Origin of the sequence: Natrinema pallidum DSM 3751 (assembly GCF_000337615.1) — an archaeon.
In the GTDB taxonomy this organism is placed as follows: Archaea; Halobacteriota; Halobacteria; order Halobacteriales; family Natrialbaceae; genus Natrinema; species Natrinema pallidum.
In genome coordinates, this window is sequence record NZ_AOII01000084.1 from 1 (window position 1) to 55918 (window position 55918).

General features: G+C 65.1%; 56 protein-coding genes and 3 pseudogenes (1 of these 59 cut by a window edge). 32 read left to right on the forward strand and 27 right to left on the reverse strand.

All coding sequences use genetic code 11. The annotated features are described in order from the left end of the window. Nucleotides 1–814 precede the first annotated feature (814 nt). Nucleotides 815–2260: a phosphomethylpyrimidine synthase ThiC gene (gene thiC / locus C487_RS13330; protein WP_006186316.1), complete on the reverse strand. Its 1446-nt coding sequence runs from the start codon at nt 2258–2260 to the stop codon at nt 815–817. Nucleotides 2261–2397: 137 nt separating this feature from the next. Here thiC and C487_RS13335 point away from each other — a divergent pair, with 137 nt between their 5' ends. The 5 genes and pseudogenes from C487_RS13335 (at nt 2398) to trkA (ending at nt 7179) form a co-directional block, all read left to right on the forward strand. Beyond that, nucleotides 2398–3096, forward strand: a complete 699-nt coding sequence (locus C487_RS13335) for a phosphoribosyltransferase (protein WP_006186317.1) — start codon at nt 2398–2400, stop codon at nt 3094–3096. A gap of 140 nt (nt 3097–3236) precedes the next feature. Further along, nucleotides 3237–3965, forward strand: a complete 729-nt coding sequence (locus tag C487_RS13340) for a sporulation protein (protein WP_006186318.1) — start codon at nt 3237–3239, stop codon at nt 3963–3965. A gap of 124 nt (nt 3966–4089) precedes the next feature. Continuing rightward, the gene (gene mtnP, locus C487_RS13345) at nt 4090–4944 is read left to right on the forward strand and encodes an S-methyl-5'-thioadenosine phosphorylase (protein WP_006186319.1); all 855 of its coding nucleotides are present in this window, start codon (nt 4090–4092) and stop codon (nt 4942–4944) included. Nucleotides 4945–5092: 148 nt separating this feature from the next. After that, complete coding sequence (locus tag C487_RS13350) at nt 5093–5614, forward strand: SRPBCC family protein (RefSeq protein WP_049908160.1); 522 nt, start codon at nt 5093–5095, stop codon at nt 5612–5614. A gap of 223 nt (nt 5615–5837) precedes the next feature. Next, a pseudogene (gene trkA / locus C487_RS13355) lies at nt 5838–7179 on the forward strand (Trk system potassium transporter TrkA). Between the two features lie 7 nt (nt 7180–7186). Here trkA and C487_RS13360 read toward each other — a convergent pair. Together C487_RS13360 and C487_RS13365 are read right to left on the reverse strand one after the other, a co-directional pair. Continuing rightward, a complete protein-coding gene (locus C487_RS13360) occupies nt 7187–8251 on the reverse strand; it encodes an NAD(P)/FAD-dependent oxidoreductase (RefSeq protein ID WP_006186321.1) in 1065 nt (354 codons plus the stop codon). Between the two features lie 74 nt (nt 8252–8325). After that, the gene (locus tag C487_RS13365) at nt 8326–9060 is read right to left on the reverse strand and encodes a histidine kinase N-terminal 7TM domain-containing protein (protein WP_006186322.1); all 735 of its coding nucleotides are present in this window, start codon (nt 9058–9060) and stop codon (nt 8326–8328) included. A 135-nt stretch (nt 9061–9195) separates the two neighbouring features. Between C487_RS13365 and C487_RS13370 the strand changes: the two genes are divergently transcribed. The 5 genes from C487_RS13370 (at nt 9196) to C487_RS21725 (ending at nt 13355) form a co-directional block, all read left to right on the forward strand. Then, entirely contained in the window at nt 9196–9975 is a 780-nt protein-coding gene (locus tag C487_RS13370) for a prephenate dehydrogenase/arogenate dehydrogenase family protein (RefSeq protein WP_006186323.1), read from the forward strand. Further along, nucleotides 9972–11534, forward strand: a complete 1563-nt coding sequence (locus C487_RS13375; protein WP_006186324.1) for a small ribosomal subunit Rsm22 family protein — start codon at nt 9972–9974, stop codon at nt 11532–11534. Before C487_RS13370 ends, C487_RS13375 begins: the two co-directional genes overlap by 4 nt. 51 nt (nt 11535–11585) lie before the next feature. Beyond that, a complete protein-coding gene (gene surE / locus C487_RS13380) occupies nt 11586–12392 on the forward strand; it encodes a 5'/3'-nucleotidase SurE (protein ID WP_006186325.1) in 807 nt (268 codons plus the stop codon). Between the two features lie 217 nt (nt 12393–12609). Further along, entirely contained in the window at nt 12610–13002 is a 393-nt protein-coding gene (locus C487_RS13385) for a helix-turn-helix transcriptional regulator (protein ID WP_006186326.1), read from the forward strand. 227 nt (nt 13003–13229) lie between these two features. Further along, nucleotides 13230–13355, forward strand: a complete 126-nt coding sequence (locus C487_RS21725; protein ID WP_006186327.1) for a hypothetical protein — start codon at nt 13230–13232, stop codon at nt 13353–13355. A 64-nt stretch (nt 13356–13419) separates the two neighbouring features. On the opposite strand, the gene C487_RS13390 is transcribed toward C487_RS21725, so the two are convergent. Both C487_RS13390 and C487_RS13395 read right to left on the reverse strand, forming a co-directional pair. Beyond that, nucleotides 13420–13746, reverse strand: coding sequence for a TRAM domain-containing protein (locus C487_RS13390; protein ID WP_006186328.1), 327 nt, complete (start codon nt 13744–13746; stop codon nt 13420–13422). Nucleotides 13747–14714: 968 nt separating this feature from the next. Then, nucleotides 14715–15164, reverse strand: a complete 450-nt coding sequence (locus C487_RS13395) for a hypothetical protein (protein ID WP_238705302.1) — start codon at nt 15162–15164, stop codon at nt 14715–14717. Nucleotides 15165–15756: 592 nt separating this feature from the next. On the opposite strand from C487_RS13395, the gene sppA reads away from it, so the two are divergent. The 3 genes from sppA (at nt 15757) to C487_RS13410 (ending at nt 18979) form a co-directional block, all read left to right on the forward strand. After that, nucleotides 15757–16752 carry a signal peptide peptidase SppA gene (sppA, locus tag C487_RS13400; protein WP_006186331.1) on the forward strand — a complete coding sequence of 332 codons (996 nt, stop codon included), beginning with the start codon at nt 15757–15759 and terminating at the stop codon, nt 16750–16752. 153 nt (nt 16753–16905) lie between these two features. Next, nucleotides 16906–18204 carry a DUF373 family protein gene (locus tag C487_RS13405; protein ID WP_049908161.1) on the forward strand — a complete coding sequence of 433 codons (1299 nt, stop codon included), beginning with the start codon at nt 16906–16908 and terminating at the stop codon, nt 18202–18204. A 49-nt stretch (nt 18205–18253) separates the two neighbouring features. Beyond that, nucleotides 18254–18979 (forward strand): diphthine--ammonia ligase, encoded by a 726-nt coding sequence (locus tag C487_RS13410; protein ID WP_006186333.1) that lies wholly within the window; start codon nt 18254–18256, stop codon nt 18977–18979. Between the two features lie 83 nt (nt 18980–19062). On the opposite strand, the gene C487_RS13415 is transcribed toward C487_RS13410, so the two are convergent. After that, nucleotides 19063–20037 carry a sugar phosphate nucleotidyltransferase gene (locus C487_RS13415; RefSeq protein WP_006186334.1) on the reverse strand — a complete coding sequence of 325 codons (975 nt, stop codon included), beginning with the start codon at nt 20035–20037 and terminating at the stop codon, nt 19063–19065. Between the two features lie 149 nt (nt 20038–20186). Between C487_RS13415 and C487_RS13420 the strand changes: the two genes are divergently transcribed. Beyond that, the gene (locus C487_RS13420) at nt 20187–20477 is read left to right on the forward strand and encodes a transcriptional regulator (RefSeq protein WP_006186335.1); all 291 of its coding nucleotides are present in this window, start codon (nt 20187–20189) and stop codon (nt 20475–20477) included. Between the two features lie 191 nt (nt 20478–20668). Further along, complete coding sequence (locus C487_RS13425) at nt 20669–21037, forward strand: DUF7344 domain-containing protein (protein WP_049908162.1); 369 nt, start codon at nt 20669–20671, stop codon at nt 21035–21037. On the opposite strand, the pseudogene C487_RS13430 reads toward C487_RS13425, so the two are convergent. Continuing rightward, nucleotides 21034–21480, reverse strand: a pseudogene (locus C487_RS13430) (Rieske (2Fe-2S) protein). The gene C487_RS13425 and the pseudogene C487_RS13430 overlap by 4 nt on opposite strands. Nucleotides 21481–21654: 174 nt before the next feature. After that, nucleotides 21655–22527, reverse strand: coding sequence for an aminotransferase class IV (locus C487_RS13435; RefSeq protein WP_006186337.1), 873 nt, complete (start codon nt 22525–22527; stop codon nt 21655–21657). 650 nt (nt 22528–23177) lie between these two features. Between C487_RS13435 and C487_RS13440 the strand changes: the two genes are divergently transcribed. The 4 genes and pseudogenes from C487_RS13440 to C487_RS19705 form a co-directional block, all read left to right on the forward strand. Then, nucleotides 23178–24308: a hypothetical protein gene (locus tag C487_RS13440; RefSeq protein WP_152422512.1), complete on the forward strand. Its 1131-nt coding sequence runs from the start codon at nt 23178–23180 to the stop codon at nt 24306–24308. Nucleotides 24309–24310: 2 nt separating this feature from the next. Next, on the forward strand, nt 24311–25345 hold the full coding sequence (locus C487_RS20380) for a hypothetical protein (RefSeq protein WP_152422513.1): 1035 nt from the start codon (nt 24311–24313) through the stop codon (nt 25343–25345). 528 nt (nt 25346–25873) lie between these two features. After that, nucleotides 25874–26053, forward strand: coding sequence for a hypothetical protein (locus C487_RS13450; RefSeq protein ID WP_006186341.1), 180 nt, complete (start codon nt 25874–25876; stop codon nt 26051–26053). Next, nucleotides 26007–26189 (forward strand): annotated as a pseudogene (locus C487_RS19705) (HalOD1 output domain-containing protein); the annotation flags it as partial. The gene C487_RS13450 and the pseudogene C487_RS19705, both read left to right, overlap by 47 nt. A 186-nt stretch (nt 26190–26375) precedes the next feature. Here C487_RS19705 and C487_RS13460 read toward each other — a convergent pair. The 4 genes from C487_RS13460 to C487_RS13475 all read right to left on the reverse strand — a co-directional run bounded on the left by C487_RS13460 (nt 26376) and on the right by C487_RS13475 (nt 30320). Next, complete coding sequence (locus C487_RS13460) at nt 26376–27059, reverse strand: anthranilate synthase component II (protein WP_006186343.1); 684 nt, start codon at nt 27057–27059, stop codon at nt 26376–26378. Further along, a complete protein-coding gene (gene pabB / locus C487_RS13465) occupies nt 27043–28599 on the reverse strand; it encodes an aminodeoxychorismate synthase, component I (protein WP_006186344.1) in 1557 nt (518 codons plus the stop codon). Before pabB ends, C487_RS13460 begins: the two co-directional genes overlap by 17 nt. Nucleotides 28600–28761: 162 nt before the next feature. Further along, nucleotides 28762–29445 (reverse strand): helix-hairpin-helix domain-containing protein, encoded by a 684-nt coding sequence (locus C487_RS13470; protein ID WP_006186345.1) that lies wholly within the window; start codon nt 29443–29445, stop codon nt 28762–28764. A gap of 71 nt (nt 29446–29516) precedes the next feature. Continuing rightward, nucleotides 29517–30320, reverse strand: a complete 804-nt coding sequence (locus C487_RS13475) for a shikimate dehydrogenase (protein WP_006186346.1) — start codon at nt 30318–30320, stop codon at nt 29517–29519. A gap of 120 nt (nt 30321–30440) precedes the next feature. Here C487_RS13475 and C487_RS13480 point away from each other — a divergent pair, with 120 nt between their 5' ends. Further along, on the forward strand, nt 30441–31385 hold the full coding sequence (locus C487_RS13480; protein WP_006186348.1) for a calcium/sodium antiporter: 945 nt from the start codon (nt 30441–30443) through the stop codon (nt 31383–31385). Nucleotides 31386–31424: 39 nt separating this feature from the next. Here C487_RS13480 and C487_RS13485 read toward each other — a convergent pair whose 3' ends face one another. Together C487_RS13485 and C487_RS13490 are read right to left on the reverse strand one after the other, a co-directional pair. Continuing rightward, nucleotides 31425–32768, reverse strand: a complete 1344-nt coding sequence (locus C487_RS13485) for a DUF7344 domain-containing protein (protein WP_049908163.1) — start codon at nt 32766–32768, stop codon at nt 31425–31427. Nucleotides 32769–32822: 54 nt separating this feature from the next. Continuing rightward, nucleotides 32823–34913 carry a bacterio-opsin activator domain-containing protein gene (locus tag C487_RS13490; protein WP_006186350.1) on the reverse strand — a complete coding sequence of 697 codons (2091 nt, stop codon included), beginning with the start codon at nt 34911–34913 and terminating at the stop codon, nt 32823–32825. 130 nt (nt 34914–35043) lie between these two features. Here C487_RS13490 and C487_RS13495 point away from each other — a divergent pair, with 130 nt between their 5' ends. Both C487_RS13495 and ftsZ read left to right on the forward strand, forming a co-directional pair. Further along, nucleotides 35044–36447, forward strand: coding sequence for a D-aminoacyl-tRNA deacylase (locus tag C487_RS13495; protein WP_006186351.1), 1404 nt, complete (start codon nt 35044–35046; stop codon nt 36445–36447). A gap of 159 nt (nt 36448–36606) precedes the next feature. Next, nucleotides 36607–37779, forward strand: a complete 1173-nt coding sequence (gene ftsZ / locus C487_RS13500; protein WP_006186352.1) for a cell division protein FtsZ — start codon at nt 36607–36609, stop codon at nt 37777–37779. Between the two features lie 110 nt (nt 37780–37889). Here ftsZ and C487_RS13505 read toward each other — a convergent pair whose 3' ends face one another. Then, entirely contained in the window at nt 37890–38522 is a 633-nt protein-coding gene (locus C487_RS13505; RefSeq protein ID WP_006186354.1) for a ferritin family protein, read from the reverse strand. An 88-nt stretch (nt 38523–38610) separates the two neighbouring features. Between C487_RS13505 and C487_RS13510 the strand changes: the two genes are divergently transcribed. Continuing rightward, nucleotides 38611–39846 (forward strand): MBL fold metallo-hydrolase, encoded by a 1236-nt coding sequence (locus C487_RS13510; RefSeq protein ID WP_006186355.1) that lies wholly within the window; start codon nt 38611–38613, stop codon nt 39844–39846. Nucleotides 39847–39922: 76 nt separating this feature from the next. Here C487_RS13510 and C487_RS13515 read toward each other — a convergent pair whose 3' ends face one another. Both C487_RS13515 and C487_RS13520 read right to left on the reverse strand, forming a co-directional pair. Further along, a complete protein-coding gene (locus C487_RS13515; protein WP_006186356.1) occupies nt 39923–40258 on the reverse strand; it encodes a 2Fe-2S iron-sulfur cluster-binding protein in 336 nt (111 codons plus the stop codon). 87 nt (nt 40259–40345) lie between these two features. Next, nucleotides 40346–40681 (reverse strand): twin-arginine translocation signal domain-containing protein, encoded by a 336-nt coding sequence (locus C487_RS13520; protein WP_006186357.1) that lies wholly within the window; start codon nt 40679–40681, stop codon nt 40346–40348. Nucleotides 40682–40903: 222 nt separating this feature from the next. Here C487_RS13520 and C487_RS13525 point away from each other — a divergent pair, with 222 nt between their 5' ends. After that, a complete protein-coding gene (locus C487_RS13525) occupies nt 40904–42307 on the forward strand; it encodes a geranylgeranyl reductase family protein (protein ID WP_006186358.1) in 1404 nt (467 codons plus the stop codon). A gap of 497 nt (nt 42308–42804) precedes the next feature. Here C487_RS13525 and C487_RS13530 read toward each other — a convergent pair whose 3' ends face one another. Then, on the reverse strand, nt 42805–44085 hold the full coding sequence (locus tag C487_RS13530; protein ID WP_006186359.1) for an amidohydrolase: 1281 nt from the start codon (nt 44083–44085) through the stop codon (nt 42805–42807). A 65-nt stretch (nt 44086–44150) separates the two neighbouring features. Beyond that, on the reverse strand, nt 44151–44486 hold the full coding sequence (locus tag C487_RS13535) for an uS10/mL48 family ribosomal protein (protein ID WP_006186360.1): 336 nt from the start codon (nt 44484–44486) through the stop codon (nt 44151–44153). Between the two features lie 184 nt (nt 44487–44670). Here C487_RS13535 and C487_RS13540 point away from each other — a divergent pair, with 184 nt between their 5' ends. Beyond that, nucleotides 44671–45114, forward strand: a complete 444-nt coding sequence (locus C487_RS13540; protein ID WP_006186361.1) for a bis(5'-nucleosyl)-tetraphosphatase — start codon at nt 44671–44673, stop codon at nt 45112–45114. 182 nt (nt 45115–45296) lie between these two features. Next, nucleotides 45297–46349 (forward strand): DUF5787 family protein, encoded by a 1053-nt coding sequence (locus tag C487_RS13545; RefSeq protein ID WP_049908152.1) that lies wholly within the window; start codon nt 45297–45299, stop codon nt 46347–46349. Between the two features lie 20 nt (nt 46350–46369). Here the strand turns inward: C487_RS13545 and C487_RS13550 are convergent, their stop codons facing one another. After that, the gene (locus C487_RS13550) at nt 46370–46873 is read right to left on the reverse strand and encodes a DUF5797 family protein (RefSeq protein ID WP_006186363.1); all 504 of its coding nucleotides are present in this window, start codon (nt 46871–46873) and stop codon (nt 46370–46372) included. Nucleotides 46874–47146: 273 nt separating this feature from the next. Here C487_RS13550 and C487_RS13555 point away from each other — a divergent pair, with 273 nt between their 5' ends. Continuing rightward, nucleotides 47147–47455 (forward strand): transcription factor S, encoded by a 309-nt coding sequence (locus C487_RS13555; RefSeq protein ID WP_006186364.1) that lies wholly within the window; start codon nt 47147–47149, stop codon nt 47453–47455. A 291-nt stretch (nt 47456–47746) separates the two neighbouring features. On the opposite strand, the gene C487_RS13560 is transcribed toward C487_RS13555, so the two are convergent. The 3 genes from C487_RS13560 to C487_RS13570 all read right to left on the reverse strand — a co-directional run bounded on the left by C487_RS13560 (nt 47747) and on the right by C487_RS13570 (nt 49951). After that, complete coding sequence (locus tag C487_RS13560) at nt 47747–48580, reverse strand: methyltransferase domain-containing protein (RefSeq protein ID WP_006186365.1); 834 nt, start codon at nt 48578–48580, stop codon at nt 47747–47749. Further along, on the reverse strand, nt 48577–48963 hold the full coding sequence (locus C487_RS13565; RefSeq protein WP_006186366.1) for a nascent polypeptide-associated complex protein: 387 nt from the start codon (nt 48961–48963) through the stop codon (nt 48577–48579). Before C487_RS13565 ends, C487_RS13560 begins: the two co-directional genes overlap by 4 nt. A 130-nt stretch (nt 48964–49093) precedes the next feature. Beyond that, nucleotides 49094–49951, reverse strand: a complete 858-nt coding sequence (locus C487_RS13570; RefSeq protein ID WP_006186367.1) for an SDR family oxidoreductase — start codon at nt 49949–49951, stop codon at nt 49094–49096. A 98-nt stretch (nt 49952–50049) separates the two neighbouring features. Between C487_RS13570 and C487_RS13575 the strand changes: the two genes are divergently transcribed. After that, nucleotides 50050–50664, forward strand: a complete 615-nt coding sequence (locus tag C487_RS13575; protein WP_006186368.1) for an HD domain-containing protein — start codon at nt 50050–50052, stop codon at nt 50662–50664. 19 nt (nt 50665–50683) lie between these two features. On the opposite strand, the gene C487_RS13580 is transcribed toward C487_RS13575, so the two are convergent. Next, a complete protein-coding gene (locus tag C487_RS13580; protein WP_006186369.1) occupies nt 50684–51172 on the reverse strand; it encodes a PUA domain-containing protein in 489 nt (162 codons plus the stop codon). Between the two features lie 193 nt (nt 51173–51365). Between C487_RS13580 and C487_RS13585 the strand changes: the two genes are divergently transcribed. Then, a complete protein-coding gene (locus C487_RS13585; protein WP_006186370.1) occupies nt 51366–51554 on the forward strand; it encodes a hypothetical protein in 189 nt (62 codons plus the stop codon). Between the two features lie 45 nt (nt 51555–51599). Here the strand turns inward: C487_RS13585 and C487_RS13590 are convergent, their stop codons facing one another. Together C487_RS13590 and C487_RS13595 are read right to left on the reverse strand one after the other, a co-directional pair. Continuing rightward, nucleotides 51600–52097: a LabA-like NYN domain-containing protein gene (locus C487_RS13590; RefSeq protein WP_006186371.1), complete on the reverse strand. Its 498-nt coding sequence runs from the start codon at nt 52095–52097 to the stop codon at nt 51600–51602. 75 nt (nt 52098–52172) lie between these two features. Beyond that, a complete protein-coding gene (locus C487_RS13595) occupies nt 52173–52997 on the reverse strand; it encodes a M48 family metallopeptidase (protein WP_049908153.1) in 825 nt (274 codons plus the stop codon). 333 nt (nt 52998–53330) lie between these two features. Here C487_RS13595 and dapA point away from each other — a divergent pair, with 333 nt between their 5' ends. From dapA to C487_RS13610, 3 genes are read left to right on the forward strand one after another with little or no spacing between them, the layout of a single operon-like run. After that, the gene (dapA, locus tag C487_RS13600) at nt 53331–54254 is read left to right on the forward strand and encodes a 4-hydroxy-tetrahydrodipicolinate synthase (protein WP_049908154.1); all 924 of its coding nucleotides are present in this window, start codon (nt 53331–53333) and stop codon (nt 54252–54254) included. Then, a complete protein-coding gene (gene dapB / locus C487_RS13605) occupies nt 54251–55018 on the forward strand; it encodes a 4-hydroxy-tetrahydrodipicolinate reductase (RefSeq protein ID WP_006186374.1) in 768 nt (255 codons plus the stop codon). Before dapA ends, dapB begins: the two co-directional genes overlap by 4 nt. Continuing rightward, entirely contained in the window at nt 55015–55851 is an 837-nt protein-coding gene (locus tag C487_RS13610) for a 2,3,4,5-tetrahydropyridine-2,6-dicarboxylate N-succinyltransferase (protein WP_006186375.1), read from the forward strand. The genes dapB and C487_RS13610 overlap by 4 nt, the downstream gene beginning before the upstream one ends. A gap of 47 nt (nt 55852–55898) precedes the next feature. Here C487_RS13610 and C487_RS13615 read toward each other — a convergent pair whose 3' ends face one another. After that, nucleotides 55899–55918, reverse strand: partial view of a hypothetical protein gene (locus tag C487_RS13615; protein WP_006186376.1) — the 3' portion only. Its footprint extends 730 nt past the window's final position; 20 of the gene's 750 nt are visible here — the last part of the coding sequence; its start codon lies off the right edge, out of view; the stop codon is at nt 55899–55901.

Consider the following 55918-nt stretch of genomic DNA (forward strand, 5'->3'; position numbering starts at 1 on the left):
GATCGTCATTGCAATCACCAACTACGAGCGAGGACACGATCCAGGACGTGAGATGCTCAAGCTATGAGTTGGATTCTATGACACGCTCACCCGTGGAAACGTGGGCGCGTTAGTTGGATTGTTCGCTGTAACTGTGGTCACGTTTTGGGGACTACTGGGCACAGGTGGTGAGTCGGATGTTCTAGTTGGGTTCCCCTACGCTGTGTTTCCAGTCGCCGTCATCATCGTTTCAGTTACGACCGGCGTAGACGTCGCTGCCCGAAAAGTAGCAAAACGGGTTGGTATGTGAGTTCTATCGAGGAAACGACCCGTCCGGTTACTGATTTCCAGTCATATGCTGGTGCGAGTGGACGACAGCGTCGTCTCGCCGGACGAAGGTATGACAATCCACGGTTTTCAGATGGCAGATGCGATGGCAGTGTACTCGCTGACCGTGCGGTCCGTCAGCCGCGTCGGTGACATGCGTGAATTCGCCGTCGGGAACGGCTATCGTAGCAACAGACAGTCATTGCATACCTGATCGCGCGAGGGCGTTGCGATCGGTGTGTAAACCGCTGTGCAGTTACTACTATGGATACTGTGTCTTAATTCCCATCCCAAGGACCTGTACTTCCCGTTCGACGTTTCCACCGGTGACACGGATCGCTGCGTCGACCTCGTCACGGGGTACTCCAGTCGTGTCGGAACTATCTGACTTGACCGTCGGGGTGCCGAGTCCTCGTTTTGGAACTTCTCGACTATCGACCGTCCCACTGACCTGCCACCCACGTAACGGTACCGAGACAGATCGGACGATCGGCGGGGACTGAGCGAGTTATTCGTCGGCCGGTTTCTCGAGCGGGTCACCGCCCTCGTCGTCGGCCATCGGCGGTAACTCGCCCGACTCGTGGGTTCCCACGGGCGGCCGGTTGACCTCCGCGGCCGGCGAGGACTCGAGGTCGGTCCGCGCCTTGCCTTCGATCGCTTGCATCTCGCCGTCCTCGCGGGCGTCCTGATCGATCCGCATCGAGCAGAATTCGGCACCGCACATCGAGCAAAAGCGGGCCTCTTTGTAGTTATCGCCGGGCAGGGTCTGGTCGTGGAACGAGCGTGCGCGGTCGGGATCGAGCGCGAGGTCGAACTGTTCGCGCCAGTCGAACTCGTAGCGCGCTTCGGAAAGGGCATCGTCCCAGTCGCGCGCGCCGGGGCGTTCGGTGCCCACGTCGGCGGCGTGGGCGGCGATCCGATATGCTGCGAGGCCGTCGCGAACGTCTTCCTCCTCGGGAAGGCCGAGGTGTTCCTTCGGCGTGACGTAGCACAGCATCGCGGCACCGGCCTGGGCTGCCATCGCGGCCCCGATGGCGCTGGTGATGTGGTCGTAGCCCGGCGCGATGTCGGTCACCAGCGGTCCGAGCACGTAGAAGGGCGCGCCGTCGCAGACCTCCTGCTGGCGCTCGACGTTCTCGGCGACCTTGTGCATCGGAACGTGGCCCGGTCCCTCGACCATCACCTGGACGCCGTGGTCCCAGCCGATGCGGGTCAGTTCGCCCAGCGTGTCGAGTTCGGCGTACTGTGCCTCGTCGCAGGCGTCAGCCAGACAGCCGGGCCGGAGACTGTCCCCGAGGCTGAAGGTGACATCATGCTCGGCGAAGATCTCACAGATGTCGTGGAAGACCTGATAGAACGGGTTCTGTTCGCCGTGTTCCTCCATCCACTTGGCCATGATCGAGCCGCCCCGCGAGACGATCCCGGTCTTCCGGCCGTCGGTCAACGGCAGGTGTTCGGCGAGGATGCCGGCGTGAATCGTCATGTAGTCGACTCCCTGTTTGGCCTGCTTCTCGACGACCTCGAGCAGCAGGTCTTTCGTGATAGCCTCGGGACTGCCCGCCTGCTTGACGGCCTCGTACAGCGGCACCGTCCCAAGCGGCACCGGCGAGTGGGCGATATGCGCCTCCCGAATCTCGTCGAGATCGCTGCCGGTGCCGAGGTCCATCACGGTGTCCGCGCCGTAGTGGACCGCGGTGTGGAGTTTCTCGAGTTCCGTCTCGAGGTCGCTGGTCGTCTCGCTGTTGCCGATGTTGGCGTTGACTTTCGTCGCGAACTCCCGACCGATAATCATCGCGTCGAGCGCGTCGTGGTGCTTGTTTGCCGGAATGACCGCCTGTCCCGCTGCGACCTGCTCGCGGACGAACTCCGGCGTGCGGTTCTCTCGCTCGGCGATGCGTTCCATTTCGGGCGTCACCGTTCCCTCGCGGGCGGCCTGGATCTGGGTCTGCGCCATCGATAACTAGGTTGTATTACTAAATTATAAATCAGTATCGGCTCCGTCCGAGTCGACGGGGGCTCCCGCCACCGACGCGGCCCGTTTCAGCCAACTTAAGGGGGCCGCGCTCGAGTCACCGGGTAGGTGGCCATCAGATGTCCGATCTACCGGACGATTTCGACTGTACCATAACCAACTGGGAGTACATTTACGGCCTGTGTCGGGACGTCAGTGACGACATTCGCGACGACGAGTTCGAGCCCGACGTCGTCGTCGCGCTCGCCCGCGGTGGCTGGTTCGCCGGCCGCTGTCTCTGTGACTTCCTTGGGCTGGACGACCTGACGAGCCTGAAGATGGAACACTACGTCGGCACCGCCGAGAAGGCCGGCGAGCCGACCGTCCGCTACCCGATGCCCGAGGGCAGCGTCAAAGGTAAGGACGTGCTCATCATCGACGACATCGCCGACACCGGCGGCTCGATCCAACGGGCCTACGAGTACGTCGACGACCGCGACGCCGGCGAGGTCCGGACCGCGACCCTCCAACTGTTGGGGACCAGCGAGTTCCGGCCCGACTACGTCGGCGAACGACTCGAGGAGTGGACCTGGGTCGTCTACCCGTGGAACTTCATCGAGGACATGGTCGATCTGATCACCAGTGCGATGGAAAAGGCGGACCAGGAGACCTTCACGATCGAAGCGCTCCGTCACTTCCTCAGCGAACACCACGGCATCGAGCGCATCGAGATGGAGATCGCCCAGCCGGATCGGCTGTCCGAAGTTCTCGCCGAGATGGAACGGCGCGAGGTCCTCGAGTCGGTCGGCACCGACGAGTGGGCGCTTACGGCCGACTAACGCACGGAGTCAGCGTCAGCAGTTCCGTATCGGTGCGAGCCGGTCGATGCCGTCCGACCGGCAGCAGTCGTCGTGACGGTGTCCGTCCGGTGGTGTCACCGAGACAAATATATACGCGACGGTTGTGACATTCCCGTCGTATGAAAGGCGTACTATCCAGCCTCGGTATCGGTGCCGCGACGGTCGATACGGTCCTACCGACGACGCTCACGGCGGGCGAGTCGGTCGATGCGCGCGTCGACATCACCGGCGGCAACGACACACAGGAAATCGACGGCATCTACTTCGCGCTCGCGACGCAGTACAAAACCGACGAGAGCACGAGAACGGCGAAGATCGAGACGGTCCGCGTGGGCGACTCGTTTACCATCGAGCCCGACGAGGAGCGGACCCGAACCGTGTCGATCGACGTTCCGGTCCACACGCCCGTCACGATGGGGACGACGAGCGTCTGGCTCGACACCGGCCTCGACATCGATTGGGCGGTCGACCCGGACGACCGCGACGCCCTCGAGATCGAGCCCGATCCGCTCCGTCGGGCGTTGTTCGACGCCGTCGACTCGCTCGGCTTCGTGCTCCGGACGGCACAGTGCGAGGCGACGGAATCGCTGTTCTCCGATCACCGCTTCGTCCAGGAGTTCGAGTTCGTCCCCCGCTCGGGTCCCTTCGCGGGCGACCTCGACGAACTGGAAATCGTCCCCCTCCCGGCGGACGACGGCTTCGAGCTGTTGCTCGAGGTCGACCGCCGCGGCGGCCTGCTTGCGGAACAGTTCGATGCCGACGAGCGCCACGAGCGTCTCTCACTGCGAGCCGGTACCGAAGCTGATCTCGAGGAGCGGTTGCGAACGGCGATCGAGCGTAATTGCTAAGCTCGGCAGTTCGAACGCCGACTCGCGTCCCCGCGGCTCTGTGCCGGCCACCGGACTCGAGCAGTCGCACCGATACGGAGAGCAAACCAGACCGTTTACGACGCTGGTCCGACGAGACCAGTGCATGACGATCGGCGTGATCGGCGGGAGCGGTATCTACGAGGCACTACCACTCGGGAACACCCGCAAAACGGAGGTCTCGACGCCGTACGGCGAACCGAGCGAGGCGGTCACCCTCGGCGAACTCGGCGGTCGGGACGTCGCCTTTCTCCCGCGCCACGGGGCGGACCACCAGCATCCGCCGACCGACGCGGCTTACCGCGCGAACATCTACGCGCTCAAGTCGGTCGGCGTCGACCGCGTCATCGCCACGAACGCAGTCGGGAGTCTACGCGAGGACCTGCCGCCGCGGACGCTGGTCGTTCCCGACCAGATATTCGACCGCACGAAGCACCGCTCGCCGTCCTTCTTCGGCGACGGCATGGTCGTCCACATGGGCTTTGCCGACCCCTACTGTCCCGAGATGGCGGCTCACCTCGCCGAATCGGCCCGCGAGGCGACCGACGACACGCCCGTCCAGACGGACGGCACCTACGTCTGCATCGAAGGCCCCCAGTACTCCACCCGCGCCGAGAGCGAGTTCTACCGCGAACAGGGCTGGGACATCGTCGGGATGACCGCCATCCCGGAGGCCAAACTCGCCCGCGAGGCCGAACTGAGCTACGCCACCGTCGCTGGCGTCACCGACTACGACGTCTGGAAGGCGGACAGCGAAGTCACGCTGGACGAGGTCCTCGAGAACGCGGCGGCCAACCGGGATGCGATCAACGCGGTCGTCGAACGTGCCATCCGAACGATGCCCGACGACTTCGAGAGCGAGGCCTGGAACGCGCTCGAGGGGACGATCAACACGCCGCCGGAATCGATCCCCGAGGCGACCAGGGAGCGCGTCGACCTACTGGCCGGCGACTACCTGTAGCGAGTCCCCGACGTGAAGCGGTGTCGCGGCCGTGATCGACGCGGGCCGTCGTCGCTCGCGAACGAGCGCGGCCGGTGACGAGGCGACGCCGGTCGACTCCGAGCGAGAGTATGACAATCCTTACTTTCGGACCCGTCGTACGACCGGTGTGGATAGAATTCTCCTCAGTACGCTCGCTCACCGGTCGCCCGAGGAGGTCTTCCCGTACGTTCGGTCCTTTACCGACTACCCGCGGTACACGGAACACCTGAAAGCGGTTCGGGTCGATGGCAACGGCGACGCCGGCTCCGTCTACGACCTCGAGTTGGCGTGGTGGAAGCTCAGCTACACCGCCCGATCGCGGGTTACCGACGTTTCCGCCCCCAGATCGCTGACGTGGCGGTTGGTCAACGACATCGACGCCCGTGGCGAGTGGCGCGTCGAACCGGAGCCGGAGTCCGCGCCGTCGGACGCGGAGACGGCGAGCCGGATCTACTTCGAGGCGATGTACGACCCGCATTCGGCCGACACGAACGCCATCTCGCTCCCGCGGTTCGTCTCGCTGGACTGGGTCGTCGAGAAAGTCCAGCCCAAACTGCTCGGCGAGGCCCGCGCGGTCGTCGAGCGGCTGGTTGCGGACATCGAGGGCCGTCAGCGAGACGTGGAGTTGACGGTACACGAGATGCCGTGACCGACCCTTTGCCGCCTCGCGTTCGCTCACCGCTGTTCTGCTCACGGGGCGCTTCGCTCGCGGCTGCCCGGTGAAGTACGTCCCGTCCCCGTGTGGATCACCCCGGCGATCGGGACCTGCGTCCCGAATCAGGCCGAACTCACTTACTGCTCGCGACCGATACTGCGGATATGTGCGGACTCCGGTCCGACTCGAGACAGCGCGCACCGCAGGTGAGGCTCCGATGCGCGTGATCGTCGTCGGTGCGGGCGAAGTCGGATCGAACATCGCCGCGAGCCTCGACGACGACCACAACGTGGTCGTCATCGATACGGACCCCGATCGTATCGACGCGATCACGTATGCCTACGACGTGTTGGCGATTCGGGGCGACGGCACCTCGATCGAGACGCTGCGGGAGGCCGGCATCGCGGACGCGGATCTGGTGATCGCGAGCACCGACGTCGACGAGACCAACATCGTCGTCTGCGGGGCGGCGAAGGCCGTCGGTGAGCCGTTCACGATCGCCCGCGTCAAGAAGACGAACCTGCTGCGCACCTGGGAGCAATCGCGGGGTGCGTTCGGTATCGATTTCATGGTCTGTACGGACTTGCAGACCGCCGAAACGATCGTCCGAATCGCCGGCTTACCCGGCGCACACGACGTCGAAACCTTCGCCGACGATCTCGTCCAGATGGCCGAGTTCGAAATCGAATCGGACAGCCCCATCGCCGGCGAGACGGTGTCCGAAGCCGATCGGTTCGAGTCGCTGACCTTCGCCGCGTTGCTTCGCGACGACGATATCGTCATCCCACAAGGGGACACCGTCATCGAGGCGGGGGATGCCGTCGTCGTCATCGGGTCGCGGGAGAGCGTCCGCGCCTTCGCGGGATCGCTGACGCCCGAGCCGACGCTCGAGGATGCAAACGAGATNGATCGTCATCGTCGGCGGGACCGAGATCGGCTATCAGACGGCCCGACTCTTCGAAGCCGAAGGGCTCGAGCCGCGACTGGTCGAACGGGACCCCAGGCGGGCGCGGGAACTGGCCGAGCACCTCCCGGGAACGATGGTCCTCCAGAGCGACGCGACCGACATCGACTTTCTCGTCCGGGAGCACGTCGACGAGTCCGACATCGTCGTTGCCGCCCTCGATAGCGACGAAAAGAACCTGCTCGTCTCCCTGTTGGCGAAGCGGATCGGGGTCGAACGAACCATCGGACTCGTCGAGTCCGGCGAGTACGTCGACCTCTTCGAGACGGTCGGCGTCGATGTCGCCGTCAACCCCCGACTCGTCACCTCCGAGGAGATCACCCGGTTTACACGCGAGCAGCGGACTGAAAACGTCGCGATGCTCGAGTCCGACCGCGCCGAGGTCCTCGAGATCGAGGTCGACGACGAGAGCGTGCTCTTCGAGCGGCGGATTCAGGACGCGATGGCCGATCTTCCGGACGGCGTCGTCGTCGGGGCGATCGGCCGTGCGGGGAGGCTGATCACGCCCCGCGGCGAGACGGTCGTCGCGGGCGGCGACCACGTGGTCGTCTTCGTCGATACTGCGGTGATAGACACCGTCACGTCGGCGGTGTAGCGCCGGCTCAGTGAACGCGGTCTACGATCCGGTCGCCGACCTCGAGGCCGTTTCGGAGCGCCGCGTGAAGCCTGGCGTCACCGGCAACCCAGTCGCCGAGGCAGTACAGCCCCTCGGCCTCGGCCAGTTGGAGGGGATCGCGGGCGACGCCGTCCTCGGGCAAGGCGTGCCGCCACCCCTGGTGGTCGGTCCAGTCCGGTTCGTACACCCGCTCGTCGCCGAGCAGGTCGGCGGCCAGCGCCGCGAGCCGCTCGCGGTTCCGTTCGTGGGGCTCGTCGTAGTGATCGACCGACCACTCGTGGTTCGCCTGGACGATCAGCAGCGATTCGCCGTCGGGGACGTGGCCGGGTTTGCACTCCTCGCGGCCGATCCAGCCGATATCGTGTTCCTTGTCCGTATTGACGAGCGCGTAGTAGGGCCGGTCGAGTTCGAACGGGTAGTGGAAGACGCCGGTCCAGATCGTCCGGAAGGGGACGGCGTCGATGGCCTCGGCAAGGCGGTCGCGTACGTCGGCGTCCCACTCGGCCGAGCGAAGCAGATCGACGGTCTGGGGTGCCGGCGGGTTCAGGAGGATGACGTCGAAGGGACCCCAACGATTGCCGTCGGCATCCGCTAGGTACCAGTCGCCGGCGTCGCTTCCACCATCGCCCTCGTCGGGTCTGATCACCGTCTCGACGCGGGTCTCCCGTTCGACGGTCGCGTCGGTCCGCGCGAACAGCCGCTTTGCGATCTGGGTCAGCCCCCGCCGGTAGGTCCACTTCCGCCCGCCGCGGTCGTCCCCCTCGGAGACGGTCCCGTCACTATCGAAGGTCCAGACCGGTGGCGTGATGTCGACCAGCCCATCGGTATCCAGGGTCTCGGTCAGCAGGTCGACTACCCGCTCGTCGTCGTTTTTCACGTAGTTCGCGCCGTAGTCGTAGACGATTCCGTCCCGCCGTCTCGTCGCAGCTCGGCCGCAGAGCCCGCGGGATTTCTCGAGTACCGTTATCTCCGTCTCGGTCGCGGCGTCATCGAGGGTCGCGGTCGCGGCCACGGCGGCCGCCCCCGCACCGACGATCCCGACTCGTACCATAGGAAACGGTTGGGGCTCGAACTATGAAACGTCGTGGGCTGTGCCAACCGGATTTCGGCGGCCGGCGCGTGCAGTCACTCGAGAAGGTCCCCGATCCACCGGTACGGTCGCGGCAGTTGGAGATACCGTTTCTGTTGGGCTTGCACCCAGCCGATCGTCGTCAGGGAGCCGGCGACCAGCGGTGCGACCGAGGCCGTCCCGGCGACGAGGACGTTGCTGCCGACGATCGCCGCGGTCGTCGCGGCCCCGACCATGGCGTAACTGCGCGTGTACCGGACGTCGGTCCCGCGTTGCCACGCGAGGCCGAAGAGAATCGTCCCCGCTCCGAACAGCGCGACGAGGAACGCCGTATGCAGCCAGTAGCCGACGTTCGGTTCGATGATCGTAAATGCCGGGATATCGGGTGCACTGCTGGCGATCTCCCAGTACAGTGCGTGTGCCGGGTTGGTGATCGCGAGCGCGATCTCGAGACCGGCCAGTAGCGCCACGAGCCGATAGACCACCCCCTGATAGGGCAACAGCGGCGTGCTACTCGCCGTACTGGCGAACAGCAACCAGCCGACCCCGGCCAGGATGGCACCCAGCGTCGCGATGCTGAAGAAGAACCCTTTCACGATCGGGCGCGGGTCGATTACCTGTGCGGCGAACAAGCCGTTCCAGACCGCGACGCCCATCAGGAAGACGATATACGAGAGGCCGTTATCGCGGTCCCGATAGGCGATCGCGGTCGCCAGATATGGATACGTCGTCAGGACGACGAGTACAGCCCCAGTTGCGAGCAGCACTGGTATCAACTGGGCGAAGTTCATACTCCCTGTCTCAGTGGCATTGACTTGTATATTCTGGCAGACAGTCACCACTGCCCGACCGTCGCCCGCGATCGATGGCTCACTCGAGTCGGTCGATCGAACGGCTTTTGCAACGTCGGCAGGTAGGAGCGGGCGATGGACGTATTGATCGTCGGCGCGGGGTCGATGGGGACATGGTTCGGGGGGGCCGTCGACGCTCCGGTCTCGTTCGCCGACCTCGATCCGGACGCGGCGGCGGCCGCGGCCGATGCGGTCGGCGGTGACGTCGCCGCTCTCGAGGGTGGAACGACGTACGATGTCGTCTGCCTCGCGGTACCGATGACCCACGTCGCCGACGCGATCGGGGAGCAGGCCGGGCGGGCCGAGCAAGCGATCATCGATGTCTCGGGCGTCATGGAACCCGCAGTCGAGGCGATGGCACGTCACGCACCCGATCCGGAACGCATGAGCCTGCATCCGCTTTTCGCGCCCGAGCGGGCACCCGGGTCGATCGCCGTCGTTCGCGATCGATCGGGGCCCGTGACCGACGCCCTTCTCGCGACCCTCGAGTCGCGTGGGAACGCATTGGTCGAGACGACCGCCGCGGAACACGACGAGGCCATGGAGTCGGTCCAGGCAGCGGCCCACGCCGCGGTTCTCTCCTTTGCGCTGGCCGCGGAGTCGGTTCCGCCGGAGTTCGAAACCCCGATCTACGAGGGGTTGCGCGGACTCGTCGAACGGGTGACCGGTGGCACGCCGCGGGTCTACGCCGACATTCAGGCGACGTTCGACGGTGCGGACGCGGTCGCCGACGCGGCCGCGGCGGTCGCCGCCGCCGACGCCGACGATCTCGAGTCGCTGTACCGAGAGGCGACAACGGGCTGGCAGGAGCGACGCGACGACGAGCGACACGATACCCGGGGTGACACCGAGTGAGCGAGCAACGCGAATCCATTCGATCGAACGCGAAGTACCTGCGCAACGTCCGACCGATCGATCCCGACGAGATCTGCGAGTACGTGACGGGGAACCCGCATCCCGCGGTCGTCCGACAGCACCTCCGTGAGGAGGCCGCCGCCCTCGGGCTGATCGAACGGGACGACGGCACGTTCGTCCCCGTCGACGACGACCCGGTGCGGCCGCGCCGGGGGCCGGTCGAACGCCTCCCCGCCGAGTACGAGCGCCGACTCGAGGACCTGCTCGTCGAGCGGTACGGCCCCGACTGGGAAACCGGCGCGTCCGGAGACCTGCTCCGGTCGACGATCCGCCGCTTCAAGGCCGACTATCTCGACGGCCGGTCCGTCGACTACGACGACGACGTCGCGGCCGGCTACGCGATCTATCACCTGCCGGGCTACTACGCGGCGATCCAGTACGCGCTCGACGACCTCGCGGACCGCGGCTTGCTCGACCGTACCCTCCGGATCCTCGATCTCGGTGCGGGCGTCGGCGGCCCCGCGCTCGGGCTCTGCGACTATCTGCCCGACGACGCCCTGCTCGAGTATCACGCGGTCGAGCCGAGCGCCGCCGCGGACGTACTCGAGGCGTTGCTCGCCGAGACGGGACGGAACGTCCACCCGACGATCCACCGGACGACCGCGGAGGCGTTCGATCCGAGCGCGGCCGGCAGCGGTGACGGAAGCGACGACGGGTTCGATCCCACCGCGCCCGACGACGGCTTCGATCTGATCCTCGCCTGTAACGTCCTGAGCGAACTCGAGGACCCCGTCGCCGTCGCGCGGTCGGCCCTCGAAACGCTCGCGCCGACGGGTACCGTCCTCGCGATGGCACCCGCGGACAAGAACACCAGCGTCGGCCTGCGCGAGGTGGAACGCGACCTCGAAGACGAGCGGCTCTGGGAGCGGGCGGCCGTGGATTTCGACGCCGAGGGCGGCGGGGACGCGGAGACGTACCGCCGCGGCGAAGTCACGGTCTACGGTCCCACGGTGCGGCTCTGGCCCGGCGAACGGCCCTCGGATCGCGGGTGGTCGTTCGACGTCCGACCCGAACTCGAGGTCCCGGCGTTCCAGCGCCGCCTCGACGAGGCGACCCCGGACGGCGACGATCACGCGCCCGGCGAGTTCGTCAACGTCGATGTCCAATTTTCCTACGCACAGTTGCGTCTCGACGGCCGGCGACGGATCGACATGCGACTCGAGACCAGCGAGTGGGCGCAGATGGCCGAGATGGAACGCCACGTCACCGAGCGGATCGACCTCGTCGCGGCGAAACTCAGCCGATCGCTGAGCGACGGCGACGGGAACGGCGGTCGCGGGAGCGGGCGGTCGAACCCCCTGTTCAAGATCAGCGACGGCAGCGAGGACACCGACCATTACGCCGTCGTCACGAAGGAGACGGCGCTCAACCGACCGCTGCTCGAGGCCGATTACGGCGACGTCTGCTCGTTCGAGGGCGTCCTCGCGCTCTGGAACGACGACGAAGGAGCGTACAACCTGGTCGTCGACGAGGAGACGATCGTCGACCGGATCGCCTGAGTCGCGCCCGGAAGCGGTGGGCTTTTCGCGCCGCCGGCCAACCGGGGTGACATGAGCGACGACTGCGAGATCCTGTTGACCAACGACGACGGGATCGATAGCACCGGTATCAGGGCATTGTACGACGCCCTTTCCGAGCACGCCAACGTGACCGTCGTCGCTCCGGCCGACGACCGGAGCGCCTGCGGTCGGTCGCTCTCCCACGAAGTCGAGGTCGACGAGCGCGGGCTGGGGTATGCGGTCCACGGGACGCCCGCCGACTGCGTCGTCGCCGGCCTCGCCGAACTCGGCCCGTATCCCGATCTGGTCGTCGCGGGCTGTAACAAGGGTGCGAACCTCGGGGAGTACGTTCTCGGCCGATCGGGCACGATCAGCGCGGCCGTCGAGGCCGCGTTTTTCGACGTGCCCGCGATCGCCACGTCGCTGTACGTCCCCGTCGACGACACTCCCTTCAAGGAGGTCGACGTGACCGCCGCGGAGTACGCCGAAGCCGCGCGCATCACCTCGTATCTCGCCGAAAACGCGCTCGAGGCGGGCGTTTTCGATCACGCGGCCTATCTCAACGTCAACGTGCCGCTGCCCGACGGCGATCCCGCGCCGATCGAGATCACGCGCCCCTCGAAGCGCTACGAGATGGACGCCGAACGCGACGGGGCCCACGTCACGCTTCACGACCGCGTCTGGGACGACATGGACCCCGATTCGCTCCCCGATCCCGCCGGCACGGATCGCCGCGCCGTCGTCGAGGGCCGCATTAGCGTCTCGCCGCTGACCGCCCCTCACACGACGAACCACCACGAAGCCCTCGCTGCACTCGCCGACGCCTACCACGACGCCGTCGCACCGGCTGATCGATGACGGGGCGCGGTCGCTCGAGCCGGGTTGGTCGGCGAGCCTGTCGGTCGCCGAAAGTGATAACTGACTTGCGGGTCGCAAGGGGGTCGCTATTCGACGACGGGGCCGTCACGATAGTCACACCGTACTCGACGGAAATCACTCATGATCCGTACAAAACATAAAATCAAGGTAGGTGGGCGTTCAAGCTGCGGTAGTCCCAACGGAGCGTGATCCATAGATGGTATTCAATACACTCTGGGCTCGGCTGTCGTCTCTCTGGAGCGGGTCGACCGACGACTCCCAATCGGACGAGTCCACGACGGCCACGGCGGAATCGAGCGAGGAATCCGAGGACGAAACATTAAGCTACGCCGAAGAAATCGAGTACGGCGTCGACGAACGCGATCTCCCCGACGAGGACAAGGTTCTCAGACTGCTCGTCAAACGCGGCGGCCGCGTCGATCAATCGACCGTCCGCGAGGAAACCGGCTGGTCGCCGGAGCGGCTCGAGGACGTCATCGACCGCATGGAAGCGGACGATCAGATCAGCGCGATCACCGTCGGCCGCAAGCGCGTGATCTGCCGGCGCGGGTTCGAACCCAAGGGGTATCGCGGCCATCTCAACGAATAATTCGCTGCTCCGTGTCCGACGATCGGGACCGATTTCCCGCTCCCGCTCCTGGGTTCGTGCTCGAGCGGCTGCCGACTGGGACCCCGCCCCGCCACTCCCGGCTCCGATGGTCTCACGCTCGAAGACGCCCAGGTCCCCGCTCGCGTCACCCACGAGCCCTCGACTCGCCACGGCCGTTTCGCTAAACGGACCATCACGTTTAAGCGATCGAATTACGATCACCGCCTATGGACGACGAATTCCTCGACGGCGAATCGCTCACCGGACGGCAGGCGGGACTGATCTTCATCGGCTTCCTCAGTTTTATCGTCCTCTCCGGGGTGGCCCTGGTACTCCTCAGAGGTCTGTTCTAACTCCCGGGCCGTCGTTCGACCGACTCGAGTCGGCCGATGAGCGACCGGTTCTCCGCGGGCGGGCTTACGATCCGGGTTCGACGAGATCCGCTTCCCCATGGGTCTCCTCGACGGTGGTCACGCGAACCGTAGCCTCGATCGCCGCGATGTCCGCCTCGAGAAAGAGGACGAAGCCGCTTTCGGTCTTACAGACGAGCGTACCGTCGGACTGCCGGTCGACGATGTCGACGGAGACCTCGTCGCCGATTTCGGGCTTTCCGCCCAGGGGATCACCGCATCGCCAGCACTCGGTGTCGTACTCCGCTGTCCCTTCCGGCGCGTTGTTCGCCCCGCATCGGGGCGTCTCGCACTTGATGAACGAGTCGTGTGTCCCCGGCTGATAGCGTCCCACGTCGCCATCGATGCGATTGCTTCGTAAAAGGGTGCCGCTGGCTCGCCGTCACGGCCGCGGCCGATGAGGACTGCAGTGTCGCCGTGCAGTTCGCCTCAGCTCACGCGACATCCGGTGCCGAAATGAAGCGGCGGGCGAACGTGTCCGATTCCGTTTCGGAACTGTTGCTTTCGGGACGCAGGACACCGTCGATCCCCCTCGGATAGCGATTCAGCGTCTCCCTCCCACGCCTCGTCATAGTTTTATCGGGGTCGGAGTCATCGAAAAGGTCCCGCTCTCATCCGTTCACCGGACGATCGCATACCAGTTCCGTTTCAACGTACGGAACGCGAGCGACCGCTTCGGGGACCCGTTTGATCTCGAGGGTCGTGTCGGCCGAAAGTTCTCGACCGGCCACCTGTTGTATCTCGGTGAAGAACTGGCGGACCGGATAGCGATGACGTGGCTTGTCGAGTCGATTGGTTCTAAACAACCGCCATCCAGCATATACTCGGCGTATAAAGTACACGCATGTCCCTGTCTGAGGGAGAGTAATCTACCACTTTAATATTGCCCGATAGGACATAACGTATGCCTTGAAAGTATTTAATCTGTATTATGGTTATTGAACGCATATCGTCGGCATGATACTGCTGGACAACCCGAGCCGACATCTGATTGGCTTACTACGAGAGAGGCGGAGACCTCTATTACCGGTAGCCTCTCGTGGTGTCCACGAAGCACAGCAGGGTTGAACAGGCAGTCTCGAGTCAATAGGAACTCTCGGTGTGAGAATCCGCTGAGTACCTGCCGATCAAAACTATATAAAATGTCATACTATCGTCCGAGAAAGGCCACTAGAAAGCGTCGTCAGGATGAAGCTGCCAAAAACATAGGAACAGGTAGATGAAGAGATTGATTTACAATAATGGTGAGAAAATGTGGGTATTTGGGTATGATTCGGATTATCCCCGGACTCTGTTGTGCTTCTACCCCTCCTGAAGGATTTCGGAGCCAGCAGGTGTGTCTAGTTCGACTTGCAACCCGGCATCTGCCTTCCACCACTCGTCACCAGCCGGTCGGTTTCCGTCTTCAGTGTCGAACTGAATCTCGTCGTAGTACGGGCTCTGACCCTTGACAGTGCCTTCAACGGTGGTTTCGCCGTTGTTCCTGGTGACATCATCGTTGCCGAGAATACCATTCTCAACGTTATTCAACGTTGCATCTTCATCAGGCACAGTCACTTCGTAGGTGAGAGTACCGTCGTCAGGTTCCGTTTCGAATCGGATTGCGAAGGACTCCGTGCCTGTCGGCTTGACGGATTCCTCATCCTCGGAAGATTCGTCTGCTGCTACTACTCCGGAGATACCCGCTACTCCCACTGCAGCGGCAGTGATGTTACGAACGACACTACGTCTGGTTATATTATCTCGACCCATTCCAATTAGATATACTACAATATAACTATTAAATCTTGTGCCAAACTAATAGATGGTATTCAGATACGCTGATTCGGCACCGTCTAGTTAGCGCAGTTCGAGAAGTGAGCAGGTCATAGAGTTGGTTGGAATGATGTTCGCAGACCTACTCAGCGAGAGCACCGCCGCTGGAAACGAGTACACCGATGATCCCTCCGCTAACTGCAGCTATAGTAGCAACTGAAATGATTGACACACTGATCGCAACGCCGTCGTGCGATCAGGTGTGCATTGACTTTCAGTTGCTACTATAATGTCCCCCGTCGTATCGTGCTCTCCCACGCACTCGGTGACGGCACCGACCGCTCCGAGACCGGCCGCGACGAGGAGAACGTCCGTATTCGTCTCGATTCTCCCGAATCGACTGGTGATGGGAGCAGACGCTCCGAGGACGAACAGCCCGCTGCCTGCGACGAGTCGTCCTCTCCTTCGACGGCCCATCGATTAGTAATCTGTTCGCCGTTAGTTTATACTATCTAACACGTTTTCTTTCGGAACGTCAACGCTTAACGGGACCCGCTCCCAGATATCGGTATGACTCGAGGTGTTGTCCGTGGTCAGTAGCGGCGGGATGAATCGACTTCTGACGGTCACCCTCGGTGGGCTCGCCTCCGCGGTGGTCGCAATCGCCCTGTTCATCGTCTACCCCGAGACGCTGACGGACCTGTTGGGTGTGCTGGTCGCGCTCGCGGCCGTTCTCGTCGGTCTGCGGTTTGCGAGCAACGCCGCCGATTCGCTGTATCCGACCTACGACGTCGCCGAAGTCGCCGTCGAGGGTCCGATCAGCCGAGACGGCGGTGGCGGGCCGCTCCCCACGACGCCGGGCGCGACGCCGGCCGACGACGTCGTCGAGCAGATCGATCGCGCGAACGAGGACGAGAGCGTGCGGGCGCTCCTCGTGAAGCTGAACACGCCCGGTGGCGAGGTCGTCCCCAGCGACGACATCCGCCTCGCGGCCGAGCGGTTCGACGGGCCGACCGTCGCCTACGCGACCGATGTCTGTGCCAGCGGGGGCTACTGGATCGCCAGCGGTTGCGACGAGTTGTGGGCGCGCGAGGGGTCGATCGTCGGCTCGATCGGTGTCATCGGCTCTCGAGTCAATGCCAGCGACCTCGCCGAGAAGGTCGGCCTCTCCTACGAGCGGTTCGCCGCCGGCGAGTTCAAGGACGCCGGCACGCCGCTGAAGGAACTCGAGGACGAGGAACGCGAGTACCTCCAGGGCTTGATCGACGACTACTACGACACTTTCGTCGAGCGGGTCAGCGACGGCCGGGATCTGGACGCCGAGTTCGTCCGGGACACCGAGGCCCGGATCTACCTCGGCGAGGAGGCCCACGAGATGGACCTGGTCGACCATCTCGGCACCCGTCGGGAGATCGAGGCCGAACTCGCCGACCGCCTCGACACCGACGAGGTGGCCGTCGAGGAGTTCGAGCCCGAACGGCCGCTGATGGCCCGCGTCGGCGCGGGAGCCCAGCAAGTCGCGTACGCCTTCGGTGCCGGAATCGCCGGCCTCGGCGACGGGCGCGGGTTCCGACTGCGGAGCTGATTTCGACGCGCTCGCGGGGTCGCCGCGGTCGCTACGGTCCCCGCGGCCGGTGTGAGCACCGTTCGCCGGTCGAGCGAGTTCGGACCGGATATCGCCGCGACCGTCTCCGAACGAGTAAGTGGTTTTATCGTCGCACAGAATGCATCGCCTACCGTGACAACGCTGGTCGTCTGTCTCGACCGGACCGACGATGTCGGCCGCAAGACCGGTCTTCGGTCGCCCGTCGTCGGCTGGGAGGCAGTCCGCGCGCTCGTGACCGATGTCGGCCTCGCGGACCCGGAGGACTCGGGGGTCAACACCTTGCTCGAGTCGCTCCGGGTCGCCCAGAACTTACGCGACGAAAACGAGGAGGTCGTCGTCGCGGTCGTCTCGGGGGACCACGAGTCGATGGTGTCGGCCGATCGAGCGGTCGCCGAGCAACTGGACGAGCTCATCGCCGAGTACGACCCGGAGTCGGCGGTCGTGGTGACCGACAGCGCGGAGGACGAACGGCTGATCCCGATCGTCGAGAGCCGCGTCCGGGTCGACTCCGTCGATCGAGTCGTCGTCCGGCAGGCCCGCGACATCGAATCGACCTACTACCTGCTCAAGCAGTTCCTCGCCGACGAGGAACTGCGACAGACCGTCCTCGTTCCGATCGGGTTGACCCTGCTGGTCTTCCCGCTGCTCGCGACGACGGTCGGCCCTGCACAGGGTGCGGCCGCGATCACCACCGTCATCGGCCTCTTCCTGCTCTACAAGGGGTTCAACGTCGACGAACTCCTGGCTCGAGCGGCCCGGCAGACCCAGGAGTCGCTGTACTCCGGGCAAGTGTCGGTCGTCACCTACGTCGTCGCCGCGGGACTGACGTTCGTCGGCCTGTTCGTCGGCGCGCTCAGCGTCTCGAACCTCGGCGAGACGCCGGGGGTGGTGATTCCGGCGACGCGGTTCGCCTTCGATAGCATTCCTTGGCTGGCGATGGCCGCGCTGACCGCCAGCGCCGGCCGACTGCTCGACGAGGCGATCGGTGACGAGCCGATCCGGAGTTCCTTTCTCAATCTCCCGTTTATCGTCCTCGCCGTCGCCCTGGTCGTCCGCGGGTTCTCGGCGTACTTCCTCGAGCAACAGGCGGTGATCGATCCCGTCGTCGTTCCCGCGAACGAGTTCGGCATCGTCTCCAACAAGCGGTTCGTGCTGGCCGCGGGCGAACGACTCGCCCTGTTCGTCGTCACCGCGATCCTCGTGAGCCTCGTCGGGGCGCGTGTTGCGGCCTCCCTTAGCGGCTCGAACGAGGCCGCCGAACGGGGCGACGGCGGTTCGGAGACGGCACTCGCCAACGGCGGGCAGGCGGACACGAACGGCGACCGCGAATCTGAGGCCGGAACCGACGCGATCCCGGAGCGGCGCGACCCCGAACTCACGGACGGGGGAGACGCGAACGCGGACCCGGGCAGCGGCGATCGAGATCGGTGACCCGTCCCTGACACGGTATTCATTTACCCGCGCCGAGCGACCACCGACTATGAGCGACGCAGACGGTGCGTGGGTGAGTCTCTTTTCGGGCGGCAAGGACTCCGCATGGGCGCTGTACCGCGCTCTCGAGGCGGGGCTGCCGGTCGAGCGGCTGGTCACTGTCCACCCCGCGGGCGACTCGTACATGTATCACGTTCCCGAAACGGAACTGGCCGCGCTGGCAGCCGAGAGCATCGGTATCGAACTGCTGGATGTCGAACCCGCGGACTTCGAGGCCGACGCGGCCACCGATTCGGGCGCACAGGGCGACGCCGAACTCGAGCCACTCGAGGCCGCGCTTGCGGAACTCGATCGCGATCTCGCGGACGGTATCGCCGGTCTCACGGCCGGAGCCGTCGAGAGCGAGTATCAGACGAGTCGCATTCGAGGGCTGTGTGATCGCCTCGACTGTGACCTGTTCGCTCCGCTCTGGCAGGAACCCCCACGTGACCTGGCCGACGCGATGCTCGCGGCCGGGTTCGAGATCGAAATCATTCAGGTCGCGGCCCACGGCCTCGACGAGTCGTGGCTCGGGCGAACGCTCGACCGGGACGCGATCGACGAACTCGAGACCCTCCACGAGGAGTACGGCGTCCACATTCTGGGCGAGGGCGGCGAGTTCGAGACGTTCGTCGTGGACGGACCGCACATGGACCGGCGGATCGCCCTCGAGTACGAGACGGAGTGGGCGGGGACGCGGGGACGGGTGCGGGTCACGAACGCACGACTGGAATAACGGCTCTCGCGGCGTTCGTCACGGCTTCCAGCGAGTCACGTCCGAGCAGATCGGCCGGCTCGAGCCGCTCTTCGAAGGAGCAGTTACCGGTCCGAGCCGTTGGTGATCGTCGTGTGGGCACCGATGAGCGCTCCCGCGAGGTCGAGCTCCTCGATGTGGGTCCCCTGATCGATGATCGAGCGCCGAATGTCGCCGTTGCGTACCGTCGCGTCCGGGAAGATGACCGTGTGCTCGAGATCGGTATCTGCCAGAGTTACGCCGTCCATGACGTGGACGTTCTCGCCGATCGTGGCGTCTTCGAGCGTCGCGGAGTCGGCGACCAGCGAGTCACCGTCCAGATGCCAGGCGACGGCGTCGAGGTAGCTCTCGGGAGTGCCGATATCGAACCACGCGCCCTCGAACGTGAAGGCGTAGGTATCTTCGCGGTTCTGGAGCCACTGGACGAACCAGCCGGGCTCGTCGGGGTTGTTGCCGTCCTCGAGATAGGTCGGGAGGAGGGACAGCGAATCCTGGGGGAACGCATAGCAGGCGATCGAAACGAGCGTGCTCTTCGGATCGTCGGGTTTCTCCTGGAAGTCGACGACGCGGTCGCCCTCGAGTTCGACGAGCCCGTAAGATGTCGCTTTCTCGCGGGAGCCAACGTCGTAGGCGGCGAGCGTGGGGGCCACTCGTCGTTCGAATTCGTCGAGGAACTCGTCGATGTCGAAGCTGATCAGGTTGTCGCCAGCGATGACCAGCAGGTCGTCGTCGACGTTCTCGCGGTCGATCAGTTGGGCTAGGGCACCGACGACACCGAACTTGTCGTCTTCCTCGGTCGTCTCTTCGATCGATAGCTGCGGCTTCTCGAACTCGCTGTCGGCGAGATGAGCCTCGAAGTCGGGCGCGAACCGCTCGTTCGTGCTGACGTAAACCTCCTCGATCCGGTCGTCAGCCTCGAGTTCCGAAAAGATCCGATCGATGACAGTCGACTCACCGATCGGGAGGAACATCTTGGGCCGATGCTTGGTAATTGGCCACATTCGCGTCGCGTACCCGCCTGCAAGGACGACGGCCTTCATGACCCTGACTTCATTTGGTGCCGGTAAGTTACTTGCCCTTTCAGTGAGTTCGTATCGCGATCCGGCCCGGTCGCCGAATCGCGACGCAGCTGTCGGACCAACGGACGTACTGCCGTGAGTATAAGTACGAGACCCGCGTGACCCAACGTATGCGCCAGGCCGACGAAACGACGCGACAGAAGCTCGCCGACGCGCTCCGTGCCGAGCCGGCGACGCCGAGCGAACTCGCGACCCAGTTCGATCTCACGCCGCACGCGGTGGTCCGGCACGTCGAACACGTCTCCCAGTCGGTCGACGGAACGGACGAACGGCTGCTCGTCGCGCCGCCGACCTGTCGGGACTGCGGGTTCGACGACTACGACGACCTGTTGAACCTCCCCTCGCGATGTCCCGACTGTAAGAGCGAGTCCGTCGGCGAGCCGACGTTTACCATCGAGTGAACCGGACGGTCATCGTCGACGGACTGTCAGCACCCTCGATTATTCAGTCTCCAATCCGATACTAATATTTATGGTGCAGGTGAGAACCCGATACGAACTCTCGAGCGAACGGCGGCGACGCGGTCGTTCGACGGCGACCGTCGTCCGTGTTCATCGCCGCGGCCGTTCGACTCGAGCCCTACGGAGCACATATGACTTCCAGATCCCACCCCGAGCGTGACTGCGTCGAGTCCGTACAGGCAGTGCTCGACTGGCTCGACGGGCACGACGGGGTCGACGCCTCGACCGAGTCGCTCGACGGCGCATTCGCTCTCCTGGCCGACCAGCGTCGCCGCCTGTTGCTTACCGTCATGCGGACCTACGGCGAGGAACTGACGCTGCCGGACGCGGCCGAGGAAGTCGCCGTCCGCGAAACGGGGCGCAAGGTGACGAACATCCCGGCCGAGCGGGTCAGAGAGGTGTATCTCTCACTCTACCACGACCACCTGCCGCGGCTCGTCGACGCCGGCCTGCTCGAGTACGATCAGGAGCGGGATCTGGTCGCCCCGGACGCGGTCTAGAACTCCACGTTCGAGGTCGACGCTCGGTCGAGATCGTCGCTCTCGAGCGGTCCGGGACCGACGAACTCGTAGTCCGCGTCGGTCAGGTAGACATCGCCGTCCGAGACGGTGATCTCGAGATCGGTGAGGTACGCTCCCTCGCAGGGGCCGAAGGTACAGCGTCCGGAGTCGGCCGCGAAGTACGCACCGTGGTTCGCACAGACGAGTTCACCGTCTCGCATCGGTGCACCCGAGCCCTTATCGAGTTTGATGTGCGTGAGATGCTGACAGTAGTTCAATCAACAGGCGATTCCGTCGGCGTTCGGGTCGTCACCGTCCGTCGTCGCCGTCCCGTCGGCGACGAGAATCGCTTCCCGTTCGTCGCCCGAGTCGTCGACGACACGAAAGAGGAACGTCGAGTCGTCTGGCACGTCCGCAAGCGCCGTGATCCGTCCTGCATTCATTACGCGCCGATTACCGGTCGGACATCCTGAACGTTACGACCGCCGCGAGCAACCGTCTGACTAACTTGCACCCCGTTTCCGACTTCCGCCACCGATGGACCCCCGTCTCATGTACCGATCCTATGGCTACACGAGGCGGGAGTCTCGGCTGTCGCGCATATCATCGAGGGCGCGTCACTCGTAGCACAGGTTCTCGACGCGGTCGTCGTACAGGCCCGCCAGCCGGTCCGTCACGGGACCGCCGCCGATCGCCCGTCCATCGAGCGTCGCGATCGGGCGTAGTTCCCAGGTTCGATTCGTGAGAAACGCTTCGTCAGCCTCGAGCACGTCGGCCGGCTCGTATCGCCCTTCGCGGACCGGCATCCCGGCCTCGCGAGCCAGTTCGAGCACGATATCGCGGGTGATCCCCGGCAACACCGGACCGTCGGTCGTCGGTGTGTGGATCACGTCGTCGCGGACGAAACACAGGTTGCTCGTCGCACCCTCGGCGATCCGGCCCTCGAGATCGCACAGCAGCGCCTCGTCGCTGTCGGCCGCGAGTTCGACGCGCGCGAGAATACCGTTCAGGTAGTTGTGGGTCTTGGCGGCGGCGGGGATCGACGCGTCCGGCACCCGTCGCGTCGCGACGGTTTCGACCGTCGCCGGGCCGTCCCAGACGGGGTCGCCCTCGAGTCCGCCCCGCGGCAGCGGTTTCACGTAGATTACGACCGTCGGCTCGACGTCGGGCTGGGGCGTGAGTTTTCCCGGCTGGACGCCGCGGGTGATCGAGAGCCGAACGTAGGCGTCGGCGAGGTCGTTCGCCGCGAGCGTCTCGTCGATCCGGCCGCGGAGGTCCGCAGCCGACAGCCCGTGCTCGAGCGAGAGCGCCTCGCAGGTGCGCTCGAGGCGCTCGAGATGGGCGTCCCACGCGAGGATCGTCCCGCCGTAGGCTCGCAGCGTCTCGAAGGCGGCGTCGCCGTAGCGAAAGCCCCGGTCGTCGACGCTGACGGTCGCCTCGCTGGCGGGGACGAGATCGCCGTCGACGTGGTAAATGTAGTCGTCGGTCATGGCAGGGCACTCGAGTCGCGGTCATCTCGTCGTGGCACTCGGAGGTGTATGAACCCACTGCTCCTCGAGAGTGTCCGGGATCGTCACGGCCGCCGCCGCGTTACAGCTATTACATTCCTTATAGAGGTCGAATATATCAATCAACATCGAACGGTTCGAAGGTGATCCGACCACGGAACTTCGGTCGAACGGACGGACGAACGCGGAAGGGGTCCTCTCGTACCTGGCGGCATCGCCCGAGCAGGCGCTCACGCCGAAGGAGATCCACGAGGCAACCGACGTTGCACGCGGGAGCGTCGGCGTCGGGATGACGACACAGAATCGTCCCGATGGCATCGCTGTTCCTGACGAGGCGTGGACTCGAGGTGGATCGAACGAGGACGCAATGAAAGGAACGGACACCTCAACCTGTACCAAGAGATCAGTTAGTCGGCCGCTTATATAATCCACTGATTGTTTGAGTTGATCGGCTAGCGTTGAGGTAACACAGGAGCAGGTAGTTTTACTTCCATTCTACGGCTCATCACTATGTTCCTGTTTCACAATCTATTATATAGACCGGCAGAAAACCCCGGATGTAAGAGCACCGAACCTAAAATACCACTCACTGAACCACGACAATGGATCTTGACTCCGACCGGTACTGCCAGATGAGTAAGCGAGAAATCCTCCGAGAGCTCATTGAGCACGTAGTAACCTCTAAAGAGGGCCAAGAGGAGAAAGAACACCGGAGCGGGAAGTCCACGGATCTCAACCTTTATCTCTTAGATAACCAGGGATACGAGATTGGATCACTCGACGACTATATTAACCAGATCACGAAGAATAATCGAATTAGTGGACATGCACAGAATTACGTAGCGAAGCACACCTTCTCAGAAGAAGCCGTAGGTGACGAAACAGCAATCGTCAGTATTACCACGCCCGAGAAATCAAGGACTGACGACTCTGTTTGGATTCAGCAGGGTGAGTACATTTGGGCTCTCACAACTGTACGTCAAGAGTGGCGAGAAAAGACGGTAGAAAAATTAATCAAATATCTCCCACAGGTTGAACGACTGTATCTCTCGTCCGAGTACCTTGATGCTCTCACGCAAGAGAATATCATCCAAGACTCCTATATTTCAGGATTTACATCTCAATATCATGCGCCTTACGCGGACAGACACGCAACACTTCGCTTCCATGGTGGACGTAGGAACGACCTCAAGAAAGCAGAGAAATACTTCAATGCGAAACCCACCCGGATCGAGTTCGACCAAACAAACAGTCCCGAAGCCGCAATTCAGGGGGCAAGTACAAACGATGGGCGTCTATCATTCCAGTCGGTGGTTGATGGGTCACAGGACAAGGCAGTTGAGACGTTGTTAAGCGTTTCTGAGGAATACCAAGAACTGGATAGGGAGAATTTCGAAATTGATCACGCTCCAAAGCACAATAGCTTCGAGAACGGGTTTTCGGTAGACGGGTTCACAGCTATCGAACTCACGGATCCTGATCGAGACAACGAGACAGATGATTCATTGATTGATGAACTAAAGGAGAATGTTCTGAACGGTCCACAGTATAAATTCGGCCAGCGGGATGAAAATACGCTACGAGTATACGATACTCATCATGAGGAGATTTTTGATCTTGCCGTAGAGCCCCCGGACATTATAATCTATCCCCGTGAGCCAGCGACTGCGATGAGTCTCAGAGACATTGTACAGCAGATTTACGAATACGACTCGACGTACTCCCAAGAGAAAGTCGAGAATCCTGTTGCGGCACCATTATAGAAATGTCGGAGTCGCCAGAAGTAGATCGGCAGTTTAGAGAAAAACAAACCTACAATCTATTCTTTAGCGCCATGACAGCTCGTGCATCACCCTGCCTTGCTGACCTTGGATGGCGCATGCCGGTCAAGTTCGGAGAAATCAACGATACGTACTCTGGCGTCGATTCAGAGCCGGATTTCGTGCTATACGATGGAGACACCTGCCTGCTTGTCGAGATCAAGTCTGGAAATAATATCGAGGATAGACACATCAGGCAGATGCAGCGGTGTAATGAACTCACTATCGACGGTGTAGAAGAAGAACTCGAGAATGCGAATGTACGTGAGAAAACACCGTACGATGGGTCAGTCCAGACGATTGACCGTTGCATTGTCTATCACGATATTGACGAAGATTGGATAGGTCAATGTCGGAATGAGTGGCAAAGTTGTCAAAAGCAACTCGAAAGACTTGAAGAAGAAGCAGCGGTTCTCACTCAGGACTTCGGTGGAAAGTTACGCCGGGTGGCCGGCGAATTCAAGTCAGGTCGTCTCCAGAACCGGTTCAATCGAGGGATTGAGCTACCTGAGAATCCGAAAGAGGAATTCGTATTGACTGAACAGATGGAGAAAGAGATCCTTGCAGTTGCCGTCTGCGGGATTTGGGGAGAACAGTCGATGGGATATGAAAATCCAGTGCAGGTGAGTGTAAATCAGGTTCGAGATCATTTTGCACCGGTGTTTAACGTGCCTCCTGACAGAGTTAACCGAGTACTCTATTATTTGCAAAAAGTCGGAGCATGTAATCACGTAGAGGGCCTGACGTACGAGTTCTCTCATAATCATATCTCGGAAGTGCTGCAAATCACCCAAACGGTACGTGAGAATCGGGTTGATGATGTTCTCGAGGATATTAATCATAATCTCCCAGATGAGCAACAAACGACATGGGATATGATCTCTGAGGAGGGAATCGCTGACGGAAGTGGCGATAAAAGTGTTGACGAAGATGGCAGGAATCAAGAAGGAAGCAATTCTAACGACTCAAACGCAGAGTGACCGCGACCAAGATCTCTCCTGACAATTTTGAATTATATTCTCTGCTAACCGGTCAGCTAGTACGGTTAGTATCTCAGATGTCACTATTTGAAGGGCAGGTCTAAGAGTAGCTGGCCTTGGATGCTGCTCTCTCAACTGCTTTGCCTGTACTAGTCTCACGATCGTCGTCAATTTCACCCGTCTAACCAATAAAACCGATTACGAGGTCCCATTCTGGGCTATGTATAAGATCGGACCACTGGATAGTCGCATAATATTTGCGAGCGTGGCGCACGCACTGCACGGCTGTCTCGGCAACAGGTTAACATCCTAACGTTCTTTAGGGTAGATTGCGTAACGCACAGACGCGCACGAAAGTGCGCAAGAGCCGGAGTGCACAGGACCAACCAAGCCCTCCGGCTCACACACGGCCCCCGCGTAGCGGGAGCAATCCACCATTGGCGTTGGCGAAATAAAGACCTGCCGACGTACCGCCGACCCAGTCGTAGCCGTCGCTGCGTCTCTCGCTGGATTGTGTNGGAGCTACACATGGTTTCGAACGTCACGATCCACTGCGACTGCGGTACCGATGTCCACACAACGACGACTGCCGCCCCGGCAACGTGTCCGGACTGCGAGGCAGCGTTCGCACTGACCGTCGTCAAACTCCCCGAGACTCACGATGCATTCAGCACTCACAACGGCTCTCGATCGTATCGCGGCCCGTAAGGGCTGTGACCGAGCGGCGTTGCCACCGCTGTACGACGCGATCGATCCCGAGGCGCTGGCCGCCGTCCTCGAGTCGGACGCGGACGTCACTGTCCGGTTCGAGTACGCGGGCTCCCGCGTCGTGATCGGTCCCGACNTACGACGCGATCGATCCCGAGGCGCTGGCCGCCGTCCTCGAGTCGGACGCGGACGTCACTGTCCGGTTCGAGTACGCGGGCTCCCGCGTCGTGATCGGTCCCGACTCCGACGAGGTGGTGGTGACCGATCCGGATCGGTAACCGGCACCGATCCGGCCGCTCGAGCGACGATTCCGGCGGCCCGATCACGCGTCGCCTCGAGCGGCGACCCGACGGAAGTTCTCGATCAGCCGCTTGCCGAGTGCGAGCGAGATGTCGTCGCCGCGGCCGTCGTCCGCCGCGTCCGTCGCCGCGTCCGACTGGGCCCGCGTGAGGATGCTCTCGGGATGGAACTGCACCCCGAGGTGCGGTTTCTCGCGGTGGCGGACCGCCATCAAAACGCCGCGCTCGTCGGTCGTTCGGGCGGTCTCCGCGAGCGTCGCCGGCAGGCTAGCGCGCTCAACCGACAGCGAGTGGTAGCGGCCGACCTGAAACGTCTCCGGGAGGCCGTCGAAGAGTCCCGTCCCGTCGTGAGTGATCGTCGACGGCTTCCCGTGGACGACCTCGGGGGCGTGGCCCACCGGCGCGCCGTTGGCCGCACACAGCGCCTGATGGCCGAGGCAGACGCCCAGAATCGGGTACTCGGTTTCCGCAAACAACGGGATCGAGATGCCCGCTTCCTGTGGGGTACCCGGTCCGGGTGAGACGATGATCCCGGTCGGCTCGAGGTCGCGAACGCCCGCGAGATCGATCTCGTCGTTTCGCCGAACGATCACCTCGTCCGCGACCTCGCCGACGTACTGGACGAGGTTGTACGCGAACGAATCGTAGTTGTCGATCACGAGTATCCGCTCGCTGCGGTCGCCGTCCGCGTTACTCACGCCGGTCACCTCCGGGTGCCGGCTCGAGTCCCAGATCGGCCCGCTTGCCGAGCGCGTCGTCGACCGCCGTGATGAGCGCGCGGGCCTTGTCGAGGGTCTCGTCGTACTCGCTGCCGGGGTCGGAGTCGTGGACGATCCCCGCACCGACCCGCAGGTGGTACTCGTCGGCGTGACGGACCAGCGTCCGGATGACGATATTGAGGGTGGCGCGGCCGTCGAAGCCAAAGATACCGACGCTGCCCGTGTAGGGGCCGCGCCGAGTCGCCTCGAGTTCGTCGATGAGCGCCATCGTCCGCGGTTTCGGCGCGCCGGTGATCGTGCCGCCGGGGAACGTCGCCGCGATGGCGTCGGCGAGCGACTCGTCCGAGCGCAGTCGCCCCGTCACGTTCGAGACCAGATGCATCACCTCGGAGTAACGGTCGATCCGTCGGTACTCCGCGACGTCGACGGAGCCGTACGCACAGACTTTCCCGAGATCGTTGCGCTCGAGATCGACCAGCATGGCGTGCTCGGCCCGCTCCTTCTCGTCGCCGAGCAGGTCCGCCTCGAGCGCGTCGTCGGCGGCGGGCGTCTCCCCGCGCGGTCGGGTGCCGGCGATGGGTTCCGTGCGGACGAAGTCGCCGTCGCGCTCGAGCAGCAGTTCGGGGCTCGCGCTCACCAGCGTTGCCGACCGGAACTCGAGCAGACAGGAGTAGGGGGCCGGGTTGACCCGTCGCAGGGCGTCGTAGGCGGCGACCGGGTGGACCGCGGCGGGCGCGACCAGTCGCTGGGAGATGTTCGCCTGAAACGTGTCGCCGTCGCGGACGGACTCCTTGACTCGCCGCACCCGCTCGGCGAAGGCCGCCCGGCCGCACTCGCTCTCGAAGGTCGCCGTCGGGCTCGAGACCGGCGGCTCGCCGATTTCGGGATCGCCGTCGCGGACGGCTCGCGCGAGTTCGAGCGCCCGCTCGCGGCCGCGCTCGTAGGCCGCCTCCAGGTCGGCGTCGGTGCCGACCTGCGGACAGGCCGTAATTCGAAGCGTCACCTCGCCATCGGTCGGTTCCTCCCAGGCGACGAGTCGGTCGTAGACCGCGACCTCGAGACGCGGCAGTCCGCGGTCGTCGACGGCCGAGTCGGGCAACGCCTCGAGTTCGCGGGCGATATCGTACGAGAGCCAGCCGACGGCACCACAGGGGTAGGGCACGTCGCAGTCCCCGCGGGCGATCGAGTCGCCCGCCAGCAGTCCCTCGAGCGCGGCCAGCGTCGGCGACCCGTCGTCGTCGGGTCGCCGAACCGCGTCTGAACCGACGGTGAGCCGGTCGACGGGGTCCACGCCGAAGTAGCCCCAGCCGGGCTGCCCGCCGGTCGTCTCGAGGAACACGGCTCCGTCGGGTCCGTTGCGGGCCCGCCGATAGGCGAGAAACGGGTCGGCAACTGTCACGCGGACTTCGACTGGAACGCGACAGCCGGTGTGTGTCGTCGCACCGGCCGCCGCCGACGCGTCCCTGTCGCGGTCGCGAGCGGCGGCGCGAAACGCGTCCGGCGTCGTCACGACATGGGGATCGCTCATGGGTCTCGAGACGAAACGAGCGAGTAATCCTCTTGCGATTTCCGGGGTAGCGATCCCACGCCGAACGACGGAACGAACCGTGACCGCAGACGGCGTGCCGGTAAAATGACGAGTACCGCAGAGTGAGACGAATCGGGTGGACTCGGGGTCGGTGGCGGGCCGTTACCTGACTTCGGCGCGGTCGATCCAGCCCTGAATGCGTTTTTCGGAGATGTCGGTCCGGTCGGCCAGTTCGGCGGCGTCCGCGTCGGCCAGTTCGCCGACGGTGTCGACGCCGGCACCGGCAAGACGGTCGGCGTAGGCCGGGCCGATTCCTTTGATCTCATCGACCGGTTCCTGGGTCGTCTCGTCGGGCTCGGTGGTAGCGGCCGTGTCGTCGACCGACGGATCGGACGCGGTCTCCTCGGCTGCGGCGTCGGCGTCATCGGCCGTCTCGGACGCCATCTCCGCCGTCTCCGCGTCGTCGGTCGCGTCAGCGCCCGACTCTGATTCCGAGTCCGGTTCCGACTCCGTCTCACGTTCGGGTTCGGTATCGGGTTCCGCGTCCGTCTCGACGGGTTCCGATTCCGCGTCGGCGTCGGGCTCGGCCTCCTCGATGGGCGACGGCTCCGCCGGCTCGATGTCCTCCTCGGACTCCGTCGCCGAGGCCGCACTCGAGTCGCTTGCGGCCGTTCGTGACGGCTCCGGGGTGATGCCGCCGGTCGCGGGTTCGGTTCGATCGGTGTCTCGTCCGTCGTCCGTCGACCCTTCCCGTTCGACCGTTACCCCGACCTCTCGAGCGCCTCCGCGCTCCGAGTCCGACTCGTCGAACCCCAACAGGGACTTCAGCTTTTGGAGGATTGCCATTATCTCGTGGTAGTCGGTTCCACCACTTAAATTCGCCTGATACTGACAGGGTTGCGACCGAGTCGCCGGCGCTACAGTCGCGAGCGCAGCGCTTCGTTCATTACGTCGACCGGTGCGTCCCGACCGGTCCAGATCTCGAAGGCTTCGACGCCCTGATAGAGCAGCATCCACGCGCCGTCGATCGTCGTCGCCCCGGCGTCGGCCGCATCCCGAAGCAGTCGCGTCTCGAGCGGGCTGTAGACCGCGTCGAGCACGGCGAGCCCCTCGTGGAGCGCGTCCTCGGGCACCGGCGTCGCGTCCGCGTCCATCCCCACGCTGGTCGCGTTGACCAGCACGTCAGCGTCCGCCAGCAGTTCCTCGAGGGCCGCGAGCCCGTGGCCGGTCGCGCGGGGGACCGCCGCGGCCAGATCGTGGGCCGTCGACTCGGTTCGATTGGCGACCGCGACCGTCGCGCCGGCATCGGCGAGGCCGAAGGCGATCGCTCGACCGGCCCCGCCGGCACCGACGACGACCGCCTGCTCGCCCTCGAGCGCGACGTCGTGCTCGCGAAGCGCGCGCAACGCGCCGATGGCGTCGGTGTTGTACCCCGTCGGTGGTCCCGAGCCGGAGAAATCGATCGTGTTGACCGCGCCGATCCTGGTCGCCAGGTCTTCGGGCGCGACGAGTTCGAGGGCCGCTTGCTTGAACGGGATCGTCACGTTTAGCCCTGCGATCCCGAGCGCGTCGGCCCCGCGGATCGCGTCCTCGATGTCGTCCGCCTCGGGCTCGAAGGTCGCGTAGCGTGCCTCGAGTCCGAGTTCGTCGTAGGCCGCCTCGTGCATCGGCGGCGATAGGGAGTGACCGACCGGGTTACCGAGCAGACCGTATACGTCCATAGCCATTGCTCTCTCACTCGTTTCGGCAGGGATATAATCGGTCTGGCTTCGGCAGGGTATCGCCTCCCGACCGGGGATCGTTTCGCGTCGCTTTTAGGCCGGAGTTGAGTAGCCGACGCCATGCTCTCCGGAACCCCGCTTTTCGTCCTCCTGTTGGCGGCCGGCATCGTCGCGCTGTACGGCGGTGCGGAGTTGCTGGTTGCGGGTGCGGGCCGACTGGCGCTCGGAATCGGTCTGCGGGCGGCGACCGTCGGCGTGACGGTGATCGCGTTCGCGACGACTGCACCGGAACTGTTCGTCTCGACGATCGGCGCGTTGAACGTCTCGACTGACATCGGTCTGGGTGCGGTCGTCGGCTCGAACATCGCGAACATCGGACTGGTACTCGGGATCGCCGCGCTGATCAAACCCCTGCCGATCGCGGACCGGGTCATGCGGCGACACGTCCCCACGATGGTGCTCGCGGCGATCCTCCTGGTCGGGCTGGGCGCGAACGGCCGGATCGGTCGCTTCGAAGGGGCGGTTTTCCTGCTCGTCCTCGCCGGGTTCACGGCCTTTCTGCTGTACTACGTCAACGCGGACCCCATGCCGTCGACGGACGATCCGGACGCGGGCGGCGGTGTCTCGCTGCGGGACGTTGCGCTCGTGATTGGCGGGCTGCTCGCGCTCGTCGTCGGGTCCCGGTGGCTCGTGGCCGGCGGAACCGGGCTCCTGTCGGCGCTTGGGGTATCGGACCTCGTCATCGGGCTGACGGTGCTCGCGCTCGGCACGTCGCTGCCGGAGCTGGCGGCGTCGGTCGTCGGGGCCGTCCGCGGCGAGACGGAGTTCGCGATCGGCAACGTCGTTGGCTCGAACATCTACAATATCTTCGCGGTTCTCGGCATCGTGGCGCTGATCACGCCGATCGAGATCGAGCCGGCGACGCTCCGGTTCGAACTCCCGATCATGGTCGCCTTTACGCTCGTGCTGGTCGGGATGATGGCATACGGTCGTCGGCTCAGCCGGATCGACGGCGCGATCCTCGTCGCCGGCTACGCCGGGTTCGTCTACGCTCTCGTTCCCTGAGATGTCCCGTTCGACCGGCTCGACGGGAGCCGATCCGAGTCACATCGGCAGCGGCGTCCCGTCTCGAACGTCGCGGTCGTCGTGTGCGGCCGCGAGTCTGTCGAGACGCGGTCCGAGGTGGTCACGGAGGACCGAGACAAGCGGGTTCTCGCGGCCGTCGCCGGCCAGGGCACTCACCCGCGATTCCGCGTCGGAATCGGCCCCGTCGGTCGTCACGACCAGGGCTCGTTCGCGGTCGGCGAAGACGACGTGTCCGTGCTGTGTCGCCTCGAGCGGGAAGTTGAGCCAGTCGAACTGTGGCTCGCAGACGGCAGCATCCGGAACCATCGAGCGGACGGTATCGCGGACCCGCGGTGACTGCGACCCGACGTAGACGTCGACGCCCCGCTCGGCCGCGGCGTGCCACTGCTCGAGGCACTCCCGCTCGAGTCGACTGCCGTCCGGAACCGTCACGACCAGTTCCGCGTCGGCACCGGCGGCGATATCGCGCCCGCGAGCGTGGACCGGCCCCGCACCGGTGATCGTCTCGCAGCCCTCCGCGTGAACGTGGTCTCCCTCGTGGTCCCCGTTTACGGCCGCCTCACCCGTCGCTGCGTTCGAGACGCTGTTATCGGCTGTCGATCCGCCGGACGATTCCCGAACCGCCGCGATGGGAACGGCGCTGTCGGCGAGCGGCCCCTCGAGCAGCCAGTCGCTCTCCCACTGCGGCGCGATCGTGACGAGTGCGGCTCGACCCGCCGCGTCGTCGTACGCGACGAGTCCGGCGTCGGACAGCGCGGGGAGGTGGTCGTGGGTGAGCGTCTCCGCGACGGGCAGCCACTCCTCCTCGGAGACGTCGACCAGTCGCATCCCGTCGCCGCCCTCCCGAGCGACGACCGCCGCGGCGAGAGTCGGGAGGGGAACGGCACCGCGGCGCGCCGCCAGCGCGGCACAGACGGTTCGACGGCGCGGCCTCCGAAGGGCCTCGAGCGTCCGGTTCAGCGTCGTCTCGGCGGCGGGAAACGCCTCGCCCGTCGGGTCGTCGAGGAGCGTCCGGACCCACTCGGCCTCGAGGAGCGGGTGATCGGCGAGCGCGACCGTCGGCACGTCCCCGTCGTCGATCCGAACCAGGACGCCGATGTCGACCAGTCGGGGGACGTGGGCGTGAACGAGATCGGTCCGAGTCCGTGCACACTGTTCGTCGGTAACGATCGGCCGGTCACGTTCGGTGGTCGCCACCTCGGTCGCGAGCGCGGTGAGCGACATCGCCGCCGTCGTCACTGGCGAACCGACCGCGGACGTGTCCCCGCGCTCGAGCAACGCGGCGAGGAGGTATCGACGCCGCGGCACCGCGAGCACGTCCAGCGCAGTTGATGTCGGTTCGTCATCCGGTGGAGAACTCATTGGCGGATAGGAGACGATGATCGGGGGAAAGAACTGTACCAGCATGCTCTGGTATCACCCAGTTGTCGTCTCGTTCCGTGCCCCGAAGTACGCCGAGAGGAGCTTCGCCTGTGCCACTCGGAGATGCTGGTGGAACGTCTGGCGGGCGATGTCGAGCCGATCGGCGATCTCGCTCGCGTCGCTGTTTCGCGTTGGCCACTCGAAATAGCCGCCGTGATAGGCCGCCTCGAGAGCCAGCCGCTGTTTCTCGGTCAGGATCGATTCGACGGTCCGCCGGAAGTCGCCGTGTGTCCGGATCGGTCGCTCGATGGTTCGCTTCGAGACGAGTTCGGTATCGGGGTACGTCGACGTGATCGCCCCGACGAGGTCGCGCAGATCCGTGTCGAGGCTCACGTGAACTGTCAGCTCCGCGATGCCGTCGTGAACGACCTGTGACTGGAGGCGTGCGCCGTACTCTCCGAGGAGCCCGGCGACCGTCGCGTCGCGAACGACGACTTCCCAGTCGCTTTCGTCGTCGGCGGCGTCGATGAGTCGAAGTTCCGTGATCGAGGGGGTGTCCCGCGCGACCGCACGAATCGCGTCGGGATCGATATCGGAGACGGTGAGATAGTAGACGAACACCTCGTCGGTCAGCGGTAACACGTGATCGACCGAGAGATCACAGCCGGCCCCGTGGGAAAGCGCGATACAGCTGTCACCGGCGTCGGTCGATTCGAACTCGAGTTCGACGACGGTGTCCAGATAGAGGAGTCGCCGGACAGCCATCGCGTTGATCGCGTGGCCGACGGTGCCGCCGAACTCCTGGAGGATCTCTCGTTCCCGATCGGCGAACGCCGACGGCTCGGCGGCGGCCACCACGAGCGCGCCGAAGGCGCGGTCGGTCGCAACGATCGGGACGACCGCCACCGATCCGTAGCCGCGCTCGCGGGCGTCGGCCCGCCACTCGTCGATCGGGCTCTCGTGGAGATGCCGGTATCGCTGTGTCGATCGGGTCTCGAACGGTGACACGCCAGGCGCGTCGGCCGGCGGCTCGACGAACGACGGGAGCACGCCGTCGACCGCGGTCGTGTCGATCCCCGCCCGTGCCGTCGGTTCCCACGAGTAGCCTGCGGTACTCGCGGCGGGTTCGGTCCGCCCGATGGCCGCGAACCGGTAGGCGTCGGCGGCCGCGAACTCCTCGACGATCGCCTGCTCGATCTCGTCGCGAGTCTCGGCCGCGACCACGGTTTCGTCGATCGTCCGTACGATCGCGTTGAGCCGCTCGAGGCGCTCGAGTTCCCGCTCGCGGGCCTTGCGATCGCTGATGTCCCGACCGGTACCGGTAAACCCCAGGACTGCGCCGTCGTCGTCGGTGATCCGTGCGCTGTTGAACTCGTAGGGAATCCGCCGGCCGTCTTTCGTAACGAGGTCCGCTTCGGCGGTGACGTACTCGTCGACCTCGAGCAGCCGTCGAATCGTCCCGGCGATCCGGTCCCGGTCCTCGGGGGCGACGAACTCGAGGGGCTCCATCTCGGCCAACTCCGCGTCGGTGTAGCCCGTCACCGCCCGCACCCGCTCGTTCCACTCGAGGTGGTTCTCGTCCGCATCGAACGCGTAGACGATGTCCGGCTGGGCCTCGAAGACGCTCTCGGCGAATGCCGTCTCTTCGCGGAGGGTGCGTTCGCGCTCGTAGTCTTCGGTGCGGTCGTGGACGAGCCAGACGTACCCCGCCAACTCGACCGGCCGGTCGACGGGGACGCCGATCTCGTCGTCCTCGCGGACCGGCGCGACTACCTCGTGAACCCGGATGCGGTCGCCGTCGTCCCGGAGACGCCACCCCTCGGTTTCGGCCGTCCCGTTCGATCGCGCTCGCTCGAGAACCCGTTCGGGCCGGTCGGATTCGCGTGCGTCCGGCGGAAAGAACGTCCGGTAGTGTGCCCCCACGATCGTCTCCGCGTCGTACCCGGTGAGTCGACGCGCACCGTCGTTCCACCGGTTCACGCGGCCGTCAGGGCCGAACGGTGCCACCGCACAGTCATCGACGAGCGTACTGAGTTCGTGGATCTCGAAGTGACGGTCGGTTCGCCCGTCGACCCGGTTGCCGTCCGTTGCGTCACGGTCCGATCCGGTCGTCGAATCGGTTCGATCGGCCGGATCGTCGCTCATTGCTGCCACCCACTCACAATGGTGTCTGGTCACCACCCACATCCGAAAAAGCACGGGTCGTCTTCACCGGGGCCATTTACGGCCGGCTCCGAACCGGCGACGTTAACGGCCCCACCGTCCGAGCACGGATATGACCTCGCTCGCGATCGTCGAAAGTCGCGCCGACCGCGCCTCGGAGCACATCTGTGACCGACTCCGCGAGCGCGCGGACTGGACGGAACGGACCGATGACACCCGGCCGGACGCCGCGGGCGGCGGCACCTATTACCGAACCGACCGGGCCGAACTCCGCTCGTTCGACGGGTTGCATATCGAACTCGAGCGCCCGGCCGATGCCTTCGACTGCGACCCGACGCTGCTCGTCTTCGCCTCCCGACACTCGGGCGACACCGGCCCGCTGCTGACCGGTCACTTCACGGGGAACTTCGGCCCCGCCGAGTTCGGCGGCGAGCCCGACGCGCTTGCTGCGGCCGCCCCGAACGCCCTCGCTCACCTGCTCGAGGCCTTCGACGAGTACGCCCCAGCGGAGTACGAGGTCGGCATGGAAGGGACCCACCACGGCCCCACCGACGTGGGCTGTCCGTCGCTCTTTGCCGAACTCGGCAGCGGCGACGAGCAGTGGGACGACCCCGCCGGTGCCGACGCCGTCGCCCGTGCGATCCTCGCCCTCCGCGGCGTCAACCCACACTGCGACCGACTCGAGAGCGATACCCTCACGAGCCGTCGGAATCGCGATACGGTTCCGAGAAGGCAGGTCGTCGGCTTCGGCGGCAACCACTACGCCCCCCGATTCGAGCGACTCGTCCGCGAAACCGACTGGGCGGTCGGCCACGTCGCCCCCGACTGGGCGCTCGAGGCGATGGACCATCCGACGGCCCATCGCGACGTCATCGAACGTGCCTTCGAGGCCAGCGACGCCGAGATCGCACTGCTCGACGGCGAGTGGCCGGTTCTCGAAGAAACCCTCGCGGACGTCGACTGTCGGGTCGTGGGCGAGACCTGGCTGCGCGAGGTCGACGACCGCCCGCTCGAACTCGTCGACGCGGTCGAGGCTGCCCTCGGAGCCGTCGAGGACGGCGTCCGCTTTGGCGACCGGATCGCGGCGTCGATTACCGTCATCGACCTCCCGACGGCGCTTCTGGGAACCGCACAGGGGATCGATCCCGACCACGTTCGGACGATCGTCGAGGCCCATACGGTGGCGTTTACCACCGAAAACGGCGGTAGCCGGGTCGGCTCGCGGGCGGCGGTCCCCGAAACCGACGCGACGGAAGCCGACGCGCACGAGCCGCGACGCACGATCGTTGCGGCACTGGCCACCGTGCTCGAGGCGAAGTACGACGCGGTGCGGGTCGAAGACGATACCGTCGTCGCCGAAGAGACGGCGTTCGACCCCGCGCTGGCTCGTCAGGTCGGCGTTCCGGAGGGGCCGAAGTTCGGTACTCTCGCCGACGGCGAGCCGGTCACCGTCGACGGGGAAACAGTCAGTCCCCAGAGGGTTCGGGCCGAGCGGACGGATCGATTCCCGATCTGAGCGGCTCGACCGGCAATAGTAAGCCGCTATTACTCGACTCACTCCCGCGAATACGGCGTTCTCCTCGACCGGACACGTAAGAACCGATTACGTTGTCAGACGGCTGGCTGACGTGTAGGGGAAAGGTAATTATGCTCCATTGTTTAGACAGGGCCAAGAATGGACTCTCTAATCGACGACGCGATCGACGAGGCCGAAACCGGGGAGGCCGCGGTCCCCGAGGACGCCGCGCCGCGGGACGGACAGCCGTCCGACGGCGACGGGTCGGCCGGCCGGCAGACAGGGACGATGACCGACGACGAACTCGAGGACGTCCTTCAGGACCTCCAGACCGACATTACGGTCGTCGGCTGTGGCGGTGCCGGCGGTAACACGGTCAACCGGATGCACGAGGAGGGCATCCACGGGGCGAAACTCGTCGCCGCCAACACCGACGTACAACACCTCGTCGAAATCGACGCCGACACCAAGATCCTGATGGGCGAGGAGAAGACCGGCGGCCGCGGTGCCGGCTCGCTCCCGCAGGTCGGCGAAGAAGCCGCCCTCGAGAGCCAGCAGGACATCTACGACGCCATCGACGGCTCCGACATGGTCTTCGTCACGGCCGGCCTCGGCGGCGGCACCGGCACCGGCTCCGCACCGGTCGTCGCCAAGGCCGCCCGCGAGGCCGGCGCGCTCACGATTTCGATCGTCACGACGCCGTTTACCGCCGAGGGCGAAGTTCGGCGAACCAACGCCGAAGCGGGGCTCGAGCGCCTGCGCGACGTAAGCGACACCGTGATCGTGGTCCCCAACGATCGCCTGCTCGATTCGGTCGGCAAACTGCCCGTCCGCCAGGCGTTCAAAGTTTCCGACGAGGTGTTGATGCGCTCGGTCAAGGGTATCACCGAACTCATCACGAAACCCGGCCTCGTCAATCTGGACTTCGCCGACGTTCGCACCGTCATGGAACGGGGCGGCGTCGCCATGATCGGCCTCGGCGAAGCCGACTCCGAAGCCAAGGCCGAGGACTCCGTCAAGACGGCACTGCGCTCACCCCTGCTCGATGTCGACATCTCCGGCGCGAGTTCCGCGCTGGTCAACGTCACCGGCGGCAACGACATGGCCATCGAGGAAGCCGAAGGCGTCGTCGAGGAGATCTACGACCGGATCGACCCCGACGCCCGCATCATCTGGGGGACGTCGATCGACGAGACCCTCGAGGGCAGCATGCGGACGATGATCGTCGTCACGGGCGTCGAGTCGCCCCAGATCTACGGTCGGCCGGACGGCGAGGACCCCGTCCAGCCCCAGACACCCGCACAGGGCGAAGACATCGACTTCGTCGAATAATCGAGCCCGTTCGCGTCGGCGATTCGAGTCCCAGATTCCGTTCGCGTTCGTTTCTCTCGGCCGGCGGCAGCGTCACGACAGCCGCCGCTGCGCTACACGTCGGACCCCGCTCAACAGATCGGCTTCGGATCGATGCCGAGATCGTCCAGCGAATCGGCGTACGCCCCGTACGCGATCTCGATCACGTCCTCGGCGACCGTCCGCGCCCGGTCCCAGTCGTCGCTGTCCGTACTGATGTCTCCGAGTCGTTCAGCCGCTCGGTCCCCCTGCGAAGCCGTTTCCTCCCGCAGTTCCCGGAAGCAGTCGGTGCGCTTCGTATCCCCTTCGTTCACGAAGAAACTGATCAACTGAAGGTGCGTCCGATCGGCGACCAGCGCTCGCCCGACGAGTCCGCCCAGCCGGGCCGTCGTTGCCTCGAGCGAGCGAAGCTTCGCGTGCATCGGCCCGGCGTCCCCCGCGCCGACCTCGTCGTCCGCAAGCATGGCCGTAATCCGATCGTAGTGGTCGCGTTCCTGATCGTGGTACTCGTCGAACAGCCGGCGGACGTCCTCGTTCGTCTCGTCGGTCGCCCACGCCTCGAGCGTCTCCATCGCGGCTCGTTCGCTCCTCGCAGCGGTTCTGAGAATCCGGTCTTCCGTCAGGTCGGCGTCGGTAAGCGCAACGAGGAGTTTCGACGAGCCGAGGCGGTCGAGTTCGACGGCCATCGATGCTTCGATCGATTGCTGGAAGTCGGTAGCGTCCATATCGGACCGACATTGCGAAGCGTGTTGAACGTTAGTGACTGTTCAGTCGACCACGACCATTACACGCCTCGAGCACGTACCGACGAGCATGACCGATCGGAGCGACGCCGCCGACGCAGCCGACGAGACGCCCTCCATCGCTCCCGACGAACTGTCCGAACGGCTGCAGTCCGGCGATCCCATGACCGTCCTCGACGTCCGTGACCGCGACGAGTTCGAACGCTGGCACCTCACTGGCGACGGGATCGAGGCCGTCCAGATCCCGCACATGAAGGTCGTCCAGGCCCAGGCCACCGGCGACGTAACCGATCTCGTAACCGATCTCGAGGAGCCGATCCTCGCGGTCTGCGGTCACGGCGAAGCGAGCGCTCACGCCGTCGACCTCCTCCGGGACGCGGGTCTCGATGCGGCCAACCTCGCCGGCGGGATGGACGCCTGGGCCGACCTGTATCGGGTCCGCGAACTCGATGTCGACGCACCAGCGCGAGTCCTGCAGTACGACCGCCCCTCGAGCGGCTGTCTCGCCTACGCGATCTATAGCGGCGGCGAAGCGGCGGTGATCGACCCGCTACGGGCGTTCGCCGACCGGTACGACGCCGACGCCACCGACCGAGACGCGGCGCTCACGTACGCGATCGACACTCACGTCCACGCCGACCACGTCAGCGGCGTTCGCGCGCTCGCGGACCGGACCGACGCGACGGCGGTCGTCCCCGACGGCGCGACGGAGCGGGGCCTCACGTTCGACGCGATGACCATCGGAGACGCCGCGGAACGCAGTTCCGCGAGCCCTGCGTCGCACACTCGGCAGGATGCCGTCGATGAACTGCGAATCGGCGATGTGACGTTGACCGTGCTGGCGACGCCGGGCCACACGACCGAATCGATCTCGCTTCGACTCGAGGGCGGCGATTCCCCGATCCTGTTTACCGGCGACACGCTGTTTCTCGAGGGAGTCGGCCGACCGGATCTGGAACGCGGCGACGACGGCGCGGCCGCTGCCGCCGGGCAGTTGTACGAGACGCTTCGGACCCGTCTCCTCGAGCACCCCGACGAGACGACGGTCGCGCCGGGCCATTACAGCGACGCCGCAGAACCGCGAGATGACGGGACGTATGCCGCTCGGCTCGGGACCCTCCGCGATCGACTCGACGCGCTCTCGATGGACGACGCCGCGTTCGTCGCTCACGCGACGAGCGAACTCCCGCCGCGGCCATCCAACTACGACCGCATCGTCGCAGCGAACCTGGGACTCGAGGACGTCGACGCGGACACGGCGTTCGAACTCGAACTCGGGCCGAACAATTGTGCGGTCGCGGACTGACGCGGCCGGCCCCTTCCCGGCCAGTGCTGGCGCACCCGCGACCTGTCCGTGTGCCGATACAGTTGACCGGACCAGCTCAGTCGTCGGCGGCCGCGCCGTCGATCGCGCCGGTGGCTTCGAGATCGCCCTCGATACTCGGCGGATACTTCCCGCGGTCGAGTTTCAGGTCCGACTGTGGCCGCGCCATACAGGTCAGCGCGTAGTTCTCGGCCTCTTCGTCGGTCAGCCCGCGGGCGGCGGGCTGGGTGACCTCTCCGTCGATGATCTCGGCCGAACACGCCAGACACATCCCGACTCGGCAGGAGTACTCCTGGGCGATGCCCTCCTCGAGACACCGGCTCAGGATCGTTTCCGTGTCGGAGCAGGTGATCGTCTCACCCGTCCCGACGAACTCGATGGTGTACTCTGTCATACCTCTCGGTACGACTGACCTCCCTAAAACGTTTTATGTGCCGGCGGACGCCGGCGTCGGCTGGCTCCGTCCCACCACGGGAAGCGGCTAGATTTCCCGAACGAAATCCTCCGCGATCCACCAGTCGTCGTCTAGCTTGTGCCAGTCGACCTTGTAGACCTCCGTTCCGCCGTCGTCGGCGATCGCCTGAACGTATCCCGCCCAGGAGCGATTGATCTCCGTCCAATCACCGCTTCTGCCGCCGGTCTCCCAACCGGGAGCGTACCCGAAGTCACCCCAGGCCTGCACTTGATCTCCCACGTCGATCCAATCGGACGCACTGGCCGTACCGACCGCGGCGACCGTACCGACACCCGCAGCGACCGTCGCGGCGGACGTTTTCAGCACGTTTCGTCGAGACCGTCCGTCGTCGTTTCCAGGCATTACATCGGAGTAGTGAACGGTGCCACACATAAATTTAATCTAGCATATATTACGAATGTGATCTGTATCGCATTGGTGAACCCGTGGGCCACGGCTATGAGCGAAAAGACAGCCGCACCACAACGCCGCGCTTGCTCCGAACCGGGTACCGTCGCGGTCGACGCGACACTACCGCGGACCGACCATAAAACGTTTTCTTACCACGGCCTCCACACAGTTGATATGAGTACGCAGGAGCAGTCGGCCGCCACGACGCCGAAGACTCAGTCGCCGGACGCGGTCGTCGTCGGGGCCGGAACGGCAGGGTGCTACGCCGCAGCGACCATCGCACGAGCGGGGTACGAGGTCGTCATCCTCGAGCGAAAGGACGAGCAGGAAGCGGGCCACATCGCCTGCGGCGACGCCCTGAAGGGTGCCGATTCCTTCCCCGAAGCGATCCCGAAGTCGAAACTCGAGCCGGCCTTTACCAACACGGACGTCGATCACGGCCGCTTCGAGATTCCCCAGGAGGACACCGTTCTCGAGATTCCGGTTCCCGGCGAACTCGCCGTCATCGACCGCTGGGAGTACGGCCGACGGATCATCGACGGGGCCGAGGATGTCGGCGTCGAGTTCCGATACGACACCGTCGTTACAAACGTCGTCCAGAACGACGACGGTCGCGTCACGGGCGTCGAGGCGATCCGGAAGGGTGACCCGATCACGTACGAGGCCGACATCGTCATCGACGCCGCCGGCTCGCTGTCGGTGCTACAGGACAACGTCGATTTCTCGGCGTCGACGTTCGACACCAACGTCGATTACAGCCACTTCTGTTCGGCCTACCGGGAAATCGTCGAGGTCGAGGAGCCGGTCGAGTGGGACGACGCCCTCGTCTTCAAGCCGACCGAGCGCGCCGCGGGCTATCTCTGGTACTTCCCGCGAACGGACACCGAGATCAACGCCGGCCTGGGCTTCCAGATGACCGAGGAGCCGATGCAGCTGGTCGACGACCTCAAACGCGACCTCGAGACCCGCCCCGAGTTCGACGGCGCAACCGTCGAGGATAAACTCGGCGCGGCGCTGCCGACCCGACGACCGTACGATTCCGCCGTCCATCCGGGGTACATGGCCATCGGCGACGCCGCCGGCCACGTCAACCCCACCACCGGCGGCGGCATCGCCGGGGCCGCCTACGGCGGCAAGTACGCCGCCGAGCGCGCCATCGAAGCCCTCGAGACGGACGACTACGGCGAGGACGTCCTCTGGGAGTACAACGAGAAGGTGATGGAGCACTTCGGCGCACGCTACGCCGCGCTGGACGTCTACAACATCCTCTCGACGGCCGTCGACGTCGACGACCTGATGGGCTTACTCGCCGCGATGCCCGGCGACAAGCTCGCCGAGGCGCTGTACTCGGGCAGTACGGACATCGGACTCAAGCTCAAACTCGAGGCGCTGGTCAAGAGCCGCGGCCACTGGGGCACCATCTGGAACCTCTACAAGACCAAGCGCCGGGCCGACGAACTGCTCTCTCACTACGAGAACTATCCGACCAGCCCCGCGGGACTGGCGGCCTGGCAGGACCGCCGCGACGAACTGATGGAGAAGGTCTACGAGACGACTGGGGCCGACCCCAAGTACTAGAACCGAAATTTTACGCTGCGGTCTGTCGCGCTGGCGGCTTTGCCACACAGCGCGACGTCCCTCGGTGAAATTTCGATCGTATGTGTTTACCCCCAGAAATCGCAGGAGGACAGTAGGTTCAAAATCGGGGAATTCAATTAGAAATCCGTAAAATTCGACCGCCGNCACTGAGAGATATATAAATCAAATAGAGGGTGCTGTTTTCAGCCGTCTCAGTGGCTCAGCCAGGAACTCTATGGGGGTAAACACATGCTTTCGATCAAAAGCACTCCTCCTTCCCCTCCATTCACTTCGTTCATTCCGGGTCAGTCGTTGGCCCGCTCGTTCGCTTCGCTCACTCGCGGTTGGGTACTGGGCAACTGCCTGCCCTTCCCCGCTGAGCGGAAACTTCGTTTCCGCGATGCTCGGAAGAGTTTGCTCTAGGGGCGCGGACTCCTCGCGATGCTCGGCACCCGCTTCCGGCCACTCCCGCTCGAAATCAGTCGGAACCGTGTCGATCAGGATCGTCGACGGCTAATTTGCTCGATCGACCCCGCGAGGACGTCGATCCCGTGACCGATGCTGGCCTCGTCGACGTCGAACGTCGCGGTGTGGTGGCCGGTCGGGTGGTCGGTTCCGACGCCGACGTAGCAGGCCGTCCCGCCGTTTTCCTGCACTGCCTTCATTAGGAACGTCGCGTCCTCGCTGCCGCCGAGTTCGTCGCGCTCGAGCACTCGCTCGACGCCCGCCGTCTGGCCCGCCACGTCGGCGACGATCGAGGCGAGTTCCCCGTCGCTGGTCGCGCTGGGGGCCTCCGCGCCGGTCTCGAACGAGACCGTACAGTCGTGCATCTCGGCGGCGCTCCGAAGGACCCGCCGGGACCGGCGTTTCATGTACTCCATCAGCTCGGTCGTTTCGCCGCGCACTTCGGCGACGACCCGCGCGTCGCCCGGGATGACGTTGGCGGCGCTGCCACCCTCGACGACGCCCACGTTGACCCGCGTCGCGCCGTCGTTGTGCCGGGGAATGCCGTAGAGGTTCTGGACGGCCGTCGCCATCGCCTGAACGGCGTTGCGACCCTGTTCAGGGTGTCCGCCCGCGTGGGCCGGTTCGCCGGCGAACGCCGCGTGGATGTGTGAGACAGCCAGAAAGCCGTCGATACCGGCGACGATCTCGCCGGTCGGATGATCGAGCCCGATATGGACCGCGAGCAAGGCGTCGATGTCTTGGATGTGATCGCTTTCGGCCATCGACTTGCCGCCGCCGACGACCTCCTCGGCGGGCTGGAAGAGGACTTTGAGCGTTCCCGCGAAGTCGCTCTCGGCGATGCGCTCGAGCACGCCGACCCCGATCGTCGCGTGGGCGTCGTGGCCGCAGGCGTGCATCGCGCCCTCGTGTTCGGACCGAAAGCCGTCGGCGACGGGCGCGTGGTCCGGCGCGTCTGACTCCCGCTGCGGGAGACCGTCGATGTCGACCCGCAGCCCGACGGTCGGCCCCGCGCCGCGCTCGAGGACGGCGACGGCACCCGTGTAGCCGCCCGCGAGCCGCTCGAGGATCGCTTCGTCGACGCCTGCCTCCCGTGCCCGGTCGTACCAGCGGGTCAGCTCAGCGTCGTCGGGGACCGCCATTCGGTGGTCGCCCGCGATGGCCTCGGGGCCGACGTGGAGCTCGGCGAGGTCGTCGCCGAGTCGGGACTCGAGTTCGGTGACGATCCGTGCAGTCGTATAGAATTCGCGCCAGGCAGGTTCGGGTCTCCGGTGCAGGGCTCGGCGCAACGAGACGAGGTCGTCTGCGGTCATATGCTGCCCTCGTCGGGAACGGTACAAAGCCCTGTCGACGGTCTGGCACGTACTGATAAACCCAGTCAGTTCCCGCGGCCCGCGCCGTGGATCTGCTCGACCTCGGCCTCGATGTGGACCGAGTCGGGAAAGCTCTGCGAGGCGATATTGCGTGCGAGGCTGTCGTGGCCGTGAATCTCGAGTTCGCGGGTGAAAACGGTGTACTGCCACGACGAAAAGTGGCGGTCGTCGTCGGCGTGGAGCCGACAGCGCTGGGGCACCGAGAACGTCTCGGGCGGGTGGGAGTGCGGGCCTTTCAGCGCGGCCCCCTTCCGTTCGGCGTTGGCTTTGATGTCGTCGACGATACTATCGAGGGCGGCCCGATCGCCGCTCTGGAGGGTGAGACGGGTGACGAAGGTCATGGCTGGTACTGTCGCATACGTCCACGGTGGGCGCGTAAAAACTTGCTGAGATGGCTCCCGCCGTGCCACCGGGCCACGACCGCGGTCGACATACTGTCAGTTACTTCATACTCGGGCGCGGAATCAGTGTTCGTTGGACGAACAGTCCGATATTCTCTTAACGTCGCACCTATTAGCTCACTTAATGGCAGTCGAAGCTACGAGCGCAGGCGCGATCCTCTTCCGCGATACGCGGGGCCGGCGCGAGTATCTTCTACTCAAGAGCCGCCCAGGCGATTGGGAGTTTCCCAAGGGCGGTGTCGAAGGAGATGAAGAACTACAGCAGACGGCGATCCGCGAAGTAACGGAAGAGGCAGGTATCGAACAGTTCCGACTACTCGACGGCTTTCGCAAGGACTACGACTACGTCTTCGAGGCGAACGGCAAGACGATCCACAAGACCGTTCATCTCTTCATCGCGAAGTCGTTCGAGGCCAGCGCGGAACTCTCAAACGAACACCGAGATCTCCAGTGGCGCGATTACGAACAGGCGGTCAACACCGTCACGCAGGACGGTCCCCGGGAGATCCTCGAGGACGCCCACGACTTCCTCGACGAGCGCGAGGAGGAGGACGACGACGAAGCGTAGTCGAGCACGACGACCGTCAGCGTCGGTTCCGACAGGACGGTCCCGTGCCGTAGACACACCGTGAGGGAGAGGTCGCGTTTCACACCCGGCGATCGGCCGGCAGCACCGTTGCCGTCGCGTTCACGTTGATCGGTGCCGGCCGATCGAATAGCGTTTTTGCGCTCGCGTTCCAACGCCCCGCCGTGGACCCACACACTGCCGAGTTCGGGTTCGAACTCCGAACCTGTCGGTGGGCCGAACGCGAGTGGCCGCCAGGGGCGGACCCCGCCGGCGATAGCTACGCGATCGTCGTCGCCCGCCAACTCGGGACGAAGCGCCGCCGCTGGGATACTATCGTCCTCGAGTGTGACCCCGTAGCCCTCCGCCAACGGGCCGCCTTCGGCCGCGAGCGACTCGACGGCGACCTCCGCCACGTGGTCCGAAACGCTCCGGCGGAGTGGACCTACTATCGCGACGCGCTTCCCCACCCCGGCTACCCGTGGCGGTACGTCCGCGAGGCGATCCACCGCGCCGCCGATCGCGGCATCCTCGAGACCCGCAAGAACGGGACTCGAATCGAAATCAGACGCAAGTGGGTCTATCCGGACTGGCTCGAGCGGATCGTCGCGATCGAGAACAAGCCGGACTTAGACGCCAGCGCCGCCCGCACACTCGCCTCGCAACTCGAGTACGATGTCGCCGTCGGCCTGGCCGACGAGGTCTGGGTCGCGACCGAGACGACGGGCGAGCGCGTCGAACCCGCCATTTTCGAGGACCTGCCGGTCGAGGCGGGTATCCTCGCGCTCGCGCCCGACGACCTGACCGCCGAGGTCGCGTGGCACCCCCGCTCGCTCGCGGTCGACAAGCCGGGGACTCGAATCCTCGAGCGGCCCGACGGCGGCGAGCGTGACGACTCGGCCGCCCGCTTCGAGTACGCCGATCCCGAGTGGAAGGTCGACAAACGGCTCGGGATCGCCGAGCGCGCCTACGAACGCGGTTGGCGCTCGTTCGCCGACACGATGCGTCCCGACTGTCGCCACTTCCAGTTGCGCGCTCGAGACGCGACGCAGGCGCTGCCGTACTGCGCCGCCATGAGCCGGTGCCAGACGGCCGCCGAGTGTGCCGGCTCCTGTGACGAGTTCGAACCCGAGCCGCCGGTCTGGCGTACCCGCGGCTGGCCGATCGAAGGCGGCCCCGGAAAACGGTTACAGCAACTCCTCGCGGACCGCCGGCGGCGACGGCGGCCGGGACTATAGCGTCGCTCCCGGCGGCGGCATCAGTCCGAAACGGCGACCTCGAGATCCTCGCGCTCGACCGCCAGCCGGAACGTGGGGACGGTGCGGTACTCGACCTCGACGACGCCCTTCCGGCGCAGACTCTGAAGCCCCGACCGGACGGCTTCGGCCTCGGGATCGATATCGTACTCCGCCCGGAGCTTGTGGAGCACCGAAACGACGCTCTCGGTGCGGTCCGTCGGCCCCGCCATCACCGCGACGATCCGCGCCTGTAACTCGGGCACGCGGATCTTGGAGGGGACGCCGTCGCCCTCGGGATCGCTCTCGATGCCCGGCTCGACGTCGACCAGGTCGGCCGCCGCCGCGGTCGCACGGATCAGGCTGTTGTCGTCCCGGAAGTAGTAGTCGCCGAGTTCGTCCTCGAGGTACTGGTGAACCTCGCTGCCGCTTTCCATCCCCCACCGCTCCTGGAGTTCGGAATTCTTCGTCGGCTGTAGCTCCACCACGTCCGCCAACCGGTCCTGGGCCTCCTCCGAGAGCGTCATGGTGAAACCGTATGGTGATCCGGTACTTTTGCGTTGCGTCCCGCCGCGGGCCCCGGGCCCGCGTCCGTTCGCGCACGCCCGCCGTCAAACTCAGCCGGATCGAACCCGTCCTGGCTGACCTCGAGTCGAAACGCAACAACGGCCTGCCGCGAGCGATCGCGGCGGCCCCTTCCACTCCGCGGGCGAGGGATAGCGCTCGAGCGACCGCGGCGGGCCGAGGGGCGGCCCCAAACGGGTGGCTTAAGTCGCTCGCCCTCCGTAGCCCGGACAACGATGGAATTCTGCGACGAATGCGGTTCGATGATGAAAGCCGAGGACGGTCTCTGGGAGTGTGGCAGTTGCGGCTACACGGAGCCGAAAGGCGACGCCGACCAGTACATCGTCACCGACGATCAGGAGGCCAGCGAAATCATCGAGTCGTCCGGCGAGACTTCGTTGCCCGAAACCGACGCCATCTGTCCCGAATGTGGCAACGACCGCGCCCACTGGTACATGCAACAGATCCGGTCGGCCGACGAGTCCGAGACACGCTTTTTCATCTGTACCGAGTGCGAACACAAGTGGCGCGAGGACGACAACTAGAACCGAACTTTTGCGCTGCGGGCGCGGCTTCGCCGCGCCCTCGGCAAAACTTCGATGAAAAGCACTCCTCCCTCCCCTGGCTCGCGGCCTTCGGCCGCTCGCCTCGACGCGGCGCTTCGCGCCGCGCTCTCCGGGTCGGTCGTCGGCCCGCTCGCTCACTTCGTTCGCTCGCGGTCGGTACCGGATGGCGGCCTGCCCTCCCCCGGATCGCGGGCTCCTCGCGTTGCTCGGAGCCCGCTCTCGGCCATCGCTCTCGCGAGTTGAAGACAGGTTTGAGGAAAGAAGATCGCCCTATTCGTTGCGCGCGATCGTCAGATAGCCGGTATGCCCGACGGGTGCGGTCGTCGGCCGCGACCCACGGTCGTCGAACTGCATCTCGCGCTGGATCGTCTCGCGGGTCGTGACGTTTGCGAGGCCGACCTCGCGGGCCGTCCGTGCGACCTCGCGGGTCGACTCGATGAAGGGACTGTAGACCGCGACGAAGCCGCCGTCGACCAGCAGGTCCGGGGCATGTTCGACCATCGCGGGCGCGTCGGCCGTATCAAGGGTCATGACGTCGAACGACGACGGCTTGAGGGCGTCGACCTCGTCGGTCACGTCGCCGGTCCGGACGTCGACGGCGTCGGTCACGTCGCCGGTCCGGACGTCGACGGCGTCGGCCACGCCGCCGAGTGCCATGTTCTCGCGGGCCACGTCGGCGAACTCGGCGTCCTGCTCGTAGGTCACGACTTCGGCACCGGCCCGAGCCAGCAGGGCCGCGAGGACGCCGGTTCCGGTACCGGCGTCGAGGACCCGATCGCCGCCGGCGATGCCGGTCTCGCCGATGACGAGCCCGATGTCGCGGGGCACCATCGGCGCGCCGGTCCGCTCGAAGTGATGGAAGAGGTCCGGGCCGCGCAACCGGCGCACCTGAAACTCGTCGCCCAGATGCGTTTCGATGGTGTCGCCCGACTGCACGTCCGTGGGGACCTCGAGCACGCCGAGGTCGGTTCCCTGTTCGCCGCCGGGTTCGACGAGATACTCGCGGTCCCCGCGAACGAGCAGCACCGGGACGCGGTTGCTCTCGCCCTCGGTTCCGGCGTCCTCGCTGTCGTCTTCGATATCGTCGCCGCTCACGCGAGTCACTCGAGGGACTCGATCGCCGCGGCGAGGTCGCCGCCGTTGTCCTCGAGCGCCGCGCGGGCCTCGTCCTCGCTGACGCCGGCACGCGTCGCGACGAGGTCGATATCATCGTCGGGGATCGACGAACCGGCGTCGGAGTCGTCCGCACCGCCGGCGCTGCCGCCGGCCGAGCCGGCCTCGACTTCCGCGGGCGAGCCGATGACCTGGTAGGTCTCCTGGCCGCGGGCGTCCATCTTCGTGACTTCGGCGTCGTCGAAGACGAGGTCGTACTCGTCGGTCCGGATAATGACTTCCTCGGCGTCGATGTCCTCGACATCGATGCCCATCTGTTCCATCATCTGTTCCATCTTGCGCGGGTTGAGTCCGCCGCCGCCTCCTCCAAACATACTCGACACGTGGCCACGGGTGACCTTTTAGTTTGTCGTTCGCCCGAGAGTGGGGACGGGCTCCCGGCCGTCAGTGTCGGCGACCGCAGGACGACTCGAGGTCGCGCCGCCGATCGTACAGCAGCCCGTCTCAGGCGTCGTCCGGCCGCGAGTAGTCCGGATCGAACAACTGTGCCGACGTCGGTTCGGGATCGCCTTCGGTGAGGTTGTACTCGGCGAAGTCCTCGACACCGGCCTCGCGGAGGAAGTCCTCGTCGTAGACGCGGTTCCCGGTGAACTCGGCTGGGTCGCGGGCCAGAATCTCGAGGACCGTATCCGAGACGATGTCGGGCGTGCGCCAGTCGTCTTCGGTCCCCATCTCGAAGTACCGGGTCGCGCGCGTGTCGATCGCGGTGACCGGCCAGAAGGTGTTACAGCCGATCTCGTCGTCGGCCAGTTCCTGTGCCATCGACAGCGTCACGAACGACATCCCCATCTTCGACCAGGAGTAGGCGGCCGATCCCGGGGCGCGGTCGAGTTCGACCGGCGGCGCGTTCGTCAGGATCCAGGCGTCTTCCTCGACGCCCTTGAGGTGGTCGATGAACGCCCGCGAGACGAGATAGGTGCCGCGCACGTTGACCTCGTTCAGGAGGTCGTAGCGACTCGCCGGTAGGTCCTCGACCGCTCCCATCTGGATGGCCGAGGCGTTGTTGATGACGATATTGATCTCGCCCATCTCGTCGATCGCTTCCTCGACGGCCGCCTCGATGGCGTCCTCGTCGCGCACGTCCAACTGGATCGCGTGCGTCTCGACGCCCGTCTCGGCGCACTCCTCGGCGGTCTTGTGGATCGTTCCTTCAAGGTCCGAGTCCGAGTCGTCGACGGTCTTCCCCGTCGAAACGATGTCACAGCCGCGTTCGGCGAGCGCGAGCGCGAGTTGCTTTCCGATTCCGCGCGTGGTACCCGTTATAAACGCGGCCTGTCCGCTCAGATCTGGTTTCTGTGGCATTCGTGATTGATACACACTCCCGCGCCCCTAATAGTCCATTCAAACTCCCGGACCGCCGATCGACGTTTTCAATCCCCGCCGGCGCGTGGGTGAGCGTAATGGCCGACGAACTCGACGCCCTTCTCGAGGCCCTCGAATTGAAAGACGAGCGCCGGACCGGATGGATCCTCCGCGGGATCGAATCCCCGGAGTCGGTTGCAGCCCACACGTGGGGCGTGGCGACGCTGTGTCTGTGCTACGCCGACCGTGCCGACAATGTGGACCGGGACCGCGCGGTATCGATGGCGCTGGTCCACGATCTCGGGGAAGCGCGGACGGGCGACGTTGCGACGCGCGCCGAAGACGGCAACCAGCGGGTCGACGCCGAGGAGAAAGTCGCCCGCGAGCGGGACGCGATCACGGATCTGCTCGAGCCGTTCGACCGCGACGACGAGTTCCGGTCGCTCTGGCAGGCGTACGAGGCCCGTGAGACCCCGACGGCGCGGTTCGTCAAGGACATGGACCTGATCGACAACTGTCTGCAGGCACTCAAATACGAGCGCGAGGAACGGTACGACGAGACCGATCGCAACGAGGCGTTCGACGAGTACGAGAACCTCGACGAGTTCTTCGCGACGGCCGCGCCCCGACTTCGAACGCCGATCGGCGAACGGCTGTTCGAGGCGATCAAGACGCGGTACGAGCGTGAGATCGGCCGGGAGTGTCAGCTGTAGCGGGCCGGCGACCGCCCGTTTACGTCTCGGCGGGTGCGCCCTCGCGCACGTTGACCGCCATCCCCGTCTCGAAGTCCCGAATCGCGCCGGCGTCGAGCCGTGCCGTCCCGACCGCGAGCAACTCGCCGCGCTCGTGGACGACCAGTACCTCGTCGCCCGGCCGGATCTCGTCGCCGACCGCGAGGACGAACTTCGTGAACACGTTCTTTTCCTCGCGGACGAAGGGCTCGCTCTCGTCGTCGACGACGACGCGGTAGGCGGGTTCGGCGAGCGCGTCGGCGAGCCGGCGACCGCCCTCGAGTCCCAGCGTGAACCGGCCGTCGATGCCGAAGGAGACGATCCGGCCGTCGTCGGCGTGAATCTGCTGTGGTCGGCCCGACGACGTCCGTTTGACCGTCAGCGATTCGGCGGGCGGGAACAGTGCTGTGCCCGCGCCCGCTCCGAACTGGTAGTCCGCGATCGTTCGGAGCTGGGGCAGTCCCGCGCTCCCGTCTGTTGACTCGCTCATTGACCGGGCTTCGAGGCGGCGGGTCGAAAGCCCTTCGACCTGACTGCGCGGGTCGCTCTCGGCGTCCCCGCGGTGGGGTCTCGTCGGTGCCCACGGACGACACTCCCGCCCGGCCGTCCCGCCGAACAACGACCTCCCAACCGGAAGAGAATGGTGACGCTTATACTAACCGATACGGTACGTCCGCTATCGTATGGACGTCACGCAAATCGGGCTCGGGGCCACCCTGTTCGTCATCGGTTCCCTGACGCTCGCCGGCCCCGCTACGCTCGTCACGGGGCCGTTCGTCTATCTCTTGACGGGCGCGACCCTGCTCGTCACGGCGTACGCACTGGTGATCGGCCTCTGGCAGCGCCGGCCACCGAATTCGAGTACCCAGTGACTCGGCGTCCACCGCTCGAGACGCGGGTCGGTAGCCGCACCGATCTCAGAGCAGGAACGTCTCGTGGCGGTCGCCGAGGTCGAGGAACGAATCGGAGGCCTCGATGAGCTCCTCGGCCGTCGAGGATTCGAAGGCCATGACTTCCACGCGGACGCCCTCGTGGCGCAGGTGTGAACACAGCCGCGAGAAGTCGCCGTCGCCCGTACAGAGGACGATCGTGTCCACGTGATTCGCGAGCGTGACCGCGTCCAGGCTCATTCCGACGTCCCAATCGGCCTTCTTGGAGCCGTCCGCGAAGGTCTTGATGGCCTTGATCTTCGGCTCGAAACCGATATCGATCAGCGCCTCGAAGAAGCTCTCTTCCTCCGGCGAGTCGGCACGGATGACGTAGGCGATCGCGCGCGTGAGTTGCCGATCTTGAACGGCCTTCTCGAGCAGCGCGGAGTAGTCGATGTTCCGGCTGTGGAGGCTTTGTGCGGTGTGATAGAGGTTCTGCGCATCGACGAGGACGGCGACGCGCTGACCGGGATGAATTTCAGTCATATACTAGCATGTCGCGGGCGGCCATAAAAAATCGCGGCGTTCGATCTTCCGAGACCCGACCCCTGGGGGCGGCGCTTAGCTTCGGAGTTTCTGGATGCGCTTTTCGGTCGGCGGGTGCGTCGCGAACAGCGTCTGTAGAAGTCCGTTCTCCGAATTGAAGATACACAGCGCGCTTACGCTGTCGTCGACCTGTGATTCGCGACCCTGCGCTCCCTGTGAGATCTTCTCGAGGGCGCGGGCCAGCGGGTCGCCGCTCCCGATGTACTGGCGTGCGTCCTCGTCGGCGACGTACTCGCGGTACCGCGAGATGGCCAACACGAAGACCATCACGAGCATCTGGGCGATGTTCGAGATGACCATTCCGACGATGAAACTCCCGATGTTGCGCTCGCCGCCCATCATGTAGACCATGTAGGCGACCCAGCCGACCATCATGGCGATGGAACTGCCCAACACCATGGCGACGACGTCGCGGTTTTTGATGTGGGCGAGTTCGTGGGCGATCACGCCCTCGAGTTCGTCGCGCTGGAGGAGGCGGATGAGTTCCGTCGAGACGACGACGACGCCGTTGCCCTTGCGACCGGTCGCGAAGGCGTTGGGGACGCCCATATCCATGACCATCAGTTTGGGCTTTTTAATGCCCATATCCCGACAGAGCGAGTCGACTGTCCGATGGATATCCTGATACTGGCCGTCCTCGGGCATCGGCTCGGCCCGTCTGGTCGCGGACCAGGTCCCGATCTTGTACTGGATAACCGGCAACACGAGCAGTCCCAGGAGAACGAAGGGCCACGCGCCGAAGCCGAACATCGCCAGGCCGAAAGCGCCGACGAGCATGTAGAACGCGAACAGGATCGAGCCGACGACCGCCATTCGCACTTTCAATCCGAAATCCGTCATAGACGACTATAAGTAACGACTCGGGATAAATGACGCGGACCCGGGCTGTAAGCTCTCCCACACGATCGGGAGGCAAAGACACAACTAATAAGTCGGAATAGGCCAGTCCACCGTACATGCGTCTCGCCGCTCACCCGATCGCCGGTTCCGTCGTGAGTGGCGTCCGCCCTCGGTTTCTCAAACGTAAACGTGCGTAGGTGTGCTCGTTGCGGGCTGGCAACCCGTTTCGGGGACGATTCGACCGCGCACGATCGATTCCAGTAACTACCCGCCGATCGGAACCGATACACCGCCGATCGTGCTGGCTACGCGACCCAAGAGACCACACGACACATGAGTTCAGCTATCGACCTTTCGGGCGTCTTCCCGGCGATGTGCACGCCCTTCGACGATGACGAACGGATCGACTTCGAAACACTGCAAGCGGACGCCCAGCGCCTCGAGGCCGCGGGCGTCGACGGACTCGTCCCCGTCGGCTCGACGGGCGAGTCGGCGACCCTGACCCACGACGAACACGTACAGGTCGTCGAGGCGGTCATCGAGGCCGTCGACGATGTCCCTGTCATCGCCGGGACGGGATCGAACAACACGCGCGAGGCGCTCGAACTCTCCGAACGCGCCGCCGACGCGGGTGCCGACGGCCTATTGCTCATCTCGCCGTATTACAACAAGCCCGAGCAACGCGGGCTGCTCGAGCATTACCGAACGGTCGCGGACGCCGTCGACCTGCCACAGATCGTCTACAACGTGCCCTCGCGGACGGGCCGGAACATCGAGCCCGATACCGCCGTCGAACTCGCAAGCCACGACAACATCGCGGGGTTCAAGGCCGCCAGCGGCGATCTGGGCCAGATCGGCGAGATCGCCGAGCGAACGGTCGACGAGGCGTTCGCCGTCCTCTCGGGCGACGACGCGCTCACCCTCCCGACGATCTCCGTCGGCGGAACCGGGACGATCAGCGTCGCGGCGAACATCGAACCCGAGCGCACGTGTGCGATGGTCGGTGCGGCGCTCGACGGCGACTACGCCCGCGCTCGAGCAATCCACCACGAACTCGGGCCGCTGTTCCGCGGGCTCTTCGTCGAGACCAACCCGATCCCGGTCAAGGAGGCCATGCGAATCCGCGGCTACGGTCCCGCTCGCATGCGGTCGCCGCTCACCCGACTGGCAGCGGAGTACCGCGAGGATCTCGAGGCAGTGCTGTCCGATCTCGAGCGCGACTCGGCGGCGGTCGCCGACACGGAGGGCGAGCGATGACGACGCGGATCGGCGTCACCGGCGCGACCGGCCGCATGGGCCGGGAAGTGATCGCCGCGGCGACGGGCCGCGAGGACTGCGAGGTCGTCTGTGCCGTCAACCGGGAGCCCGCCGGGGCGATCGTCGACGGCGTCGAGATCGAGCCCGCAGCGGAGTTCGAATCGCTGGTCGCCGATCGGGAGCCGACCGCCGTGATCGACTTCACCGAGCCGGCGTCGGCCGCCGACTACGTCGCGACCTGTGCCGACGCCGGCGTCGCGTTCGTCACCGGGACGACCGGGTTCGACGACGAGGGGTACGAGGCGCTCGAGGCGGCCAGCGAGGACACCGCCGTCCTCCACGCGCCAAACTTCGCCCGCGGGGTTCAGGCGCTTGTCAACGTCGTCGGCGAGGCCGTCCGGAACCTGCAGGGCTACGACGTGGAACTCGTCGAGACCCACCACAACGGAAAGCGCGATGCGCCGAGCGGCACCGCCAACCGGCTGCTCGATGAGATCGAGGCAAACGGCGACTTCGACGGCCGCACGCATGGCCGCGAGGGCGACGCTCCGCGAGAGTCGGGCGAGATCGGCGTCCACGCGCTGCGGGCGGGCGATATCACGGGCGAACACGAGATCGTCCTCGCGGGCAACCACGAGGAGGTACGGCTGACACACCGCGCCGAGGATCGCGGCGTCTTTGCCGCGGGCGCGGTCGACGCGGCGGTCTGGATCGCCGGACAGAAGGCAGGGTGGTACGACTTCGCAGACGTGATCAGCGAATGAGCGCACTCGAGACCGAAATCGGCGAGCTGTGGGAGCGCAAGCAAAACGGCGACATCAGCGCCGAGAACGCCGGCGACGACGCGTCCGCGACGCTCGAGGCCTTCCTCGACGCCCTCGAGGCCGGCGAGGTCCGCGCCGCCGAGAAACGGGGCGACGAGTGGGAGGCAAACGAGTGGGTCAAACAGGGCATCCTGCTCACCTTCGGCCTCCGCTCGATCGGCCAGTACGAACACGGCGGTACGACGTACAACGACGTGCTGCCGCTGGCGGACGCGAGCGACTACGGCAATCGTGGGAGCCGCAACACGCCGGACGGTACCGTCGTTCGCCGCGGCGCGAACATCGGCTCGGACTGCATCCTGATGAGTCCCGCCTTCGTCAACATCGGCGCTCGCGTCGGTGACGGGACCCTCGTCGACTCCTGCGATACGGTCGGTTCCTGCGCCCAGATCGGTGACAACGTCAAACTCGGCGCGAACACGCTCATCGGCGGCGTCCTCGAGCCGGTCGAGAACGCGCCGGTCATCGTCGAGGACAACGTGTCGCTGGGTGCGGGCTGCCGAGTGACGAGCGGCTTCGTCGTCGGCGAAAACAGCGTCGTCGGCGAGAACACGCTGCTGACGCCGCGAATCCCCGTCTACGACCTCGTCGAGGAGGCGGTCATCTACGGCGAACTGCCCGCCGACCGCCGCGCGTTCACTCGGTTCGTCGAGTCCTCGATCAGCGACCACGACCTCTTCGAGGGTGGCGCGTACAAGCCCGCCGTCGTCGCGACGGATCTCGAAACGGAGACGCTCGAGGCGACCGAACGCGAGGACGCGCTGCGGGAGTAACCTCGTTCGCTGCCGATTTCCTTCGGGAGACTCGCCTTCACGTCGATTCAGCGGCGCTCGTTCCCGA

Bases quoted from the DNA above. Each gene is read 5' to 3' on its own strand.
- C487_RS13550 (WP_006186363.1), bottom strand. From the start codon at position 46,873: ATGACGCTCTCGGAGGAGGCCCAGGACCGGTTGGCGGACGTGGTGGAG.
- C487_RS13440 (WP_152422512.1), top strand. From the start codon at position 23,178: ATGAGTAAGCGAGAAATCCTCCGAGAGCTCATTGAGCACGTAGTAACC.
- C487_RS13410 (WP_006186333.1), top strand. From the start codon at position 18,254: ATGAGCGACGCAGACGGTGCGTGGGTGAGTCTCTTTTCGGGCGGCAAG.
- C487_RS13565 (WP_006186366.1), bottom strand. From the start codon at position 48,963: ATGTTTGGAGGAGGCGGCGGCGGACTCAACCCGCGCAAGATGGAACAG.
- C487_RS13470 (WP_006186345.1), bottom strand. From the start codon at position 29,445: ATGGCAATCCTCCAAAAGCTGAAGTCCCTGTTGGGGTTCGACGAGTCG.
- C487_RS13495 (WP_006186351.1), top strand. From the start codon at position 35,044: ATGACCTCGCTCGCGATCGTCGAAAGTCGCGCCGACCGCGCCTCGGAG.
- ftsZ (WP_006186352.1), top strand. From the start codon at position 36,607: ATGGACTCTCTAATCGACGACGCGATCGACGAGGCCGAAACCGGGGAG.
- C487_RS13480 (WP_006186348.1), top strand. From the start codon at position 30,441: ATGCTCTCCGGAACCCCGCTTTTCGTCCTCCTGTTGGCGGCCGGCATC.
- C487_RS13385 (WP_006186326.1), top strand. From the start codon at position 12,610: ATGGTATTCAATACACTCTGGGCTCGGCTGTCGTCTCTCTGGAGCGGG.
- C487_RS13395 (WP_238705302.1), bottom strand. From the start codon at position 15,164: ATGGGTCGAGATAATATAACCAGACGTAGTGTCGTTCGTAACATCACT.
- C487_RS13435 (WP_006186337.1), bottom strand. From the start codon at position 22,527: ATGACCGACGACTACATTTACCACGTCGACGGCGATCTCGTCCCCGCC.
- C487_RS13575 (WP_006186368.1), top strand. From the start codon at position 50,050: ATGGCCGACGAACTCGACGCCCTTCTCGAGGCCCTCGAATTGAAAGAC.
- C487_RS13365 (WP_006186322.1), bottom strand. From the start codon at position 9,060: ATGAACTTCGCCCAGTTGATACCAGTGCTGCTCGCAACTGGGGCTGTA.
- C487_RS13425 (WP_049908162.1), top strand. From the start codon at position 20,669: ATGACTTCCAGATCCCACCCCGAGCGTGACTGCGTCGAGTCCGTACAG.
- C487_RS13515 (WP_006186356.1), bottom strand. From the start codon at position 40,258: ATGACAGAGTACACCATCGAGTTCGTCGGGACGGGTGAGACGATCACC.
- C487_RS13475 (WP_006186346.1), bottom strand. From the start codon at position 30,320: ATGGACGTATACGGTCTGCTCGGTAACCCGGTCGGTCACTCCCTATCG.
- C487_RS13540 (WP_006186361.1), top strand. From the start codon at position 44,671: ATGGCAGTCGAAGCTACGAGCGCAGGCGCGATCCTCTTCCGCGATACG.
- C487_RS13530 (WP_006186359.1), bottom strand. From the start codon at position 44,085: ATGACCGCAGACGACCTCGTCTCGTTGCGCCGAGCCCTGCACCGGAGA.
- C487_RS13555 (WP_006186364.1), top strand. From the start codon at position 47,147: ATGGAATTCTGCGACGAATGCGGTTCGATGATGAAAGCCGAGGACGGT.
- C487_RS13490 (WP_006186350.1), bottom strand. From the start codon at position 34,913: ATGAGCGACGATCCGGCCGATCGAACCGATTCGACGACCGGATCGGAC.
- C487_RS13570 (WP_006186367.1), bottom strand. From the start codon at position 49,951: ATGCCACAGAAACCAGATCTGAGCGGACAGGCCGCGTTTATAACGGGT.
- C487_RS13360 (WP_006186321.1), bottom strand. From the start codon at position 8,251: ATGGTACGAGTCGGGATCGTCGGTGCGGGGGCGGCCGCCGTGGCCGCG.
- C487_RS13505 (WP_006186354.1), bottom strand. From the start codon at position 38,522: ATGGACGCTACCGACTTCCAGCAATCGATCGAAGCATCGATGGCCGTC.
- C487_RS13580 (WP_006186369.1), bottom strand. From the start codon at position 51,172: ATGAGCGAGTCAACAGACGGGAGCGCGGGACTGCCCCAGCTCCGAACG.
- C487_RS13595 (WP_049908153.1), bottom strand. From the start codon at position 52,997: ATGACGGATTTCGGATTGAAAGTGCGAATGGCGGTCGTCGGCTCGATC.
- dapB (WP_006186374.1), top strand. From the start codon at position 54,251: ATGACGACGCGGATCGGCGTCACCGGCGCGACCGGCCGCATGGGCCGG.
- C487_RS21725 (WP_006186327.1), top strand. From the start codon at position 13,230: ATGGACGACGAATTCCTCGACGGCGAATCGCTCACCGGACGGCAGGCG.
- C487_RS13370 (WP_006186323.1), top strand. From the start codon at position 9,196: ATGGACGTATTGATCGTCGGCGCGGGGTCGATGGGGACATGGTTCGGG.
- C487_RS13450 (WP_006186341.1), top strand. From the start codon at position 25,874: ATGGTTTCGAACGTCACGATCCACTGCGACTGCGGTACCGATGTCCAC.
- C487_RS13485 (WP_049908163.1), bottom strand. From the start codon at position 32,768: ATGAGTTCTCCACCGGATGACGAACCGACATCAACTGCGCTGGACGTG.
- C487_RS13415 (WP_006186334.1), bottom strand. From the start codon at position 20,037: ATGAAGGCCGTCGTCCTTGCAGGCGGGTACGCGACGCGAATGTGGCCA.
- C487_RS20380 (WP_152422513.1), top strand. From the start codon at position 24,311: ATGTCGGAGTCGCCAGAAGTAGATCGGCAGTTTAGAGAAAAACAAACC.
- C487_RS13610 (WP_006186375.1), top strand. From the start codon at position 55,015: ATGAGCGCACTCGAGACCGAAATCGGCGAGCTGTGGGAGCGCAAGCAA.
- C487_RS13585 (WP_006186370.1), top strand. From the start codon at position 51,366: ATGGACGTCACGCAAATCGGGCTCGGGGCCACCCTGTTCGTCATCGGT.
- C487_RS13420 (WP_006186335.1), top strand. From the start codon at position 20,187: ATGCGCCAGGCCGACGAAACGACGCGACAGAAGCTCGCCGACGCGCTC.
- mtnP (WP_006186319.1), top strand. From the start codon at position 4,090: ATGACGATCGGCGTGATCGGCGGGAGCGGTATCTACGAGGCACTACCA.
- C487_RS13340 (WP_006186318.1), top strand. From the start codon at position 3,237: ATGAAAGGCGTACTATCCAGCCTCGGTATCGGTGCCGCGACGGTCGAT.
- C487_RS13535 (WP_006186360.1), bottom strand. From the start codon at position 44,486: ATGACCTTCGTCACCCGTCTCACCCTCCAGAGCGGCGATCGGGCCGCC.
- C487_RS13525 (WP_006186358.1), top strand. From the start codon at position 40,904: ATGAGTACGCAGGAGCAGTCGGCCGCCACGACGCCGAAGACTCAGTCG.
- thiC (WP_006186316.1), bottom strand. From the start codon at position 2,260: ATGGCGCAGACCCAGATCCAGGCCGCCCGCGAGGGAACGGTGACGCCC.
- surE (WP_006186325.1), top strand. From the start codon at position 11,586: ATGAGCGACGACTGCGAGATCCTGTTGACCAACGACGACGGGATCGAT.
- C487_RS13520 (WP_006186357.1), bottom strand. From the start codon at position 40,681: ATGCCTGGAAACGACGACGGACGGTCTCGACGAAACGTGCTGAAAACG.
- C487_RS13510 (WP_006186355.1), top strand. From the start codon at position 38,611: ATGACCGATCGGAGCGACGCCGCCGACGCAGCCGACGAGACGCCCTCC.
- pabB (WP_006186344.1), bottom strand. From the start codon at position 28,599: ATGAGCGATCCCCATGTCGTGACGACGCCGGACGCGTTTCGCGCCGCC.
- dapA (WP_049908154.1), top strand. From the start codon at position 53,331: ATGAGTTCAGCTATCGACCTTTCGGGCGTCTTCCCGGCGATGTGCACG.
- C487_RS13335 (WP_006186317.1), top strand. From the start codon at position 2,398: ATGTCCGATCTACCGGACGATTTCGACTGTACCATAACCAACTGGGAG.
- C487_RS13590 (WP_006186371.1), bottom strand. From the start codon at position 52,097: ATGACTGAAATTCATCCCGGTCAGCGCGTCGCCGTCCTCGTCGATGCG.